The 41,911-nt window shown below is 65.1% G+C and carries 35 protein-coding genes (1 of these 35 cut by a window edge); 27 read left to right on the top strand and 8 right to left on the bottom strand.

What is annotated here, in order from left to right; translation table 11 throughout:
- Nucleotides 1-277 (top strand): transposase (locus Q376_RS25335; RefSeq protein ID WP_027349761.1); only part of this gene is annotated, 277 nt, incomplete at its 5' end.
- Between the two features lie 138 nt (nucleotides 278-415).
- Here Q376_RS25335 and Q376_RS0107230 read toward each other — a convergent pair.
- From Q376_RS0107230 to pncA, 4 genes are all read right to left on the bottom strand, one after another.
- Nucleotides 416-673 carry a type B 50S ribosomal protein L31 gene (locus Q376_RS0107230; protein WP_027349760.1) on the bottom strand — a complete coding sequence of 86 codons (258 nt, stop codon included), beginning with the start codon at nucleotides 671-673 and terminating at the stop codon, nucleotides 416-418.
- 110 nt (nucleotides 674-783) lie between these two features.
- Nucleotides 784-2,157: a Trk system potassium transporter TrkA gene (gene trkA, locus Q376_RS0107225; protein ID WP_027349759.1), complete on the bottom strand. Its 1,374-nt coding sequence runs from the start codon at nucleotides 2,155-2,157 to the stop codon at nucleotides 784-786.
- A 36-nt stretch (nucleotides 2,158-2,193) separates the two neighbouring features.
- On the bottom strand, nucleotides 2,194-2,400 hold the full coding sequence (locus Q376_RS0107220) for a dodecin (RefSeq protein WP_027349758.1): 207 nt from the start codon (nucleotides 2,398-2,400) through the stop codon (nucleotides 2,194-2,196).
- 67 nt (nucleotides 2,401-2,467) lie between these two features.
- Entirely contained in the window at nucleotides 2,468-3,124 is a 657-nt protein-coding gene (gene pncA, locus Q376_RS0107215) for a bifunctional nicotinamidase/pyrazinamidase (RefSeq protein ID WP_027349757.1), read from the bottom strand.
- A 517-nt stretch (nucleotides 3,125-3,641) separates the two neighbouring features.
- Between pncA and Q376_RS0107205 the strand changes: the two genes are divergently transcribed.
- A complete protein-coding gene (locus Q376_RS0107205; protein ID WP_155834191.1) occupies nucleotides 3,642-3,998 on the top strand; it encodes a hypothetical protein in 357 nt (118 codons plus the stop codon).
- 24 nt (nucleotides 3,999-4,022) lie between these two features.
- Here the strand turns inward: Q376_RS0107205 and pncB are convergent, their stop codons facing one another.
- Complete coding sequence (gene pncB / locus Q376_RS0107200) at nucleotides 4,023-5,192, bottom strand: nicotinate phosphoribosyltransferase (RefSeq protein WP_027349755.1); 1,170 nt, start codon at nucleotides 5,190-5,192, stop codon at nucleotides 4,023-4,025.
- Between the two features lie 167 nt (nucleotides 5,193-5,359).
- Here pncB and Q376_RS0107195 point away from each other — a divergent pair, with 167 nt between their 5' ends.
- From Q376_RS0107195 to glgX, 13 genes are all read left to right on the top strand, one after another.
- A complete protein-coding gene (locus Q376_RS0107195) occupies nucleotides 5,360-6,532 on the top strand; it encodes a GNAT family N-acetyltransferase (RefSeq protein WP_052365034.1) in 1,173 nt (390 codons plus the stop codon).
- A gap of 68 nt (nucleotides 6,533-6,600) precedes the next feature.
- Nucleotides 6,601-7,095 (top strand): fasciclin domain-containing protein, encoded by a 495-nt coding sequence (locus Q376_RS0107190; protein WP_027349753.1) that lies wholly within the window; start codon nucleotides 6,601-6,603, stop codon nucleotides 7,093-7,095.
- Between the two features lie 233 nt (nucleotides 7,096-7,328).
- Nucleotides 7,329-8,231 (top strand): metal ABC transporter substrate-binding protein, encoded by a 903-nt coding sequence (locus tag Q376_RS0107185; protein ID WP_027349752.1) that lies wholly within the window; start codon nucleotides 7,329-7,331, stop codon nucleotides 8,229-8,231.
- Nucleotides 8,228-9,133 (top strand): manganese/iron ABC transporter ATP-binding protein, encoded by a 906-nt coding sequence (locus tag Q376_RS0107180; protein ID WP_027349751.1) that lies wholly within the window; start codon nucleotides 8,228-8,230, stop codon nucleotides 9,131-9,133. Before Q376_RS0107185 ends, Q376_RS0107180 begins: the two co-directional genes overlap by 4 nt.
- Entirely contained in the window at nucleotides 9,130-9,990 is an 861-nt protein-coding gene (locus Q376_RS0107175; protein WP_027349750.1) for a metal ABC transporter permease, read from the top strand. The genes Q376_RS0107180 and Q376_RS0107175 overlap by 4 nt, the downstream gene beginning before the upstream one ends.
- A complete protein-coding gene (locus Q376_RS0107170) occupies nucleotides 9,987-10,832 on the top strand; it encodes a metal ABC transporter permease (protein ID WP_027349749.1) in 846 nt (281 codons plus the stop codon). Before Q376_RS0107175 ends, Q376_RS0107170 begins: the two co-directional genes overlap by 4 nt.
- A gap of 558 nt (nucleotides 10,833-11,390) precedes the next feature.
- Nucleotides 11,391-12,962 carry a glycogen synthase GlgA gene (gene glgA, locus Q376_RS21715; protein ID WP_052365033.1) on the top strand — a complete coding sequence of 524 codons (1,572 nt, stop codon included), beginning with the start codon at nucleotides 11,391-11,393 and terminating at the stop codon, nucleotides 12,960-12,962.
- Nucleotides 12,963-13,024: 62 nt separating this feature from the next.
- Nucleotides 13,025-15,265, top strand: a complete 2,241-nt coding sequence (glgB, locus tag Q376_RS0107160; RefSeq protein WP_043446629.1) for a 1,4-alpha-glucan branching protein GlgB — start codon at nucleotides 13,025-13,027, stop codon at nucleotides 15,263-15,265.
- Nucleotides 15,266-15,325: 60 nt separating this feature from the next.
- Nucleotides 15,326-17,209 (top strand): malto-oligosyltrehalose trehalohydrolase, encoded by a 1,884-nt coding sequence (gene treZ, locus Q376_RS21710; RefSeq protein ID WP_052365032.1) that lies wholly within the window; start codon nucleotides 15,326-15,328, stop codon nucleotides 17,207-17,209.
- Nucleotides 17,206-19,293, top strand: coding sequence for a 4-alpha-glucanotransferase (malQ, locus tag Q376_RS21705; protein WP_052365031.1), 2,088 nt, complete (start codon nucleotides 17,206-17,208; stop codon nucleotides 19,291-19,293). The genes treZ and malQ overlap by 4 nt, the downstream gene beginning before the upstream one ends.
- Nucleotides 19,290-21,941, top strand: coding sequence for a malto-oligosyltrehalose synthase (gene treY, locus Q376_RS0107145; protein WP_027349747.1), 2,652 nt, complete (start codon nucleotides 19,290-19,292; stop codon nucleotides 21,939-21,941). Before malQ ends, treY begins: the two co-directional genes overlap by 4 nt.
- A gap of 73 nt (nucleotides 21,942-22,014) precedes the next feature.
- Nucleotides 22,015-22,374, top strand: a complete 360-nt coding sequence (locus Q376_RS0107140; protein ID WP_043446655.1) for a DUF2934 domain-containing protein — start codon at nucleotides 22,015-22,017, stop codon at nucleotides 22,372-22,374.
- Between the two features lie 183 nt (nucleotides 22,375-22,557).
- The gene (gene glgX / locus Q376_RS0107135) at nucleotides 22,558-24,717 is read left to right on the top strand and encodes a glycogen debranching protein GlgX (protein ID WP_052365030.1); all 2,160 of its coding nucleotides are present in this window, start codon (nucleotides 22,558-22,560) and stop codon (nucleotides 24,715-24,717) included.
- A gap of 420 nt (nucleotides 24,718-25,137) precedes the next feature.
- On the opposite strand, the gene Q376_RS0107130 is transcribed toward glgX, so the two are convergent.
- Complete coding sequence (locus Q376_RS0107130) at nucleotides 25,138-25,665, bottom strand: hypothetical protein (protein ID WP_043446622.1); 528 nt, start codon at nucleotides 25,663-25,665, stop codon at nucleotides 25,138-25,140.
- A gap of 267 nt (nucleotides 25,666-25,932) precedes the next feature.
- Here Q376_RS0107130 and Q376_RS0107125 point away from each other — a divergent pair, with 267 nt between their 5' ends.
- The 9 genes from Q376_RS0107125 to Q376_RS0107080 all read left to right on the top strand — a co-directional run bounded on the left by Q376_RS0107125 (nucleotide 25,933) and on the right by Q376_RS0107080 (nucleotide 36,651).
- The gene (locus Q376_RS0107125; RefSeq protein ID WP_027349743.1) at nucleotides 25,933-27,141 is read left to right on the top strand and encodes an aspartate aminotransferase family protein; all 1,209 of its coding nucleotides are present in this window, start codon (nucleotides 25,933-25,935) and stop codon (nucleotides 27,139-27,141) included.
- Nucleotides 27,142-27,248: 107 nt separating this feature from the next.
- The gene (locus tag Q376_RS0107120) at nucleotides 27,249-28,289 is read left to right on the top strand and encodes an arginine N-succinyltransferase (protein WP_027349742.1); all 1,041 of its coding nucleotides are present in this window, start codon (nucleotides 27,249-27,251) and stop codon (nucleotides 28,287-28,289) included.
- Nucleotides 28,286-29,344 (top strand): arginine N-succinyltransferase, encoded by a 1,059-nt coding sequence (gene astA, locus Q376_RS0107115; protein ID WP_027349741.1) that lies wholly within the window; start codon nucleotides 28,286-28,288, stop codon nucleotides 29,342-29,344. The genes Q376_RS0107120 and astA overlap by 4 nt, the downstream gene beginning before the upstream one ends.
- A gap of 13 nt (nucleotides 29,345-29,357) precedes the next feature.
- On the top strand, nucleotides 29,358-30,845 hold the full coding sequence (gene astD / locus Q376_RS0107110; RefSeq protein WP_027349740.1) for a succinylglutamate-semialdehyde dehydrogenase: 1,488 nt from the start codon (nucleotides 29,358-29,360) through the stop codon (nucleotides 30,843-30,845).
- Nucleotides 30,846-30,879: 34 nt separating this feature from the next.
- Nucleotides 30,880-32,226, top strand: coding sequence for an N-succinylarginine dihydrolase (astB, locus tag Q376_RS0107105; RefSeq protein ID WP_027349739.1), 1,347 nt, complete (start codon nucleotides 30,880-30,882; stop codon nucleotides 32,224-32,226).
- 266 nt (nucleotides 32,227-32,492) lie between these two features.
- On the top strand, nucleotides 32,493-33,518 hold the full coding sequence (dctP, locus tag Q376_RS0107095; RefSeq protein WP_155834187.1) for a TRAP transporter substrate-binding protein DctP: 1,026 nt from the start codon (nucleotides 32,493-32,495) through the stop codon (nucleotides 33,516-33,518).
- Nucleotides 33,515-34,051, top strand: a complete 537-nt coding sequence (locus Q376_RS21695) for a TRAP transporter small permease (RefSeq protein ID WP_052365029.1) — start codon at nucleotides 33,515-33,517, stop codon at nucleotides 34,049-34,051. The genes dctP and Q376_RS21695 overlap by 4 nt, the downstream gene beginning before the upstream one ends.
- Entirely contained in the window at nucleotides 34,048-35,316 is a 1,269-nt protein-coding gene (locus Q376_RS0107085; protein ID WP_027349737.1) for a TRAP transporter large permease, read from the top strand. Before Q376_RS21695 ends, Q376_RS0107085 begins: the two co-directional genes overlap by 4 nt.
- A gap of 285 nt (nucleotides 35,317-35,601) precedes the next feature.
- Nucleotides 35,602-36,651 carry an NAD(P)-dependent alcohol dehydrogenase gene (locus Q376_RS0107080; protein ID WP_027349736.1) on the top strand — a complete coding sequence of 350 codons (1,050 nt, stop codon included), beginning with the start codon at nucleotides 35,602-35,604 and terminating at the stop codon, nucleotides 36,649-36,651.
- A 64-nt stretch (nucleotides 36,652-36,715) separates the two neighbouring features.
- Here Q376_RS0107080 and denD read toward each other — a convergent pair whose 3' ends face one another.
- Both denD and Q376_RS0107070 read right to left on the bottom strand, forming a co-directional pair.
- Entirely contained in the window at nucleotides 36,716-37,669 is a 954-nt protein-coding gene (gene denD, locus Q376_RS0107075) for a D-erythronate dehydrogenase (protein WP_027349735.1), read from the bottom strand.
- A 57-nt stretch (nucleotides 37,670-37,726) separates the two neighbouring features.
- Entirely contained in the window at nucleotides 37,727-39,070 is a 1,344-nt protein-coding gene (locus tag Q376_RS0107070) for a GntP family permease (protein WP_211266615.1), read from the bottom strand.
- Nucleotides 39,071-39,226: 156 nt separating this feature from the next.
- On the opposite strand from Q376_RS0107070, the gene Q376_RS0107065 reads away from it, so the two are divergent.
- From Q376_RS0107065 to otnK, 3 genes are all read left to right on the top strand, one after another.
- Nucleotides 39,227-39,919, top strand: a complete 693-nt coding sequence (locus Q376_RS0107065; protein WP_027349733.1) for a FadR/GntR family transcriptional regulator — start codon at nucleotides 39,227-39,229, stop codon at nucleotides 39,917-39,919.
- Nucleotides 39,920-39,992: 73 nt separating this feature from the next.
- Nucleotides 39,993-40,910: an L-threonate dehydrogenase gene (gene ltnD / locus Q376_RS0107060; protein WP_027349732.1), complete on the top strand. Its 918-nt coding sequence runs from the start codon at nucleotides 39,993-39,995 to the stop codon at nucleotides 40,908-40,910.
- Nucleotides 40,911-40,912: 2 nt separating this feature from the next.
- Nucleotides 40,913-41,911, top strand: the 5' portion of a protein-coding gene (gene otnK, locus Q376_RS0107055; protein ID WP_027349731.1) for a 3-oxo-tetronate kinase. 273 nt of this gene lie beyond the right edge of the window; 999 of the gene's 1,272 nt are visible here — the first part of the coding sequence; its start codon is at nucleotides 40,913-40,915; its stop codon lies off the right edge, out of view.

Raw genomic sequence — 41,911 nt, 5'->3', positions numbered from 1 at the left:
ACGAAAGGAGACGGTGGAGCGAAGCTTCGCCGATGCCAAACAGCTACACGGCCATCGCTACGCTCGGATGCGGGGACTGGCTCGGGTGAGAGAGCAGTGTCTGCTTGCCGCAGCCTGCCAAAACCTGAAGAAGATGGCCCTGGCGCGGATGCGCCGGCTATTTTCATCCATTTTTGGGGCCTGGAGCGTTGTTCAACGGCGCTGTGAGGCGTTGATGAGCGCCATGACCGTCATCTACCGATTCCCTGGGTATCTGCACGCAAAGTGGGTGGCTTGAACTGAAATGACGAACCCTGCCTGTAAAAGCAGGGTTCGTCAGCAGTCTGAAAGAGAAGGGGTGCTGCGCGCAGCACCCCTTCTCTTTTTACGTCACCTCTCTAGCGTTGCCCGCTCATTGCGGGCAACTGGCGGTCATTCAACTGCGTGAGCCGAGAGAGCCGAAGCGCCGTTTGAACTGGGCGGCGCGTCCTTCGCTGCTGATCGCACGCTGCTGGCCGGTATAGAAGGGGTGCGAGGCCGAGGAGACATCGAGCTTGACCAGCGGGTAGGTGTTGCCGTCCTGCCACTCGATGGTGTCATGAGCGTCGATGGTCGAGCCGATCAGGAAATAGGCATCGGCGTTGGTGTCGTGGAATATTACTTTGCGATAGCTGGGATGAATGTTGGCACGCATGGCATTGCTCCCTATCGGAATGGGCCGGTTATCGGGATACGGCGCTGTTTAGATATACTATAACATATTGGTGATGAGCGCCAAGCCGGCCATGCGGACGAGGTGCGCTCTCATCGAATCCGCCCATCGACTTGGAACAGTCTCTCCACTTCGCGCAGCTTTTGCTTGTCGATCACCAGCAAGACGAGATGATCGCCGTCCTGGATGCGCAGCGACCCCTTGCCGAACAGCACCTCTTCGCCGCGTACCACCACACCGATGGTGATGCCCTCGGGAAGTCCGAGCTCCCGGATGGTATGGCCAACCACACGCGAGTGTCTCTCCTTGCCGTGGACCACCAGCTCGATCGCTTCCGCCGCGCCTCGGCGCAGCGAATGGACGCTGGCCAGATCGCCCTGGCGCACATGGGAGAGCAGGCCGCTGATGGTCGCTTGCTCCGGCGAGATGGCGATATCGATCTCACCGCCCTGGACCAGATCGACGTAGGCGGTATTGTTGATCAATGCGAGTACCTTGCGTGCGCCGAGGCGCTTGGCCAGCATCGAGGACATGACGTTGACTTCGTCATCATTGGTCAGCGCGCAATAGATGTCGCACTCGTCGATGTTCTCATCGGTGAGCAGGCGCTTCGAGGTCGCAGAGCCATGCAGCACCACAGTGTCGTCGAGACGCTCGGCGAGGGTCTGGCAGCGCTCCAGGTCGCGCTCGATGATCTTGACCCGGTGGGAGGGCTCGAGCGACTGCGCCAGCCGCTCGCCGATGTGGCCGCCGCCGGCGATGATGACGTGGCGAACGCTGCGATCGCTGCGCCGCATTCTCGCCATCACCGTGCGGATGTCACGGCGCGCGGCGAAGAAGAATATTTCGTCGTCGGCTTCGACCACCGTGTGCCCATCGGGAATGAACGGCCGATTGTGCCGGTAGATCGCGCTGACCCAGCTGTTGATCGCGTCAGGGGCCTCGTGCAGCGCCCGCAGCTTCTGTCCGACCAGCGGGCCATCCTGGTAGGCCTTCATCGCCACCAGTTGGATCATCCCATCGCAGAAGTCGAGCACTTGGAGGGCGCCTGGATATTCGATCAGTCGACGGATCTGGGTGGTCACCACCTGTTCCGGACTGATCAAGACGTCGATCGGGATAGCGCCGGGATTGAACAGCTCGCGGCGCATCAGGTAGGCGCTCGAGCGCACCCGCGCGATCTTGGTGGGAGTCTTGAACAGCGAATAGGCCACCTGGCAGGCGACCATGTTGATCTCGTCATCGTTGGTCACCGCGATCAGCATGTCGGCGCTCTCGCAGCCCGCCTCGGCAAGTACCGCAGGGTGCGAGGCATGGCCATGGAGAATGCTGATTTCGCAGCGGTTGTGCAGCTCGCGCAGGCTTGCCAGGTCGACATCGATCACGGTGATGTCGTTCTCCTCGCGGGCGAGGTGCTCAGCCAAGGTGCCGCCCACCTGCCCCGCGCCGAGGATCAGTATCTTCATCCGTCAGAGTTCATCCTGCGTTGCTCATCGAGCGTGTCATTCCAGCTTGAAACCGACCTTGAGGCTGACCTGCCAGTGCGCGACACGACCGCCTTCGATATGGCCGCGGGTGCTGGTGATCTCGAACCACTGCATGTCGCGTACCGTCTCGCTCGCCTTGATCAAGGCGTTGTTCACCGCATCCTCGACGCTTGTGGTGGCTGAGCCGGTCAGTTCGATCGACTTGTAGACGTTGTCGCTCATGATTCTACACCTCCTGAAGGGATTGATGGCCGACGACGCTCCATCGTCGTTCCCACAGCATAGTCACTCAATTCGCGCTGTCGATTTCGCCAATCTCGACCCGGCCGTTCGCGAGCGCCTGGCGGGTCGCGGTGTCGTTCGCCGAGCTGACCGGGCGAGTGAGCGACCACAGCAGATGGGTCTTGAAGCCCGCATCCACCGCATCCTCGGCGCTCCACAGTACGCAGACATCGCGGGCGAGGCCGCAGAGGTAGACGTCCGTCACGCCGCGCTCGCGCAGCCAGCCGGCGAGGCCCGTGGTCGGGCGGCTGCCGGCGGGGCCGGGGTTGTGGCGAAAAGCGCTGTAGGAGTCGACCTGGGGGTCGGTGCCCTTGCGGATGATCAGGTCGACCGGTGCCCAATCGATCATCGGATGGAGCTGGGCCCCCGGGCTGCCCTGCACACAGTGGTCCGGCCAGAGGGTCTGCTCTTCGCCGTGCAGCGGGATTCGCTCGAAGGGCGCCCTGCCGGGATGCTGGCTCGCGAACGAGACATGCCCGGCCGGGTGCCAATCCTGCGTCGCGACCACGTGGCCGAAGCGCCGGGCGGCGAGCAGGGCGTCGATGGCGGAGACGATCTGATCGCCATCCTCGCAGGCCAGCGCGCCGCCTGGCATGAAATCAGGCTGCACATCGACCACGATCAGCGCGCTGTGGATGAAATCGGGAGAGAAGCGAGTGGTCATGGTGATCGGTCTTCCGTTGGGTTCGTGGTCATCGATCCTGGCGACGGCTTTGCTTGAGCAAATGCGGCGATGATCGGCGAGGTTTTTCCGCAGCCGTTCCTCTAACGACGTTTTTCGGCCATAGGGACTGCTCTGTGGCGAATTCGATATCTCCTATTTACCCGATCTACTTCCAATCTAAGCCTTTCGACTGCAAAAAGTCGGGTGAAGAGTTCAAGCAATGTTCACACGATGTAAGGCTGCGTGAATGATGGTGAATTGTTGACTACAAAAATATTGACAAGGTCTTTTATTTTTGATCTATGGGGTATGTTAGACTCCGGCCCTATAAATGACCCGGTAGCGCAGGCGCGCCTGCACTGCAGGTCGGCTTCCGTGCGGTCTCGTCGGTGCGTTCGAGCGTAGCGATGATTTTTCTGCCTTTGATCATGGGCGAACCCGTCGGCAGGCATAGCGTCTTTCGTACGTTCGCGAGCGAGCGTCGCCACCACGAAATCCAGCATGTCCGGTGAATTACATGTCCAATAGAAGAAGATTGCCCTTCGTCAGCGACATTCATTATCTGCTCGGTTCGACTCTGCGTGATTCTCGCCAGGATCGGATCGGTCGCGTAGTCGGTCTCGATCAGCACCGGGAGCGGCCGATCATCGATGTGCTTTGGAGTGGCGAACGCCGCGTCGAGCGCGTCGAGATCAGCGCCGAGCAGCTCGAGGCACTGATGCGCGTCGCTCGCGAGCGCGCGGCCGGCCAGGGCGTCGAGGTCGTGGATGAGCCGCGTCGTCAGGCTCACTCACCCGACGAATCAGAGAGCAGGCTCGAAAAGCCGCGCCATGAAGCCGTCGACGAGCGGGCACCGCTGCGCCGCCGCGCCTGAGCCTGCCCTCGATCGCGCCGGCGTTCAGCCGGGAAGGGAAAGAATCTGGCGGGCCAGCTGGATCATCTGCGGATCGCCCGTGTTCTTCTCGCGGATATCCGAGAGTTTCACCACCGCGAGCCACTGATCGTCTCCCTCCGGGCGGGTCTCCGTCATCTTGACCACGATGTTCATCGGCTTGACCCCGACGTCGTTGGTGAAATTCGTTCCGATGCCGAAGGACATGCCGATCCTGCCGCTGCAAAAACGCACGATTCGATCGACCTTTTCCGGATCGAGCGCGTCGGAGAATATGATCGTCTTGCTGCGCGGGTCGATGCCGAGCTTCTTGTAGTGTTCGATGGTGGTTTCGGCGAAAGCGATCGCATCGCCGCTGTCGTGACGCAGCCCATCGAAGAGCTTGGCGAGCATCTTGTCGAAGCTTGCGAAGAATACCTCGGTGGTGAAGGTATCGGTCAGCGCGATGCCGAGATCACCACGATAGACCTTGACCCAGTTGTTCAGCGCTACCGAGTTGGCGACCTTGAAGCCATAGTTGGCGGCATGGAACATGAACCATTCGTGGGCATGGGTGCCGAGCGGTTTGACGCCGTGGCGGTGCGCCAGGTGAACGTTGCTGGTACCGGTGAAAGAGCTCTCGCCATAGCGCTTGAGCGTCGCCACCACTTTGTCGTGCAGCGCATAGCTGTAGCGCCGGCGAGTGCCGAACTCGGCGACCTTGAGTCCGAGTCGGCGGTAGTGCTCGATTTTCGCCCTGGTCTTCTCTAGCGCCTGCTCGTCGCTCTCCCTCGGTTCGCCCCGCATCTCGAACCATAGCTCGCTGATCAAAGCCATCAGCGGCATTTCCCACAGGATGGTGCGGTACCAGAGCCCTTCGACCGTGACCTCGAGATCCTCTCCACGCTGGCGGATGACCACTTCGTCGGGATCGAAGCGAAAACCCTGGAGGAAGTCGTGATAGGTCGGATCGAGATAGGGGCAGGTACGTTCGAGGAAGTCGCGTTCGTCCTGGCTCAGCTCGAGTTCGGCCATTCTGTCCACCGCGGCGCGCAGGCGCGTCGAGAAGCCTTCGGGAAAGGCATGCTTGCCGCGATTGATGAATCCATAGCGCGCCCAGGCCCGGGGAAAGAGCTTGATCACCGCATTCTGCATGGTGAACTTGTAGAAGTCGTTGTCGAGGATCGAAACTAGCATGGGGCGGCTTGAGACCTCTGGGGCTAGGGCTGGCTGGCGCGACCTGAGCAACTTGCAGGCGGGTCCGGGGTGCCGGGATCGGGCGTCGATGATTCGGCCTAGAATAGCGCACCATATCAAGCGGCTCCACGCCGTGCCGGTAACATTTTCCTCTCCAGGAGTAGCCGATGGGTAGAGGTGGCCAGGGGGCACTGGAAAGCTCGCGCGAACTCGAGGTGCGTTCGCTCTCGCTCGGCTCGCTGCCCGCCGAACAATGGGATGCGCTGGTGAGCGATGGTTATCCGTTCGCTCGTCATGCCTTCCTGCATGCGCTCGAGGAGAGCGGGGCGGTGGGGGGCGAGAGTGGTTGGTCGCCTCGGCATCTCGGTGTCTGGCGCGGCGAGCGGCTGGTAGGAGCGCTGCCGTGTTTCGAGAAGCACCACTCGTTCGGTGAGTACGTCTTCGACTGGCAGTGGGCGGATGCCTGGGAGCGTGCCGGTGGAGCGTACTATCCCAAGCTGGTCAGCGCGGTTCCGTTCACACCGGCGGCCGGGCCCAGGCTTTTGCACGCTGTGGGCGAGTCCCACATGGCGCTGGTCGAAGCGCTGCTTCCCTGGCTCGAAAGCCCGCGTGTTTCCGGCTGGCACCTGCTGTTTCCCAGCCAGGCTGAAAGCCAGCGCTGGCGGGCGGCATGGCCCGCTCTGGCGCTGCGCTACGGGGTCCAGTACCACTGGCACGATCGCGGCTATCATGACTTCGAGGGTTTTCTCGCCACCTTTACCGCCAAACGACGCAAGGAAGTCCGGCGCGAGCGACGCAAGGTCGCCGAGCAAGGACTGACGCTGCACCGGCTGTGTGGCGCCGAGATCGATGAAGCGGCGCTCAGGCATTTCTATCGCTGCTACCAGATCACCTATCTCGAGCATGGGCAGCGTGGCTACCTGCCGCTGGCGTTCTTCGTCCTCCTACTCCAGCGTATGCCCGAGGCGCTGGTGCTGGTCCAGGCCCGCCATCATGGTATGCCAGTCGCCTGCTCGTTGTTCTTCCAGGGTGGCGACACGCTCTATGGGCGCTACTGGGGGAGCGAAGTGCACGCCGACTGCCTGCATTTCGAGGCTTGTTACTACCAGGGCATCGATTATTGTCTGACCCAGGGGCTTGAGCACTTCGATCCGGGTACCCAGGGCGAGCACAAGATTCCGCGCGGGTTCGAGCCGCTGCTCACCCACTCGCTGCATTGGCTCGCCGCGCCTTCGCTGCGACATGCGGTGGAGACCTTCCTGGCGGATGAGCGCGCGTTGACGATCGCCCGCCGGGACGCCGCCGGGGAGCTGCTTCCATTTCGCCGAGACCAGGCTTAGCGCCCTGCACGACAGGGCATGGCGGCGGTTAGAATCCGTCGCCGTGATCATCACCAATGGAGATACCGATGCGCCTTCCGCTGCCCAAGCCGCTACGCCTCGTGCTGCCCTTGTTGCCGTTCGCCATGCTGGGCGTTCAGCCGGCCGCCGCCGCGGATGTGCTCGAGCTCGCTCGCCAGGATGGCCGCTTCACCCGCTTCATCGAGATGGCCGAGGCTTCCGGGCTGTCCGATAGGCTCGAGGGACGGGGGCCGTTCACCGTCTTCATCCCTGTCGACGAAGGGTTCGCCGAGCTGGAGCCCGCCCAGGCGCAGCGGCTGGATTCCGCCTCGCACGCAACGCTCGAACGCTGGGTCGCCTATCATGCGGTCCCCGCTTTGATCGTCCGCGATGAAGTCGTGCATACCCCTGTGGTGCCGGCGCTGACTCAGCAGCTGCGCCTGGTCGACGATGGCGAGCGTTTCAGCGTCAACGGGCGGGAGGTGATCGAAGCCGACCTGCGCGCCGATAACGGTGTCATCCATGTGATCGATGCTCCGCTGGTACCGCACTTCCCCTACTGAGCAGCTTTTCCCGAGGCTTGCCGAGGAGCCCGCCCGCATGACGCGAGCGGGCTTTTCTCAGTCTTAAGTTAACCTCGGTTTATTTTTTTGTGATATTGATTCTATTTTCATCATCGTTTCATTATATGCGTCGTGGTGAAAGCGGGGCGGGCTCGCGCAAGCCTCCCGGATCGATCACCGAAGTCATGAGAGTTTCGGATTTTCGTAGCCAGGTCTTAGGAGGAATTAGAAAGATGATCGACCGTTTGAGGCGTGCAGTGATGGTCGCAGCACTGGCGGCAGCCGCCGTGGCGACCGTCGCGCCAGCCGCCGCCGAGGAGAAGTTCAAGGCGGTGACCACCTTCACGGTCATTGCCGACATTGCGCAAAATGTCGCCGGCGATGCGGCCATCGTGGAGTCGATCACCAAGCCGGATGCTGAGATCCACAATTACCAGCCTACTCCAGGCGATATCATGCGGGCGCAGGGAGCGCAGTTGATCCTCTGGAACGGCCTCAACCTGGAACTATGGTTCGAGCGTTTCTTCCAGAATTTGAGCGATGTGCCGAGCGTGGTGGTCTCCGAAGGGATCGAACCGATGGGCATCGTCGAGGGGCCCTATACGGGTAAGCCGAATCCGCATGCGTGGATGTCTCCGGCGGCGGCGTCGATCTACGTCGACAACATCCGCGACGCTTTCATGGAGCATGATCCCGAGAATGCCGAGATCTATGCAGCCAATGCGCAAGCCTACAAAGCGCAGATCAATGCGGCGATAGAGCCGATCAAAGCGCAGCTTGCCAGCATCCCGGAAGAAAAACGCTGGCTGGTGACGAGCGAGGGCGCCTTTTCCTATCTGGCACGCGACTTCGGGCTGAAGGAGCTCTACCTTTGGCCGATCAACGCCGACCAGCAGGGCACCCCGCAGCAGGTGCGCAAAGTGATCGACGCTGTCCGCGAGCATGATATCGGGGTCGTCTTCTCGGAGAGCACCATTTCTCCCGCGCCGGCGCAGCAGGTCGCTCGTGAGACCGGTGCCAGGTATGGCGGCGTGCTCTATGTCGATTCGCTGACCGGGCCGGATGGCGAAGTACCTACTTACATCGACCTGCTCCGCGTCACTTCGGAAACGATCGCTACGGGACTCAGCCAGTGACAGCCTCTCCCACTACGTCTGTTCTTCCCGCCTCTGCCGAGGCGGGATCAGGCATTGAAGTCAACGGTGCCACTGTCACCTACCGCAATGGCCACACCGCGCTTCGCGACGCGAGCTTTCGGATCCCGACCGGTACCATCGCGGCGCTCGTCGGGGTCAACGGCTCCGGCAAGTCGACCCTGTTCAAGTCGATCATGGGGTTTCTGCGCCTCGCCAGGGGGGAGATCCGAGTGCTGGGCATGCCGGTCGAGCAGGCCCTGCGCCAGAACCTGGTGGCCTATGTGCCGCAGGCGGAAGAGGTCGACTGGAACTTTCCGGTACTGGTCGAAGACGTCGTCATGATGGGGCGCTACGGGCACATGGGCATGCTGCGCATACCCAAGGCGGCCGACCGTGAGGCCGTTTCCAAGGCGCTCGCCCGCGTCGACATGAGTGATTTCCGCAAGCGCCAGATCGGTGAGCTTTCGGGCGGACAGAGGAAGCGGGTTTTCCTCGCCCGCGCGCTCGCCCAGGACGGCCGGGTCATCCTGCTGGACGAGCCCTTCACCGGCGTCGACGTCAAGACGGAGGACCAGATCGTCAAGCTCTTGGGGGAGCTGCGCGATGAAGGCCGGGTCATGCTCGTCTCCACGCACAATCTCGGCAGCGTGCCGGAGTTCTGCGACCGCACCATCCTGATCAAGGGCACCATTCTCGCCTATGGCCCGACGGTCGAGACCTTCACCCAGGAGAATCTCGAGGAGACCTTCGGCGGCGTGCTCCGTCATTTCGTCCTGCAACAGACGCCCGGCGACGGCGCGCAACCGATCGGCGTCTTCACCGACGATGAACGCCCGCTGGTGTTCCAGGGCGGCAAGGCGACGGCGCGTTCGCCAGCGCGGGACGAGGGGAGGTCGCAATGATGACGGGCCTGCTCGAGCCGTTCACTTACAACTACATGCTCAATGCGATGTGGGTCTCGGCCCTGGTCGGCGGTGTCTGTGCGTTCCTGTCCTGCTACCTGATGCTCAAAGGCTGGTCGCTGATCGGCGACGCGCTTTCGCACTCGATCGTGCCAGGCGTCGCCGGCGCCTACATGCTCGGGCTGCCGTTCTCGATCGGCGCGTTCTTCTCCGGTGGGCTGGCGGCTGCGACCATGCTCTTCCTCAACCAGCGCACCAAGCTGAAGGAAGACGCCATCATCGGCCTGATCTTCTCGGCGTTCTTCGGGCTCGGGCTGTTCATGGTCTCTCTCTCGCCCACGTCGGTGAACATCCAGACCATCGTGCTCGGCAACATCCTCGCGATCACGCGGGGGGACACCTTGCAGCTTGCGATCATCGGCTTCGTCTCGCTCGCCATCCTGCTGGCCAAATGGAAGGACCTGATGGTGGCCTTCTTCGATGAGAGCCATGCGCGCTCGGTCGGGCTCAACCCCACCGCGCTCAAGATCATGTTCTTCACCCTGCTGTCGGCCTCTACCGTTGCCGCGCTTCAGACGGTGGGTGCGTTTCTCGTCATCTGCATGGTCGTAACGCCCGGCGCGACCGCCTACCTGCTGACGGATCGGTTCCCGCGGCTGCTCGTCATTGCTGTCGCGATCGGTACGCTTACCAGCTTCACCGGCGCCTATGCGAGCTACTTCCTCGACGGGGCCACCGGCGGGATCATCGTCGTGCTCCAGACCGCGATCTTCCTGATCGCTTTCCTGTTCGCTCCCAAGCATGGAATGCTGGCGGCCCGCAGGCGTGCGTCGCAGGCGCTGGAGGCAGGTCGATGAGCCTTATCGACACGTTACTCATGCCGTTTCAGTTCAGCTTCATGGTCAATGCGCTGATCATCTCCGTGCTGGTCGCGATCCCCATGGCGCTGCTTTCCTGCTTCCTCGTCCTAAAGGGCTGGTCGCTGATGGGCGATGCGATCTCGCACGCGGTCTTTCCTGGTGTGGTCATCGCCTACATCGTCGGCTTCCCTTATGCGATCGGCGCCTTCATCGCCGGCATGTTCTGCGCCGTCGCGACCGGCTTCCTGAAGGACAACAGCCGCATCAAGCAGGACACCGTGATGGGCGTGGTGTTCTCCGGCATGTTCGGCCTGGGCCTGGTTCTTTACGTCAAGATCCAGTCCGACGTGCATCTGGACCATATCCTGTTCGGCGACATGCTCGGCATCTCCTGGGGCGATATCGCCCAGTCTGCGATCATTGCCGCGATCACCGCCTGCGTCATCGGTGTCAAGTGGAAGGATTTCCTGCTCCACGCCTTCGATCCCACCCAGGCGCGGGCGGTCGGCCTTCGGGTCCACCTGCTCCACTATGGTTTGCTTTGCCTGATCTCGCTGACCATCGTCGGTGCGCTGCAGGCGGTCGGCATCATCATCGCCATCGCCATGCTGATCGCGCCCGGAGCCGTCGCCTTCCTGCTCACTCGGCGGTTCAGCACCATGCTGATCCTCTCCGTAGCGATCGCGGTGGTCTGTTCCTTCGCAGGGGTCTATCTTTCGTTCTTCATCGACAGCGCACCGGCACCGACGATCGTGCTGCTGCTCTCGATCTTCTTCGTCGTGGCGTTCATACACGCCTCGCGCAAGGCCGCGCGGGTCGAGGGGCGCGTAGCGTCCTGAATCGCCTCGCTCGGGCGGTAGCCGGCTTTGGGCCAAGATGGTGCCAATGCAGTGCCGTTCGAGCTTGGCTGCTTCGCGAAGAGGCACCCAAGACTAAAGAATGATCTTCCACCCCTCGAGTGCGCTGCGGCATGCCTGTGACAGGCATGCCGCAGCCTGCTTCGCATTGCCTGCCTGGTCGTTTCGAGCGAATTAATTGATTCAGTTCAAGGAACGGTAGGTAGCGAAGCGTTACAGTTGGTTTTCATCCTTTGACTGCCATTGCCTTTAGCGACTATATGAAGAAGGGGCGAATCGATCATCGAGCGAAAAGCGGTGGTCGAGGGTGGGCGAACTTCCTTCATGCATGGTCATCAGAATCAGCATCTCTGCGGGCAACGTTCAGCGGTTGCCCGATCACTATCTAATACCAAGGTATTGGGTGGTCGTCGAAGATCGATTCACGGTACGGGTTTTGCTGTTCATTGAGTGAGGTGCCCGGTGGGACGCTGAGTTTCGCTTCGCGTTCATCCTCCGGTCCGCCTCGATCGGTCACCGGCGCGGACACGGGGGGAAATCATGGGCAGCAGCGCGATCACCAATGACTTTCGGGCCCTGGTGGGTGCAGTGCGCGATGGTTCGCACCCCGCCAGGTACGATGAGGAAGATGCGCCGCAACGGCGCAAGGTGCTTTTCGTCACACCGGAATCCGCTGATTTCATCAAGGTCGGTGGCCTTGGCGATGTCTCCGCGGCGCTGCCGCGGGCGATGTCGTCCGATTTCGACGTGCGGGTGATGATCCCGGGCTATCCCCAGGTGGTCGGCGCGGGGTACCCATTGATCGAGGTCGGCCGCCTGCCTGCTTTGGCGGGAATTCCCGAGTGCGAGCTGGCGCGGATCGACCTGCCCGATGGGCTCATCGTCTACGTGCTGGTCTGTCCCGAGCTGTTCGAGCGCGAGGGGTCGCCCTATCTCGCGCCGGACGGGCGCGACTGGGACGACAACCACATCCGTTTCGGTCGGCTTTCGCTTGCCGCCGCCCAGCTCGCCTCGGGCGTGGGTGATCCCACCTGGCAGGCCGATCTGCTCCACCTCAACGATTGGCCTACCGCGCTCGCTGCCGGCTATCTCCACTGGTGGCGGCAGCCGGCGCCCTGTGTGTTCACCATCCACAACCTCGCCTACCAAGGGCTCTTCCCGCTGGATTACCACCAAAGCCTGGGCATTCCGCCCGAGGCGTTGGGCACCGATCAGCTCGAATTCTACGGCAATCTCTCTTTCATGAAGGCTGGCCTGGTCCACGCAGAGCAGCTGACCACGGTGAGCGCCACCTATGCGCGCGAGATCACCACCGAGGAGTTCGGCTGTGGGCTCGAGCGCTTGCTGCGCGAACGCGCCGAGCAGGGGCGGCTGTGCGGTATCGCCAATGGCATCGACGATACCTGGGACCCGCAAAGCGACGCCCACTTGCTGCGCGGCTTCGGTACCAGCGACTGGATCGGCAAACGGATCAACTGCGAGCACCTGCGCCAGATGTTCGGCTTGGCGATCTGCCACGGGCCGCTGTTCGCGGTGGTTTCCCGGCTGGTCCATCAGAAGGGGGTCGACCTGACCATCGCCGCCGCCGAGTCGATCGTGCGCAAAGGCGGGCAGCTGGTGGTGATCGGCCGAGGGGAACCCTCGATCGAAAGCGCGCTTCGCAATCTCGCGGCGCGCTTCCCAGGGGCGATCGGGGTGCGCGTCGGTTTCAGCGAACGCGAGGCGCGGTGCATCTTCGCCGGGAGCGATTTCCTGCTGATGCCTTCGCGCTTCGAACCCTGTGGCCTGTCGCAGATGTACGCCCAGCGCTTCGGCTCGCTGCCGATCGCCCATCGCACCGGCGGGCTGGTCGATACCATCGAGGACGGAGTGACCGGGTTCCTGTTCGATCGTATGACCGTCGAGAGTTTCAAGGCCGCGATCAACCGCGCCTTCTCGGTCTATCGCACCACTGACCTGTTCTATGCCATGCGCCGAGCGGCGATGGGTATCCACTATCACTGGAGCGTATCGAGCGTGCCCTACGCTCATCTTTATCGAGGTTTGATCGATCAGGCGTTTCCTCCGGTCGTTCGGGAAGACGAATCGAAGACGCTCGTGAACTCCAATTGACGCACGCCTAGCGCTCGGTGGGGATGGAATATCTGGGCTGGGCCAAGGAGACAGCGGCGATCATGGATGAAGTCATGACCATCGATGCAAGAATGGGACTGGATGCCGATCAGCGACGAGCGCTGGTCGAAGGTCGCCACGGCGGGGCCTTCGAGTTGCTGGGGCGTTTTCCCATGCGTGATGGTGCCTGGGTGCGGGCGCTGCTTCCCGGAGCGCAGCGGGTCGAGGTGGTCGATCAAGCGGGAGAGTGCGTCGGTGAGCTGACCGATCCGCTGGGTGACGGGCTGTTCTGCGGTCGAGTCGAGTCCCAGGTACTCGACCAGCAGCCTGATCGGCACTATCGCCTCAGGGTGTCATGGCCGGGAGATATCGTTCACGAAAGCGAAGACCCCTATGATTTCGGCCCGCTGCTCGGCGAACTGGACCTTTATCTGATCAATGAAGGGCGCCACCATCGGCTCGCCGATGCGCTCGGTGCCAAGCCGATCCACTTCGATGGCGTACAGGGGACGCGCTTTGCCGTATGGGCGCCGAATGCCAAGCGCGTAGCGGTGATCGGCGATTTCAACTCATGGGATCGGCGACGTCATACCATGCGTCTGCGCGGCAACTCCGGCGTCTGGGAGCTGTTCGTGCCGCGCCTAGGGGCGGGGGAGCGCTACAAGTACGCGATCATCGGCGCGGATGGCGAAGCCCTGTTCGATAAGGCCGACCCCGTCGCCCGCCAGACCGAATGTCCGCCGGCCACCGCTTCCGTGGTCGCCGATCCACGCCCCCTGGTCTGGCACGATCAGGACTGGATGCAGCGACGGCGTAGTTTTCGCCCCCACGCTTCACCGATATCGATCTACGAGCTGCACGTCGGCTCCTGGCGTCGCGATGCCGATGGCCAGAGCTATGGCTGGGATCGGCTGGCCCGCGAGCTGATTCCCTACGTTGCCGATCTTGGCTTCACCCATATCGAGCTGCTGCCCGTCGGTGAGCATCCCTTCGCCGGCTCCTGGGGTTACCAACCGCTCGGGCTGTTCGCGCCCACTGCGCGCTTCGGGCCTCCTGAGGCCTTCGCTGCCTTCGTCGACGCTTGCCACCGCGCGGGGATGGGCGTGATCGTCGACTGGGTGCCTGCCCACTTCCCCTCCGATGCCCACGGCCTTGCGCGTTTCGACGGCACCGCGCTCTACGAGCATGCCGACCCGCGCGAGGGTTTCCACCGCGATTGGAACACCTTGATCTACAACTTCGGGCGCAACGAGGTGGCGGGTTTTCTGATCAGCAGCGCACTCGAGTGGATCGAGCATTTCCATATCGACGGGCTGCGGGTCGATGCGGTCGCCTCGATGCTGTATCGCGACTACAGCCGGCTCGAGGGCGAATGGCTGCCCAACGTCTATGGCGGTCGCGAGAATCTCGAGGCGGTCAACTTCCTGCGCCATCTCAATCAAGTGATCGGCGAGGAGTACCCCGGGGTGATGATGATCGCCGAGGAGTCCACCGCCTGGCCCGGCGTCAGCGCACCGGTGGCCACCGGCGGACTGGGGTTCACCTTCAAATGGAACATGGGCTGGATGCACGATAGCCTCACCTACATGTCTCATGACCCGATCCATCGGCGTTATCACCACAATGAGCTGACCTTTTCGTCGGTCTACGCTTTTTCCGAGCATTACGTACTGCCGCTCTCCCACGATGAAGTAGTGCACGGCAAGGGTTCCTTGCTCGCCAAGATGTCGGGCCTGGATGACTGGCAGCGTCGTGCCACGCTGCGCGCGTACTACGCTTTCATGTGGGCGCACCCCGGCAAGAAGCTCATGTTCATGGGCGGCGAGCTGGGGCAATGGCGCGAGTGGGATCACGATCGTGAGCTCGATTGGTATCTGCTCGACGACCCCGCCCATGACGGTATCCAGCGCGCGCTCGCGGATCTCAATCGGCTCTATCTGGAAGAGCCCGCGCTGCACCTGCGCGATAGCGATCCGCGCGGCTTCGCTTGGGTGGTGGGCGATGACAGCGAGAACAGCGTGTTCGCGTTCCTGCGCTTCGCCGATGCCGGCAGCGCACCGGTGCTGGTGGTGAGCAACTTCACGCCGATAGTGCGCCGGGGCTATCGCCTCGGAGTGCCCTCCAGCGGCCGCTGGGTCGAGCGCTTCAACAGCGACAGCCGCTTCTATGGCGGTTCGAATGCCGGCAACGACAGCGGTGTCTATGCCGATGACACGCCCAGTCACGGATTCCCCGCCTCGCTCGAACTGACTTTGCCGCCGCTCGCCACGCTCTACCTGCGCCAGGGTGATTGGGTGGTCTGAAGGCTCGGAGAGGGCGGTGGCGGAAGTGAAAGTCGGTCCACGTATCCGAGGAGGTGTGCGATGTCGACAGAGCATGGAGGACACCATCGCTCCCGCGCGTTCGGAGTCACGGACGAGCACGGTGGACTGCGGCGTTTCGCGCTATGGGCGCCCGATGCCGAACGCGTATCTTTGGTGCTCGGCGCGGACTCCCCGTCGCCGCGCTTGATCGCCCTCGAGGATCGAGGCGAAGGCCACTTCGAGGTGCGCTGCGCCGCGGCGCACGGCACGCCCTATCGCTTTCGCATCGACGATGATTTCGACGTGCCCGATCCCGCCGCGCGCGCATGCCTCGACGGGCCGGACAGCCCGGGATTGATCGTCGACACCGACTACCCCTGGCGCCATGGCGACTGGCGCGGTCGTGCCTGGCGCGAGCTGGTGGTCTACGAGCTCCACGTCGGTGCGTTCGGTGGCTTCAACGGCGTACGCGAGCGCCTCGAGGCGCTGGCCGAGCTTGGCATCACCGCGATCGAGCTGATGCCGATCAGCGAGTGCCCGGGGCGGCGGAACTGGGGCTACGATGGGGTACTGCCCTATGCGGTGGAGTCCTCTTACGGCACGCCCGCCGAGCTCAAGGCGCTGATCGATGCCGCCCACGGACTCGGCATCTCGGTGCTGCTCGATGTGGTCTACAACCACTTCGGGCCGGACGGCAATTACCTGCCACGTTACGCCAGCGCATTCTTCCGCGACGATGCCACTACCCCTTGGGGGGCGATGATCGACTTCCGTCGCCGCGAGGTGCGCGATTTCTTCATCGACAACGCGGTGCAGTGGATCGAGGAGTATCGCTTCGACGGCCTGCGCTTCGACGCCGTCCATGCGATCGACGATCGCGGTTTCCTGCTCGAGCTCAGCCGCCGGGCGCGCCAGGCCGCGGCCGGGCGGCACCTCCACCTGGTGCTCGAGAACGAATTCAACCAGGCCAGCCTGCTCGATCGCGCCGAGCCCGGTCATTTCACCGCCCAATGGGCCGACGACTGGCACAATGCCATCCACGTACTGCTCACCGGTGAGCACGAAGGCTATTACGCCGACTTCGCCGAGCGGCCCACCGAGCGTTTCGCCCGCGCGCTTGCCGAGGGCTTCGTCTATCAAGGCGAAGCCACGCGCCATGGCGAGCCGCGTGGCGAATCGAGCGCTGGGCTGCCACCGTGCGCGTTCCAGATATTCCTCCAGAATCACGACCAGATCGGCAATCGTCCCCTCGGTGAACGGCTTACCCTGCTGTGCCCGGAAGAGCAGCTGCACGCTGCCACGGTGATGCTGCTGCTCTCGCCGCTGATGCCGCTGATCTTCATGGGAGACGAATGGGGATCCGAGCAGCCTTTCTTGTTCTTCACCGATCACCATGACCAGCTCGCCGATGCGGTGGGCGAGGGAAGGCGCGGTGAGTTCGCCGAATTCTCGGGCTTCACCGAAGCGTCCGCCAGGGCGAGGATTCCCGACCCCAATGCCGAGGCCACCTTCCAGGCATCGATCCCCGACTGGGAAGGACGCGAAAGCGTGCGCGGCCAGCGCTGGCTCGAACGCTATCGCACCCTGCTGCGGCTGCGCGCCGAACGGCTGGTGCCGCGTTTCGAGGGCTGCTTCTGCCTGGGGGCCGAGGTGCTGGCGGAGGCGGCGGTGATCGGCCGCTGGACCCTCAACGATGGTCAGGTGCTGGCGATCGCCTGCAATCTCGGCGAGCGGGTGATCGATTTGCCGCTGGTCGATACCCGTCATGCCGCACTGCTCTATGAGAGCGCCGATGGCGGCTGGACCGGCCTTTCCAGCAGTACCCTGGGCCCCCACGCGGCGCTGGCCTGGCTCGAATACGGTACGCCTTCCGATGAGGCGGTCGCCGAAGAGGAAGAGCCGCTGGTCGAGGTGGTCGAGGCGGTTGGCGGGGTGCGGCAATGAGCGATGACTACGACGATCAGCTCCAGCGGTTCGGCGCAGCGCTCGGTATCGAGCCCGAGTGGCTGGCGGTGACCGGCGAGACCCACCGGCTGGCGCCGCAGGCACTGCGGCGGTTGATCGAAGCACTCGGCCAGCCAGTCGATGACCGAGCGCTGATCGAGGCGGCGATCGCCGAACTCGAGGCACGCCGCGCGCCGACCGATCCGGAGCAGCTGCCACCGCTGCTGGTGGCTGAGCTCGGCTCGCCCTTCGCGCTGCCCGCATCGCTTGCCCCCAGGCTCGTGGGAGGGCATTTGCGGCTGGTTTTCGAGGAAGACGAGAGTATCTGCCTGGCGCAGCATCTCGAGGCCTCGCTTGCGGTGACGCTGCCCGAGCGGCTGGGTTACTACCGGATCGAGATCGATGGCGCCGACGGCGGCCGGCTCTCTCGCCGCCTCGCCGTGGCGCCGAAGCGCTGTTTCGGGTCCGACGATCGCTCCCCACGCTGGGGCGTCGCCGCGCAGCTCTACTCCCTGCGGCGATCGGGAGATGGGGGAACGGGTGACGGTCTCGCGCTGGTCGGCCTGGTCGAAGCGATGGCGGAGCTGGGCGCGGACGCAGTAGCGATCAGCCCGGTTCACGCGCTGTTCGCCGCGGAGCCCGCGCGGATCAGCCCCTATTCGCCCTCCAGCCGGCAGTGGCGCAATCCGCTCTACATCGCGGTGGATGCGGATGACTCCGCGCCGGATTCGAGCGAGTTGATCGATTGGCCAGCGCTGGCCGCGCGCAAATGGCCGAAGCTGCGTGCCGCCTGGGAGGCGTTCGAGCGTGATGACGAGCCCCAGGCGCGGGCCTCCTTCGCGGCCTACCGACGGGAAGGCGGTGAGGCGCTGGAGGACCACTGCCGTTTCGAAGCGCTCTGCAGCCTGGAAGGCCTGCCCGGGGACTGGCGCCGCTGGCCGCCGGCGCTGCGCGATCCTCGCGCTCCCGAGGTGGCTGCATGGGCGGCAGCGCATGCGAGCGAGATCACCTTCCACGCCTACGCCCAGTGGCGCATGGCGCTGGAGCTCGACCGGGCGCAGCGCCGCGCGCGCGAGGTGGGCATGGCGATCGGTCTGATCAATGACCTCGCGGTCGGCGCCGACCCCGGCGGCAGCCAGGCCTGGAGCCGACGCGACCAGCTGCTCGACGGTGCCACCATCGGTGCGCCGCCCGATGCGTTCTCGCCCAGGGGGCAGGGCTGGGGCGTCGCTGCCTTTTCGCCGTTCGGGCTCGAAGCGCACGGCTATGGCGCCTTCATCGACATGCTGCGCGCCGCGATGCGCGGTGTCGGTGCGATTCGCATCGACCATGTGATGGGACTGGCGCGCCTGTGGCTCTTGCCGGAAGGGGGCTCGCCGATGGACGGCGCCTATCTGCGCTATCCATTCGAGACCCTGATGCGCCTGATCGCGCTCGAATCGCACCGCGCCGGAGTGCGGGTGATCGGCGAGGACCTGGGTACCGTGCCGCCCGGTTTTCGCGAGTGGCTCGACCGGTTCGGCGTGCTTGGTATGCAGGTGGTGTGGTTCGAACGCGACGCGTGGATTCAGCTCGACGATGGCGCCTGGGTCGCCGGCTTCGCTCCGGCCGAGCGATATTCCGCCCGCGCGGCCGCGCTGAGCAGTACCCATGACCTGCCGACCGTGGCCGGCTGGTGGCTTGGCCGCGACATCGATTGGCGCGAGCGGCTCGGGCTGATCGACGACGTCGTGGGCGAGCGCCAGGCACGCGCACGCGACCGTGCCGCGCTGGTGCGCATGCTCGGTCTCGAGCTCGAACTCGAGGATCGCTCGGCCGAAGGCGTGGCGCGGCTGATCGATGCGCTGCTGGTACACCTTGCGCGCACGCCTTCGCCGCTGGTACTGGTCCAGATCGAGGACCTGCTCGGCCTCGAGGAACAGGCCAATCTGCCGGGCACCATCGACCAGCATCCCAACTGGCGACGGCGGCTGCCGGTCGAGGTCGATGCGCTGCGCCACGATCCCCGGCTGCGTGCTCGCGCGACACTGCTGGCCCGCTGCCCGGATGCGACCGGGCCCACCCGGGCCGAGGAGGTGCGATGAGCGATCTGCGTGCCACGCAGCGACTGCAGCTCCATCGCGGGTTCACTCTCGACCACGCCCGTGAGCTGGTCGACTACTTCGAGACGCTGGGCGTCAGCCACCTCTATCTATCCCCGCTGCTCGCCGCCACCCCCGGATCGATGCACGGCTACGATGGCGTCGATCCCCGCCGGGTCGATCCCGAGCTCGGCGGTGAAGCGGCACTGGTGCGGCTCGCCGAGGCAGCACGCAAGCGCGGCCTCGGCATCATCGCCGACATCGTCCCCAATCATCTGGCGGTCGGCGGTCGCGACAACCCATGGTGGCAGGACCTGCTGCGCCATGGCCGCCAGAGCCGCTACGCCGGCTACTTCGATGTCGACTGGGAGATCGACGACCCGCTGCTGCACGGCAAGCTGCTCGCGCCGTTTCTCGGCGCATCCAGGCTCGAGGCGCTGGCCACGGGGGAGCTGGTCCTGGCCTTCGACGCCGGCGAGTTCCGCTTCGACTACTTCGAACACCGTTTCCCGGTCGACCCACTGCACTTCGATGCGATCCTTGCCCATGGCGACGGTGACCCACTGCGGGCGCTGGCCGCGTTCGACGGCACCGACGAGAGCGGACGCGAGCGGCTGGAGGCACTGCTCGACCGTCAGCACTACCGGCTGACCCATTGGCGCAGCGCGGTGGACGAGATCAACTGGCGCCGCTTCTTCGACGTCACCTCCCTCGGTGGCCTGCGGGTCGAGCGCGAGGAGGTGTTCGAGGCGGTACACGCCAAGATCTTCGAGCTGATCGAGCGTGGCTTGATCGATGGGCTGAGGGTCGACCACATCGATGGGCTGCGCGATCCCAAAGGCTACTGCCTGCGGCTGCGCCAGCGGCTCGAGCGCCTGCGTCCCGGCGAGCGCCTGCCGATCTACGTCGAGAAGATCCTCGGCCACGGTGAACGGCTGCACCTCGACTGGGACGTCGATGGGACCACCGGCTACGAGTTCATGAACGAGATATCCGCGTTGCAGCACCTGCCCGAGGGCGAGGGGGTGATGACCACTCTGTGGCGCGCTTTCTCCCATCGCCCGGGCTTCGAGCAGGAGCTCGTCGATGCGCGCCGCTTGATCCTCGACTCCCACCTGGCCAGCGAATTCGAGCGCGCGGCGCGCTCGCTGTTCGATGTGGCCCGCAGCGAGCCCGGGCAGCGCGAGACGCCGCTGGGCAGGATTCGCCGCGCGCTGCGCGAGCTGATCGTCGGTTTCGCGGTCTATCGCACCTATGCGGATATCGACGGCCGCCCGCTCGATGACCAGGTGCACTTCGAGCATGCCCGTGCCTTCGCCGCCGAGCGGCTCGACCCGCCCGAGCGCGCGCTGCTCGAGACGTTCGAGCGCTGGCTCGGTGGCGAGGCGCCGGGCGAGTTCGCCGAGCCCAGGCGCGGTCTGCGCTTCGACGCCATCGCCCGCTTCCAGCAGTTGACCTCGCCGGTGGCGGCCAAGGCGCTGGAAGACACCGCCGGATACCGCTTCGCCGCCGCGCTGGCGCGTAACGATGTCGGCTTCGAGCCTGACGTCTTCTCGCTCGACGTCGATGCCTTCCATGCCGCCCAGCTGCGTCGAGCGCAGCGTTTCCCGCGCTCGATGCTGACCACCGCGACGCATGACCACAAGCGTGGCGAGGATCTCCGCGCCCGGCTCGCCGTGCTCTCCGAGCGGGCCGAGGAGTACGCCGAGTGCGTCTCCCGCTGGGTCGAGCAGAGCGGTTCGATCCGCGATGATCCGAAAGTGCCGAACCGCGGCGACGAGCTGGTGCTGTACCAGATCATCGTCGGCGCCTGGCCTCCCGCGCTCGGCAACGAGGACGAAGCCGGGATGCACGAGTTCGCCGAGAGGATCTGCTCCTGGCATTGCAAGGCGCTGCGAGAGGCCAAGCTGGCGAGCCATTGGCTGTTCCCGGACGAAGCCTACGAGGCGGGATGTCGTCAGTTCATCAACGCGCTGCTGCTCGAGGCGCGTGGCGCCAGCGTGCGAGCCGAGATAGAGGCGCTGGTCGCCGAACTCGCACCTGTCGGTGCGCTCAATTCTCTGGCCCAGACGCTGATCAAGTACGTAGCACCTGGAGTGCCCGATCTTTATCAAGGCACCGAGTTCTGGGACTTCAGCCTGGTCGATCCGGACAACCGGCGCCCCGTCGACTTCGAGCGCCGGCGCCAGGCGTTGAAACGTGTCCAGCCGCTCGATCACTACCTGGACCATTGGTTCGGTGGCGAGCTCAAGCAGCAGTTGATCAACGCAGCCCTTGGGCTGCGCCGCGAATCGCCGCGGCTTTTCATCGAGGGCGAGTACGTGCCTCTGGTCGTGGGGGGCGCGCAGTCCGAACGGCTGCTCGCCTTCGCCAGGATCGACGCCGCGCGCGCTGTCGTGGTGGTCGTGCCGCTGCACGTTCAGGCGTTGATCGGTGAACGTCGAATCGATCGTCCGCTGGTACCCGCGCAGTGCTGGGAGGATAGCTGGGTTCTCTTGCCTCAGGGGTTCGAGGGCTGGTGCGACGCGCTCAGTGGCGCCACCTTCGAGGCCTCGGCGAGACACCAGGAGGAGGGGCGGCTCGCCGTTTCCAGCCTACTGGCGACCTCCCCGGTGGCATTGCTGGTGGGCGATGCTGTAGGGGCGGGGTGATGGCAGGCTCGGTAATCGAGTGTGTCGACAACGGGAGACAGTGACAGGGCGAGGGCCCGAGGGGGAAATGGTGATGGACGAGGAACTCAGGATCAGGCAGCTGGCCTATCGGATCTGGGAAGCGGAGGGGCGTCCGAGTGGTCAGCATGACCTGCATTGGCAGATGGCGTGCAAGCTGGTGGCCGCCGAGCGCGGTGAGTCGGCCCAGCCCGCGCGCAGCGATGCCGCGGCGGGCGAAGAGAGCCCGGATAGCGTAGGGAAGGCTGCGATCGAGCCCGCGCCCGCCGCGATCAAACCCAAGCGGGCGTCGACCAAGGCCGCCACCAAGCCGTCGGCCAAGGCAGCGGACAAAGCGGTGGGCAAAACGGTGGAGACGCCGGCGAAGAAACCGGGCCGCGGACGCGGCAAGGCGCCGACGCCGCCGAAGGAGTGAATGGGGTAGCGCGATATCGAGGGAAAAGACCGTCCGTGGCGGTCGCTGCGGACGGTGAGTTCGGCATGGTCAGGTGAGGAAGCCACGATGGATGATCGAGCACCGAAGGAAGACGCTGATATCGAGTGGGCGGAAGCCTCATCTGGAGCGCGGTCCGCGAAGGGATCAGGCGGCGCGGTGGGCATGGCGCCCGACGAGCGGGAGGTGATCGAAGGGTTCGATGCGACCCATCGCACTCGTGTGCGGGAAGGGCTCCCGTACCCGCTCGGCGCCACCTGGGATGGGCTGGGGGTGAATTTCGCCCTGTTTTCCGCGCATGCCACCAAAGTGGAGCTGTGTCTCTACGATGACAGCGGCAACGAAACCGACCGTGTCGAGCTGCCCGAGTACACCGACGAGGTGTGGCACGGCTATCTGCCGGATGCGCGTCACGGCCAGCTCTATGGCTATCGGGTACATGGCCCGTTCGATCCCGAGAATGGGCATCGTTTCAATCCCAACAAGCTGCTGCTCGATCCCTACGCGATGCAGATCGTCGGCGAGCTCGAATGGGACGATGCGCTGTACGGCTACGTCATCGGCGACGAGGAGGGCGATCTCTCCTTCGACGAACGCGACAGCGCGCCTTTCATGCCCAAGTGCCGGGTGATCGACCCCGCTTTCACCTGGGGCCGCTCCCGCGAGATCCACATACCCTGGGACCAGACGATCTTCTACGAGACCCACGTGCGTGGCTACACCATGCGCCATCCGGCGGTACCGGAGGCGCTGCGCGGCACATTCTCGGCGCTGACCGTGCCGCAGGTGGTCGAATACATCCAGAAGCTCGGCGTCACCTCGGTGGAGCTGATGCCGATCCATGCTTTCGTCGACGACCGCCATCTGCAGGAGAAAGGGCTGCACAACTACTGGGGCTACAATACGCTGGCCTTCTTCGCCCCCCATCCGAAGTACATGGCGACCGAATCGGTCAACGAGTTCAAGCAGATGATCGCCTGCCTGCACGCCGCGGGCATCGAAGTGATCCTCGACGTGGTCTACAACCACACCGCCGAGGGTAACGAGATGGGGCCGACGCTTTCGTTCAAGGGGATCGACAATGCCACTTATTACCGGCTGCTCCCCGACGACAAGCGCTATTACATCAACGATACCGGCACCGGCAATACGCTGAATCTCAGCCATCAGCGGGTGCTGCAGATGGTCACCGATTCACTGCGCTACTGGGCCACCGAGATGCGGGTCGACGGTTTCCGCTTCGACCTGGCCACCATCCTCGGCCGCGAGGACTACGGGTTCGACGAAGGGGGTGGCTTCCTCGATACCTGCCGACAGGATCCGGTACTGAGCCAGTGCAAGCTGATCGCCGAGCCCTGGGACTGTGGTCCGGGTGGCTATCAGGTCGGGCGTTTTCCACCCGGCTGGGCGGAATGGAACGATCGCTACCGCGATACGATGCGCGCCTTCTGGAAGGGCGACGAAGACAAGATATCCGAGTTCGCCACCCGGGCCTCAGGCTCGGCGGACTTCTTCAACCAGCGCGGGCGCAAGCCCCACGCCTCGGTCAACTTCATCACCGCGCACGACGGCTTCACCCTCAACGACCTGGTTTCCTACAACGACAAGCACAACGAGGCCAACGGCGAGGAGAACCGCGACGGCCACAGCGACAATCTCTCCTGGAACCATGGTGTGGAGGGCGAAACCGACGATGAAGAGATCAACCAGCTGCGCCAGCGCCAGATGCGCAACATGATCGCGACGCTGATGTTCTCCCAAGGGACGCCGATGCTGCTCGCCGGCGATGAGTTCGCCCGCACCCAGGGTGGCAATAACAATGCCTACTGCCAGGACAGTGAAATCGGCTGGGTCGATTGGGACATCCACGACAAGGGGCAGGCGCTGGTGCGCTTCACCCAGCGGGTGATCGCGCTGCGCAAGCGCTATCCGACACTGCGCCGTACGCGCTTCAGCACCGGTGAATTCAATCCGGACATCGGGGTCAAGGACGTCACCTGGATCCGCACCGATGGCGAGGAGATGACCTTCGAGGACTGGGGGCATGCCCATGCCAAGAGCCTTGGCATGCTGCTCGACGGCCGCGCCCAGCCGACCGGGATTCGCCGCCCTGGCTGGCACAGCACTCTGCTGCTGCTGGTCAATGCGCACTTCGAGGAAGTCGAGTTCACTTTGCCTGACGTGGCGGACGGCACCGGCTGGGTGCGGCTGGTGGATACCTTCCAACCCGAGGCGCCCGAGAGCGCGCCGCAGGGCTACGATGACGGCTATGTCTGCCAGCCGCGCAGCCTGGTGCTGTTCGAGCTGGTCAAGGCGCAGCAGTAGAAACCAGCGCGCCGCGAGGCTTGAACTCGCGGCGCTCAGACTGCTGACAAAGTATTTGAAGATGCCACGATGGTTTCCAGCCGCCTCCGAGAGCGCGCTGGCCGGCAATCGCTTGCACCGGGGTTTGCGACATGGATGTCGCAAAAGGCGCGCCCGGACAGGGACGTCCATGCGCGCCGACCCGAGGGCAAGCGATTGATCGGCCAGGGTTTCGCGATCTCGTGGCGGCGCGTCCCCTTTCAGGGGGAGCGCGAGGGGTCCGCCCCTCGCATCTAAGCGAGCTAGAGGTGCGTTAGGACCCAAACGGTTCTCGACTCGCCAGGATCGAGAGCGTCGCTGGGTCAAAAGGGGGTTGTCATTAATCTGCGCGCCGCGAGGCTTGAGCTCGCGGCGCTTTCGCTTCTCGACTCGCGGCGAGGGTCAGTCGTTGATCGCTTCGCGAGCCCGGTCGAGCAGGTTGGAGGTGGTCTCCTTGGTGCTTTCCCAAGCGCTCTGCGCGCCTTGCTGGGTCTGCTCCCACAGCCGGTTGAGTCCCGCCCGGCTCTGGTTCCACCAGTCGTTGTCGTAGACCGGCAGCGCACGCACTCCGTCGGCATCGAGATCGAGGGTGACGCGATACTCGAGACGCTCGATATCGTCGTCATTGAGGGTCTGGACGGTGAACTGGCCACGTTCGATCACTCTATCCTGGTCGCCGCTGCCCTGCAGGCCGTCGACGTCGATCACCAGCGCCTGGACGCTCATGTCCTCGCCGAGCAGGATGTCCTCGACTTCGCCGATCGCCTGATTGGGGTTGTCGCGCAGATAGACGTTGGCATCGTTGAGTTCACTGGCCGAGTAGAGCCCCTGGGGCCCGCTCTGGGTCTGCGCCTGGGCGGTCGCGGCGCCGGCGAGCAGCGCGCACGAGACGGCCAGTGCCAAGGGAAGTCGATGATGGTATGCACGCATGGTCTGACTCCTGGTCGATTGAATCACCCGCCTATCGCGGGAGAGACGGCTTTCCCGCCGTCGTATGGGACGTACGTCACCTTCCGAGCATAGGCGATAGGTCGAGGTGGCGCGGCGTCGATGCCCAATCGGCAAGCCTCATGCAAGATGGGTATGCCGGTGCGCTTGCTGCCCTCGCCAACGCCTTCGACGCGTCGCATACTATTCGGCCTGGCCCGCGGACCGTCGAGGCCAGGCCTCGAATCACAATTCCACAGGATGATCGCCATGAGCTGGACTCCGAGCCGTGCAGATTTCGATACCTACATGTTGCCCACCTATGCACCGCAGAACGTGATCCCGGTGCGAGGCGAAGGTAGCCGACTGTGGGATCGAGAGGGCCGAGAGTTCATCGATTTCGCTGGCGGCATCGCGGTCAACGCACTGGGCCACTGCCACCCTCGGCTGGTCGAGGCGTTGAAGGCCCAGGCCGACAAGGTCTGGCATCTCTCCAACGTCTACACCAACGAGCCCGCGCTCAGGCTCGCCCGCTGGCTGGTGGAGCACACCTTCGCCGACAAGGTGTTTCTTTGCTCTTCCGGGGGCGAGGCCAACGAGGCCGCGTTCAAGCTGGTGCGGCGCTATGCCCACGACATGCATGGCGAGCACAAGCAGAAGATCATCTCGTTTCGCCAGGCGTTCCATGGCCGCACCTTCTTCACCGTCAGCGTCGGCGGCCAGCCCAAGTACTCCCAGGGCTTCGGCCCGGTACCCGGGGGCATCGAGCACGCCGAGTTCAACGACCTCGACAGCGTACGCGCGCTGATCGACGATGAGACCTGCGCGGTGGTGGTCGAGCCGATCCAGGGCGAAAGCGGCGTCAGGCCGGCCGACCCCGAGTTCCTGCGCGGCCTGCGTGAACTCTGCGACCAGCACCAGGCGCTGCTGGTGTTCGATGAGGTGCAGTGCGGGGCGGGGCGCACTGGCTCGCTCTATGCCTACATGGAATACGGCGTGGTGCCCGACGTGCTGACCACCGCCAAGGCGATCGGCGGCGGCTTTCCGCTCGCCGCGATGCTCACCACCGATGAGATCGGCAAGGTCTTCGTGGTCGGCACGCACGGCTCGACCTATGGCGGCAACGCCTTGGCCAGCGCCGTCGGTCTCGCCGCGATGGAGACCATCGGCTCCAATGAAGTGCTCGATGGCGTCGCCTCTCGCCACGCGCTGTTTCGCCGCCATCTCGAAGCGCTCGGCGAGCGCTATGGGGTCTTCAGTCAGGTTCGCGGCAAGGGGCTTTTGATCGGCGCCGAGCTGGCCGAGCCGTACGCCGAGCGCGGTCGCGACATACTCGAGGCGTCGATCGAAGAGGGGTTGATGCTGCTGGTCGCGGGTCCCGGCGTGCTTCGCTTCACCCCGTCGCTTGTGATCACTCCGGCCGAGATCGAAGAGGGCATGGTGCGTCTCGATCGCGCGCTGGCCCGTATCGCTGGCTGACCTGCGCATTTCTCACCGCGTCGAGCTTCGTTTCGCGCGGTGTTTCCCCTAGAGTCGGCGGTTGCCGCCGCCGGCTTCTCCATTCCCGCATGGCTAGGAGTTCGCGCATGCTGGTCGTTCGTCTGGTCGAGCGTCGGGACATCGATGCGCTGATCGCGCTGGCGGCCCAGGCCGTTCCGCGGCTGACCAATCTGCCCGAATGGCGTGAGGGTCTCGAGGCGCGGATCGAGTCGACCCGCGCCTCGCTCGAGCGCGAGATCGCGACGCCCGGCGATGAGGTCTACATGTTCTCGCTCGAGGACACCGTCGCCGGCCGCTTGGTCGGTACCGCCACGCTCCGGGCGCAGGCCGGCAGCGGCCAGGCCTACTACACCTATCGTCGTGAGACGATGATCCATGCCTCCCCAGGGCTCGGCCTGCGCCAGGAGGTCGACGTGCTCTCGTTCTCGCACGAAATATCCACCGCCACCCAGCTTTGCGCCTTGGCCGTCGCGCCGGAGTATCGCGACGACCTCGAGGCGGTGGCGCTGCTGCGCCGAGCGCGGCTCGCCTTCATCAAGCAGCATCCGCAGCGTTTCGCCCACTGGTGCGCGGTGGCCTTCGCCGGCGTCCTCGACGCCCGCGGCCGTTCGCCGTTCTGGGAGAGCGTCGGGCGCCACTTCTTCGATCGCGACTTCGCCGAGATCAACTTCCACGCCGGGCGCCGGGCGAAGAGCTTCGTCGCCGAGATGATGCCGCAGCTGCCGCTCTACGAGGAGCTGCTGACGCCCGAGGCTCGCGAGGTGATCGGTGAGACCCACGTCGCCCATCGTCACGCGCGCCAGGCGATGCTCGACGAAGGCTTCAAGCCGGGCCGCCACATCGACATCTTCGATGCCGGCCCGGTGCTCACCGCTCGCGCCCAGCGGCTTCGCACCGTGGCCGAAAGCCGCGGCTGCACCCTGGCACCCGGCGAGCCCGGCCCGGATGCACCATGCGCACTGGTGGCGCGCAGCGGGCTCGACGATTTTCGCGTAGTGTCCGCGCCAGCGGTGCTCGATCCCGACGGCGGCGCGCACCTGGGCGCTTCGGCGCGGCGCGCGCTGGGGATGGAAAGCGGCGGGCGGCTGCAGTTGGTGCCGCCCCGGTCGACGGTGGAGGAGAGATGATCGTACGCCCGATCCAGCTCGATGACCTCGATGCGCTACAGCAGATGGCCCGCGAGACCGGGGTCGGTTTCACCTCGCTGCCGGACAATCGCGAGTTCCTGCGCGCGAAGATCGAGCACAGCATGGCTTCGTTTCTCGACCCGCGCGGCGAGGGGGCACAGCTTTACTTCTTCGTCCTCGAAGATGATCAGGCTTCCTCCGCCGAGCGAATCGCTGGCTGCTGCGCGATCGAGGCCCGGGTGGGGCTGAGCTCGCCGTTCTATCACTACCGCCTTGGGCGGCTCGCCCACTGCTCTCCTGAACTCGGCCTCCACCGGCTGCTCGAGACCCTGTTCCTCTCCTCCGACCACACCGGCGACGCCGAGGTGTGCTCGCTCTATCTTCGTCCGGCCTGGCGCGGCGGCAGCGGTTTGCGCTCGCGCCTCGGTACGATGATCTCGCGGGTCCGCTGGCTGTTCATCGCCGCCCAGCGCGAGCGCTTTCCCCAGCGGGTGCTGGCGGAGATGCGTGGCCGGGTCGACGATCAGGGCGCGAGTCCGTTCTGGAAGAGCCTCGGCAGTCGCTTCCTGCCAATGGACTTCGGCGACGCCGACCGGCTCATCGGCCTGGGTGAAAAGGGCTTCATCGGCGAACTGATGCCGAAATACCCGATCTATACTGCTTTCCTGACCCAGGAAGCGAGACTGGCGATCGGTCAAGTCCACGACCAGACTCGTCCGGCGATCGCGATGCTTGCCCATGAGGGGTTGCGCTGGGAAGGCTACATCGACATCTTCGATGGAGGGCCGACCATGGAAGCCTACATCGATGACGTTCGCGGCGTACGCGACAGCCGTCGGCTGGTGGCGCGGGTAGACCCCGAGGCCAGCGACCGCGAGGCCCGCGCCAGCGGTTTTCGGCCTCGCTGGCTGGTCGCGCGGGATGGAGCGGCGAAGGACTTTCGGGCCGCCTGGGTCTCGCGTGCGCCCCGCGAAGAGCGCCTGGTGCTGAGCCTCGCCGAGGCGCAGCGCTTGAAGGTATCGAACGGTGACTATCTGCGCGTGCTGGAATGCTGAGGGGGGCGATCAGATGTCCGATACACCTAGCCTTGCGCCGTCACGGCGTCAGTTGATCGATGGCCGCTGGGTCGATGGGGAGGGCGCGCGCTTCGACAAGCGCGACCCGGTGGCGGGAACGCCGCTGTGGGAGGGCGCCAGCGCCTCGGAGGCCCAGGTACGCCAGGCGGTAGCGGCGGCCCGTGCGGCGTTCCCCGACTGGGCGCGCGCGCCGCTCGAGCGGCGTACGGCGCTGGTCGAGAGCTTTCGCGAACGCCTGCGCGCGCATCGCCCGACCCTGGCGCGATGTTTCGCCGAGGAGACCGGCAAGCCCTATTGGGAGACGCTCACCGAGGTCGACGCGATGATCAACAAGGTCAAAGTGTCGATCGAAGCGCAGCTCGAGCGAGCGGGTACCCGGGTAGTCGACAAAGGGGATATGCGTGCGCGAGTCAGCCACCGTCCCCACGGGGTGATGGCGGTGTTCGGTCCCTACAATTTCCCAGGCCACTTGCCCAATGGCCATATCGTACCGGCGCTGCTGGCGGGCAACTGCGTGGTGTTCAAGCCCAGCGAGCTGACCCCTAAAAGCGCAGACCTGGTGCTCGGCTGCTGGCTCGAGGCCGGCTTGCCCGCGGGGGTGATCAATCTGCTCCAGGGCGGTCGTGAGGTCGGCCAGGCGCTGACCCGCCAGCGGGGCCTCGACGGCGTGCTGTTCACCGGCAGCGCCTCGAGCGGCAAGCAGATTCATGCCCAGTTCGCAGGCCAAGTCGACAAGCTGCTGGCATTGGAGCTCGGTGGCAACAACCCGCTGGTGGTCCGCGACGATTGCGGGATCGACGCGGCGGTGGTCAATATCGTCAATTCCGCCTTCCTCTCCGCAGGCCAGCGCTGCAGCTGCGCGCGCAGGCTGCTGGTGCCGGACGGCGATTGGGGTGTGGCGCTGACCGAGCGCCTGATCCAGACCATGGCAAGGCTCCGGGTCGGCGGCCAGTTCGACGAGCCCGCGCCGTTCTACGGTGGCTTGGTGAGTCCGCAGGCCGCCGAGCGGATGCTCGACGCCCAGCGCGAGCTCGAGGAGTGTGGCGCCCAGGTGCTGCTGCGGATGCATTCGCTCGCCGAGGGCACGAGCCTGCTGTCGCCAGGGCTGGTCGACGCCACCGGAGTGGAGCTGCCGGACGAGGAGTATTTCGGCCCGCTCTTGACGCTCTATCGCTATCGCGACTGGGACCAGGCGATCGAGCTTGCCAACCGCACCCGCTACGGGCTTGCGGCGAGCCTGCTCGGCGGCGACGAGGCGGCGTGGGAGGATTTCTCGCTGCGCGTGCGCGCAGGGGTGGTGAACTGGAACCGGCCGACCTGCGGTGCGGCCAGCGACGCGCCCTTCGGCGGCGTCAAGGAGAGCGGCAATCACCGCCCCAGTGCTTTCTACGCCGCGGACTACTGTGCCTACCCGGTGGCCTCGATGCAGAGCCCGGTGCTGGACCTGCCCACCACGCTGCCCCCGGGCCTGCAGCTCTGATGCGCCACCTGGTGGTGGCTCCTGGAGAATAGAGATGAGCGACGTTCGCGAAGTCAATTTCGATGGATTGGTCGGCCCGACCCACAACTACAGCGGTCTGGCGCACGGTAACCTAGCCTCGCACGACAACGCGGGACTGACCTCGAGCCCGCGTCAGGCAGCCTTGCAGGGCCTGGCCAAGATGAAGGCGCTGAAAGACGCGGGCTACCTGCAGGGGGTGATTCCCCCCGCGCCGCGACCGCTGCTGTCGACGCTCAGTGATCTCGGCTTCCATGGGCCGGGGATGCTCGACGAGGCTGCTCGCGAGGCGCCCGCGCTGCTGCGTGCGGCGTTCTCGGCATCGAGCATGTGGGTGGCCAATGCGGCGACCGTGACGCCCAGCGCCGATAGCCAGGACGGCAAGGTCCACTTCACCCCGGCCAATCTCCAGTCGAGCCTCCATCGCAGCCTGGAGGTATCGTTCACCAGCGCTATGCTGGCGCGGGTATTCGCCTCGCCCCGCCACTTCGTCCATCACCCGGCGCTGCCGGCGACCCCGGCGCTCAGCGATGAGGGCGCGGCCAACCATACCCGGCTGTGCGCCGCCCACGGGGGGCCCGGCGTCCATCTGTTCGTCTATGGGCGTGACGACGGCGACGACGCGGGGCCGATGGCGCCGCAGCGCTTCCAGGCGCGCCAGAGCCTTGCCGCCTCGCAGGCGGTGGCGCGCCAGCATGGCCTGGGTGATCACCGTGCAGTGTTCGCCCGCCAGCATCCACGGGCGATCGACGCGGGTGTCTTCCACAACGACGTGATCGCCGTCGGCAATGGCCCGGTGCTGCTCTACCACGAACTCGCTTTCGCCGACGAGGAACCGACCCTCGAGGCGCTGCGCGAACGCATGCTGTCGCTCGACGGTACGTCGCTGCTGCCGGTGCGTGTACCGATCGAAGCGGTGTCGCTCGAGGATGCGGTATCCAGCTACCTGTTCAACAGCCAGCTGCTCTCCAATGGCGACGGCAGCATGAGCCTGGTGGTGCCGGTGGAGTGCCAGCGCAACGAGGCGGTGTGGTTCGCGCTGCAGACCCTGCTGCTCGATGGCCCCAATCCGATCAGCGAGCTGCTGGTCCAGGACGTCACCCAGAGCATGAGCAACGGCGGCGGCCCCGCCTGCCTGCGTTTGCGGGTGGCGCTGAGCGGGGTCGAGCGCGAAGCGCTGGGGGGGCGGCTCTTGCTGTGCGATTCGCTCTATGCCGATCTCACCGCCTGGGTCGAGCGCCACTATCGTGATCGGCTTTCTCCTGAGGACCTCACCGACCCCCGGCTCGCTGACGAGACCTTCTGCGCGCTCGAGGAACTGGAGCAGATCCTCGATCTGCCAGGGCTCTACGGGAAGCGATAGGGCATGTCGAAGCTGGATAGTCACATCATCGGGTCATGGGCATGATCTGCCGGAAAATCAGGCTCTCAGGGCAAGTACGGCAATCGTCTGCCGGAATTTCATAATTCAAACTTAATAAGCTTGCGGTGCCCACGGCGCCGCTTGTCAGCTTCCTTCCCCCTGGTACGATCCATCTCCCCCGAGTCTCCGACGAAGCGGATGAAAGCCCGCTGCGAACGCGACTTTTCGATCTCCATCAGCGCCTTGCGCTCGCCGTGCCGTCCATCATGCCGTCAATCATGTTTTCTCGCCGCGCGCTGTTCGGGTTGATGGTGCTATGTGCGGCGCTCTTTTCTTTCGAAGCTCGTGCAGCGACCACTCTGCGGCTGGCTTCCCAGCTGCCCGAGGCCCATGCCCTCGGCCAGAACCTGGCGCTGTTCGCCGAGCGGGTCGAAGCGCTCAGCGATGGTGAGCTCAGGATCGTGATCTATCCCTCGTCGCAGCTCTACAGCGACAAGATGATCCCCAAGGCGGTCGGGGTCGGGGCGATCGATATGGGTATCGCCTCGCTGACCCAGTTCGCCGGTATCCAGCCGGCGGTCGATCTGTTCTACCTGCCGTTTTTATTCGAGGACCAGCAGGCCGTACTGCGTGCGATCGATATCGATAGCCCAGTGCGCCAGCGCCTCGATCGAGCGCTGCTCGAGACCGGCACCCGGGTGCTGTGGTGGCAACCCTACGGCAGCACCGTGGTGATGAGCCACCATCCGGTGCGGGTGCCGGAGGACCTCGCCGGGCGCAAGGTGCGGGTCTTCGGCAAGACGGTGGGGGATTTCATCGAGGCGATCGGTGCCGCGCCAACCTTGCTTTCCGGTGCCGAGCAGTTCCTCGCCTATCAGCGCGGCACGGTGGATGCCGGGCTCTCCGGCATCCTCGCGATCAAATCGAGGCGGCTCTACGAGCTGATGCCCCATATCACCCTGACCCGCCACGCAGACGTCGAGTTCGTGGTGCTGATCAACGACCAGCGTTGGCGCTCGCTCGACGATCGCCAGCGCGAAGTGCTCGCCGCCGCCGCGCGCGAGGCCGAACTGGAGCTGCGCGACCAGATCCCGCGTCTCGAGCGTGAGGCCGAGGCGTTCGTCGCCGAGCGTGCCGAAGTGGTCGAGCTCAGTGACGCCGAGCGCGAGCGCTGGCGCGAAGCTTCGAGCCCGGTTCGCGCGGCCTTCCTGGCCCAGAGCGGCGCGCTCGGTGCCGAGCTGCTCGAGGCCGTCGAACGGATCAACCGTCCCAGCGAGGAGCGCCTGCCATGATGCCCGAGCGCGGTTCCATCGCCACCGCATCCCACGCCAACCCGATCGACCGGCTCGCCGAGTTCGCTGCACTGCTCGGCGCTTGGCTGTTCGCTGTGGTGGCAGTGGCGATCTGTTACGAAGTGGTGTGGCGCTACCTGCTCAACGCGCCCTCGATCTGGGTCGAGGAATTGACCCTGCTCGCCCAGCTGTGGGCCACCTATCTCGGCGCCGCCTACGTGCTGCGCCATGACGGCCTGATTCGCATCACGGTGATCCGTGAATGGGGAGGCGAGCGCGTTCGCCTGGTGAGCGACCTGCTGGCGCTCGTCGCGGTGCTCGCCTTCAGCCTGCTGGCCACCTGGTTCGGCATGATCTCGCTGATCGAGAGCCTGAGCGTGGGGCGCGCCTCGGCGAGCCTTCTGATGCTGCCGGCCTGGACCAGCGAAGCGGCGGTGCCGATCGGCTTCGGCTTGCTCAGCGCCCAGGCGCTGCTCGAGCTCGTCCGTCTGGTACGCGGCCAGCGCCGGCCGGCGCGGGAGGTGGCGCAATGAGCGCCTGGTGGGTGGTGGCGGCGCTGCTCGCACTGCTCGCCGCCGGGGTGCCGGTGGCATTCGCCTTCGCCCTGCTGGCGGCGGTGATGCTTTGGTGGATCGATATTCCTATGATCAGCATACCGCTAGGGCTGATCGAGGGGATCGATAGCTTCGTACTGCTCTCGGTGCCGCTGTTCCTGTTGATGTCGAACGTGCTGCTGCGGGGCGGTATGGGACGTGATCTGTTCGCTGCGGTGCAGAGCTGGGTCGGCCACTGGCCGGGGGGGCTTGGCGTTGCGACGATCCTCTCCTGCGCGCTGTTTTCGGCGATCTGCGGCTCGTCGGTGGCGACCGCGGCGACGATAGGTAACGTGGCGATCGGTGAAATGACCTCGCGCGGCTATCCGAAACGCTTCGTCTACGGACTGCTGGCCGCCGGCGGTACCCTCGGGGTGCTGATCCCACCCTCCATCCCGTTGATCATCTACGGCGCGATCACCGAAGAGTCGATCGTCGAGCTGTTCCTCGCCGGTATCGTTCCGGGCCTGGTGCTGACCGGGCTTTTCATGCTGGCCTGCCTGGTTCACGCCTTCACCCGCCATGGCGCGCCGCGCCTCGCCCCGCAGAGCTTGAAACAGCGCTGGCGGGCGAGCCGCGGTGCACTGCCTGCGCTCGGGCTCGCGGTACTGATCGTCGGTGGCATCTACACCGGCGCGTTCACGCCCACCGAGGCAGCGGGAATCGGTGCGGTGGCAGCGGTTCTGCTGGTCGGGCTGATGGGCAGGCTCAACTGGGCCGACCTGCGCCAGGCGGTGCTCGACAGCTTCCGCACTACCGTGACGCTGTTTTTGATCATCATCGGTGCCAAGCTGTTCGGCCACGCGGTGGCGCTCTACGACATCCCGCAGCAGATCACCACCCAGATCACCGCGACCTTCACCACTCCGCTCGGTTTCCTGCTGGTGGTGGCGCTGGTGGTGCTGGTCGTCGGGTTGTTCCTTGAGTCGGTCTCGCTGCTGCTGCTGATGGTGCCGATCCTGCTGCCCTCGCTGCTCGGCATGGGAATCGATCTGGTGTGGTTCGGCATCCTCTTCGTGATCATGATCGAGTTCGCGCTGATCACTCCGCCGGTGGGGATGAACCTGTTCGTGCTCCAGGCGGTGGCGGGCGCGCGGATGGGGGAGATCGTGCGCGGCGTGGTGCCGTTCTTCGCCCTGATGGTGGTCGCATTGATTTTGGTCTACCTGTTTCCCGCCCTGGCGCTGTGGCTGGCCAAGGGGTGAGGCGCCGCTCTTTCGCGTTTCACCGCTGCACTCTTTCCTAGCCGTCTAGCCTAGCCATTTGGTCGTATTCGTATGCCTGTTAGTCCGAAGGCCCCATTCATTGGGGCCTTGCGCTATGCGGGTTGGCCGCTCTTTTCTTCGATCCGGTGAAAGAGAGGATCTCTTGCGTGCACGAGTCTCGCTAGCGAGTGCGCCGGCCAGGGATTAGCTTCCTACTGACGATGACGCCCTCACGCTCGGCGTCTATTTCATTGCGCGGCCAGACCGTAGGGGAGGTAGGCAAGAATGAACGCCAAGGCGCTGGTACTCGAGGAGAAAGGACGGCTCTCGCTGCGTGAGATCGCGCTGGACGACCGGCTGGGCGCGGATGACGTACGCATCGCGGTCCGCACGGTGGGAATCTGTGGCAGCGACGTCCATTACTACACCCATGGCCGGATCGGGCCGTTCGTGGTCGAGCAGCCAATGGTGCTGGGCCACGAGGCGTCGGGGGAGGTGATCGAGGTCGGGGCCAACGTGCGCCATCTCGAGGTGGGTGATCGCGTGTGCATGGAGCCGGGAATTCCCGATCCCCAGTCGCGCGCCTCCCGGCTCGGTATCTACAACGTCGATCCGAGGGTGACCTTCTGGGCTACGCCGCCGATTCACGGCTGCCTCACCCCCGAGGTGGTCCACCCCGCGGCGTTCACCTATCGCCTGCCCGACTCGGTCAGCCATGCCGAAGGGGCGATGGTCGAGCCGTTCGCGGTCGGCGTCCAGGCTGCGGTCAAGGCAGGAATCAAGCCGGGCGATCTCTGCGTGGTGACGGGCGCCGGCACCATTGGACTGATGGTCGCGCTGGCGGCGCTCGCCTCGGGTGCCGGACAGGTGGTGATTTCGGACGTCGTCGACGAGAAGCTCGAGCTTGCCGCGGGCTATCCCGGCCTGGTTCCGGTCAACATCTCTCGCGAGTCGCTGCGCGACCGGCTCTCCCTGCTGTGCGGTGACGACTGGGGCGCCGATGCGGTGTTCGAAGCCAGCGGCAGCCCGAGGGTATACGACGATGCGATCGCCTGCGTACGCCCGGGCGGTGCGCTGGTGCTGGTCGGCATGCCGGTGGAGCCGGTGCGTTTCGATGTGGTCGCCGCTCAGGCCAAGGAAATCCGCATCGAAACGGTGTTCCGCTACGCCAACGTCTATGATCGCGCGATCGCACTGATCGCCTCCGGCAAGGTCGATCTCAAGGCGCTGATCCGCGAGACCTATCCCTTCGATCGCGCGATCGAAGCGTTCGAGCGCGCGGCCGAAGGGCGGCCCGCCGACATCAAGCTGCAGATCGAACTGCCGAGGGCCTGAGAGCGCCTGTCCGCGCCGGCCCGCACGAGCGGGCGGGCGCAAATGCCTCGCGGCTGGCTCATCTCTACGAGTGGCTGGCGATGAACTTGTCGATGATAGCGTCGAACCCGGCATCGGTGTGGAAGCCCAGGGCATCGGCTCGTTGCGTATCGAACGATTCGGGCCAGCTGGAGACGATCGCATCGATCCTGGCGTCGTGTTCGAAACTGACCAGCGACCTCGTCTCCTTGCCCGCTTGTCGCTCCAGCGCACCCAGCATGTCTTCGACACTGACGCTGATACCGGGCAGATTGATCACTCGGTCCTCGTCGATCAGCCGCTCCTCGATGGCGAGCGCGTGGATCAGGTTATCGATCACCGTCTCCGGAGAGGAGAGCCACATGGTCAGCGAGGGTGATACCGGGCAGACGCTTGGCACACCGCTGAGCGGCTCGCGGATGATCCCGCTGGCGAAGGAGGAGGCGGCCGCGTTCGGACGGCCGGGACGAACGACGATGGTGGGTAGACGACAGACGCGGCCGTCGACGAAGCCGTGCCTGCTGTAATCGCTGACCAGAAGTTCGCCGATGGCTTTCTGGGTCCCGTACGACGAGCGTGGCTTGACGCAGCTGTGATCCTCCACGCGTCTGCCTACGCCTGCGCCGAACACCGCCAAAGAGCTGGTGAACAGCAGCCGCAGGCGCTTGGAATGCAGCCGACAGGCATCCAGTATCGCCCGCGTGGCATCCAGGTTGACGTGCATGCCCAGTTCGAAATCACTCTCCGCCTGGGAGCTGACGATGGCTGCGAGGTGCGCGATACCGAACGTATCCTCCCTGATCAGCGAACGGACCAAGCCGGGGTCTTCGATATCGCCAATCACCGATTCGACGTTAGGATGCTCGAGTGGGCAGGCCACTCGGTCGAGTGAAGTGATGTGGGTGATGTCGAGCCCGAGGCGTTCGTTTTTCGGCGAGAGCAGCGCGGAAATCAAACGACTGCCGAGAAAGCCTGCCCCGCCGGTGACGATGAGATGCATGTTCGAAACTCCTCGATTGGATGGTGTCGATGGGTGCAGTGGGCATCGATGCGCTGGTCAGAGCACAAGTGATGCGATGATCAATAGGGGGATGCTCGCCAGCCACAGCGTCGTCAACATGCCGGTGTGCATCTTCAGGGCTGCGCTGCCGCTCAGGCCGGTGAAGCGGGTCACGACCCAGAAGTAGGAGTCGTTGTAGTACGGCATCGCCATCGATCCTGCGCAGACCGCGAGCGCGGCCAGCAGAGGATCCAGCCCGCCGCTTTCCACCAGCGGTACGGAGAGCGTGGCGGCGGTGATGATGGCGACGGTGCCGGAGCCCTGGGCGACGCGTACTACCGTGGCGATGACGAAGGGCACCATGAACAGCGGCAAGGCGGACCATTCCGACACTGCGGTGCCGAGCGCACTGCCGACGCCTGAGTCGCGCAGTACCTGGCCATAGGCGCCCCCCGCGCCGGTGATGAAGATGATCGTCCCACCCGAGGCCGCGGCGGTGCCCATCCAGCCGACGATGGTTTCACGGGAGGTGCGCTTCGACGGCAGCGTATAGAGCGCGATGAGTAGGCCGATCAGCAGCGCTATTGCCGGTGCGCCGAAGAAGGTGGCGAGCGCGGCGAAGTGCGACCCCGGGACGAGCGCCTGGCTGAAGGTGTTGGTGAGGATCAATACCACCGGGACCAGGATGGGCGCCAGTGCTTTCCATGGCCCGATGTGCGCATTGTTGTGCTGTTCGTCCTGGTTGGTCTCGTCGGCTTGCTCCTCCTCCTCGGAGTCGCTGGTGTAGCCCAGGCGTTGGCTTTCCAGCTTGGGCCCGACGATGCGGGCGTAGATGATCACCACCGGTAGCAGCGCGATGATGAACAGCGCACCGGCTGCGAACAGCGCCCCTAGATCCAGGCCCAGCAGTGCCGCTGCGGCCAATGGCCCAGGCGTTGGCGGCACCATGTGGTGACTGATCGCAAGGCCCCCCGCCAGGGCGATCGAGAGCGCCACCACCGAGCGCTTGGCATGTCGGGCGAGCGGCCTCACCAGCGGGTGGAGCATGACGAACGCGGTGTCGCAGAAGACCGGCACCGAGACCACGGCGCCAGTGGTCGCCATCGCGATCTCTTCGCGGTTCTTGCCGAACAGGCGGATGAACATCCGCGCCAGTACCGTGGCCGCCCCGGTGACTTCCATCACCTTGCCCAGCATCACCCCCAGGCCGATGACGATACCGATGCTGGCCAGCGTCCCGCCGAAGCCTTGGGTGATCGAGGTCACCAGGGCATCTGGCGATACTCCCGCAATCAGCCCAGTGACTAGCGCACCTATCAGCAGCGCGGCGAAGGGGTCGAGTCTCGAGCGCAGAATCAAGGTGATGACCGACACGACGCCCAGCAGTAGGGCAGCCAGCATATGCATGTCCATATCGGGTATATCCTTGTCGTTTGGTGGTGAGGGTGTGGCTCTTTCACCCAAAGGATGAATTGAACTCCAGTGGCGATATTTGTAATGTTGTCTGACAAATATCGCGGTTGGGAAGATCGCCATTAGTCGGAGATCGTTATCGCGATGAGTGATTTACCTGCACGTTCGCCGCATTTGTCGCATCAGGTGGCGGATTGGTTGCGTGAGGAAATTATTGGCGGCGCGTTCGCGCCAGGTGAGCGGCTGCCTACCGAGGCCGCGCTCTGCGAGCGCTTCGAGATCAGCCGGTCCGTGGTACGGGAAGCGATTTCCGTGCTTCGTGACGCGGGTTTGGTGGTCTCGCGGCGAGGAAGCGGCAGCTACGTCGCCGAAGTGGCCTCGGCGATGGTCAGCCTGCCGCTACCGGGTGACCAGTTGAGCGCGGTAACGGGTGTGCTCGAGTTGAGACGGGCACTCGAAAGCGAGGCGGCGGAGCTGGCGGCGCTGCGGCGCACGCCAGCGCAGCTGCGGCGGCTGAAGATGGCGCTGGAGGAGCTCGACGAGGCGGTGGCGGCTGGGGGCGATGGGGTCGAGGAGGATGTCGCCTTCCACCGCTTGGTCGCGGAGGCGTCCAACAGCCCTTATCTGCTCAAGGTGGTCAATCTGTGCCACGTGCTGCTGCGGCGCACGATAGGGATCACCCGCTCCAACGAGGCCAAGCGGCATGTCTACATGCGTCAGGTCGAGCGTGAGCATGCGCTGATCGTCGACCGAATCGAGGCGCAGGATGCGCAGGGGGCGTCGGCGGCGATCAAAAGCCACCTCGAGCATGCCGAACTGCGCCTCAGGGCCTGTTGATACGCCCTAGGCGGGGAGGCACGGCGGGGCGTGCGAAAGGTTGAGGAAATACCATCCTGGATAGGGGGCAACAATGCAGCAAACCCGGAACGTAGCGCTCCCCTCGGTCGGTGTGATCGGCCTGGGATCGATGGGCATGGGGATTGCGCGGTCGCTGCTGCGCGCTGGTTTCGACACCTGGGGCTGCGATCTCGGCGAGTCGGCGCGCTCGGCCTTCGCAGCCGCCGGCGGGCATGTGGCGCAAAGCCCGGCGGCGCTCGGCGAACGGGTCGATGTGCTGTTCTGCGTGGTGGTCAATGCTCGCCAGGCCAAGGAAGTGCTGCTCGGCGAGCAGGGGGCCTGCGCGCGGATGGCGCCGGGAGGCGTGGTGATCCAGTGCGCCACCTGCGCCCCCGATGCGGTACGCGCGCTCGAGGCGCCGATCGCGGCGCTTGGTCTCAGCCTGATCGATGCGCCGATCTCCGGCGGTGCGGTCAAGGCCGCTGCGGGTGAGCTGACGGTGATGGCCTCCGGCGGGGCCGAGGCGTTCGACAAAGCGGCGGGGGCATTGGATGCGGTGTCGGCGCGGCTCTTTCGTCTCGGTGAGGCGATCGGCGCGGGTTCCCAGGTCAAGCTGGTCAACCAGCTGCTCGCCGGCGTGCACATCGCTGCCGCCGCCGAGGCGATGGCCTACGGCATCAGCGGTGGCTGCGACCCGGACGCGGTGTTCGAGGTGATCACCGCCAGCGCTGGCAACTCCTGGATGTTCGAGAACCGCGTGCCGCATATCCTCGATGCGGATTACTCGCCGCGTTCGGCGGTCGACATCTTCGTCAAGGACCTGGGCCTGGTCCACGAAAGCGCCCTGGGGCGCAAGTTCCCGCTGCCGCTCACCGCGCAGGCGCTTTCGATGTTCACCCAGGCCTCGGCGATGGGGCTTGGTGGAGAGGACGACGCCGCGGTGGTGAAAATCTTCCCAGGCGTGCAACTACCCAAAGCGAAGGAGGCTTGAGCATGGCCGACAAACTCCTGCTCGGCTGTATCGCTGACGACTTCACCGGCGCGACCGATCTCGCCAGCCAATTGGTGGCGGCGGGCATGCGAGTGGTACAGACCATCGGTGTCCCCGGTACGGCGTTGGACGATGACTGCGACGCGGTGGTGGTCGCGCTCAAATCGCGTACCGTGGCGCCGGAGCGCGCGGTCGAGGCCTCGCTTGCAGCACTCGACTGGCTGCGTGACCAGGGCTGTGAGCGCTTCTACTTCAAGTATTGCTCGACGTTCGACTCCACCGCCCAAGGCAACATCGGGCCGGTCACCGACGCACTGATGGAGGCGCTGGGGGTCGATTTCACCCTTGCGGTGCCGGCGCTTCCGGCCAACCGGCGCACGGTCTACAACGGTTATCTGTTCGCCAACGACGTGCTGCTCAACGAAAGCGGCATGCAGGATCATCCGCTGACGCCGATGACCGATCCTTGTCTCTTGCGCGTGCTCGCGCCGCAGACCCGGCATCGGGTCGGTTTGGTCAGCCATCACGATCTCGCCAAGGGTGTCGAGGCGGTACGCGCGCGGATCGAGGCGCTGCGAGGCGAAGGCGTCGGCATCGCGATCTGCGACACCCTCGACGAGTCGGATCTCCACCTGCTCGCCGCCGCCGCAAGCGACTCGGTGCTGCTCACCGGCGGCTCGGGGCTGGGGCTTTCGATCCCCGCCACCTTGGAGGGCTTCACCGCACGCGCGGACGCGGGCCGGCTGCCGCCGATCGAAGGGCGCGCACTGATTCTGAGCGGTAGCTGCTCCAGAGCGACCCTCGGGCAGCTCGAGCATGCCCGTGGGCGCTACCCTAGCATCGCCGTGGAGGTCGAATCGCTGGCAGAGGATTTCGACGCGCACCTGCAATCGCTGTTCGACTACTGCCTGGCGAGACTCGATCAAGGGCCGGTGGTGGTCCACGCCAGCAGCCCCGCCGAGCGGCTGCGTGAGGTCCAGGCCCGCTTCGGCGTCGAGGCG

Source organism: Halotalea alkalilenta DSM 17697, from assembly GCF_000621205.1.
In the GTDB taxonomy this organism is placed as follows: Bacteria; Pseudomonadota; Gammaproteobacteria; order Pseudomonadales; family Halomonadaceae; genus Halotalea; species Halotalea alkalilenta.
Note: the sequence above shows the minus strand (reverse complement) of the source record. Positions and strands in the feature narration are given on the sequence as shown.

Excerpts from the sequence above, each read along its gene's own strand:
- Q376_RS0107230 (WP_027349760.1), bottom strand. The coding sequence starts at position 673 with ATGCGTGCCAACATTCATCCCAGCTATCGCAAAGTAATATTCCACGAC.
- trkA (WP_027349759.1), bottom strand. The coding sequence starts at position 2,157 with ATGAAGATACTGATCCTCGGCGCGGGGCAGGTGGGCGGCACCTTGGCT.
- Q376_RS0107220 (WP_027349758.1), bottom strand. The coding sequence starts at position 2,400 with ATGAGCGACAACGTCTACAAGTCGATCGAACTGACCGGCTCAGCCACC.
- pncA (WP_027349757.1), bottom strand. The coding sequence starts at position 3,124 with ATGACCACTCGCTTCTCTCCCGATTTCATCCACAGCGCGCTGATCGTG.
- Q376_RS0107205 (WP_155834191.1), top strand. The coding sequence starts at position 3,642 with ATGTCCAATAGAAGAAGATTGCCCTTCGTCAGCGACATTCATTATCTG.
- pncB (WP_027349755.1), bottom strand. The coding sequence starts at position 5,192 with ATGCTAGTTTCGATCCTCGACAACGACTTCTACAAGTTCACCATGCAG.
- Q376_RS0107195 (WP_052365034.1), top strand. The coding sequence starts at position 5,360 with ATGGGTAGAGGTGGCCAGGGGGCACTGGAAAGCTCGCGCGAACTCGAG.
- Q376_RS0107190 (WP_027349753.1), top strand. The coding sequence starts at position 6,601 with ATGCGCCTTCCGCTGCCCAAGCCGCTACGCCTCGTGCTGCCCTTGTTG.
- Q376_RS0107185 (WP_027349752.1), top strand. The coding sequence starts at position 7,329 with ATGATCGACCGTTTGAGGCGTGCAGTGATGGTCGCAGCACTGGCGGCA.
- Q376_RS0107175 (WP_027349750.1), top strand. The coding sequence starts at position 9,130 with ATGATGACGGGCCTGCTCGAGCCGTTCACTTACAACTACATGCTCAAT.
- Q376_RS0107170 (WP_027349749.1), top strand. The coding sequence starts at position 9,987 with ATGAGCCTTATCGACACGTTACTCATGCCGTTTCAGTTCAGCTTCATG.
- glgA (WP_052365033.1), top strand. The coding sequence starts at position 11,391 with ATGGGCAGCAGCGCGATCACCAATGACTTTCGGGCCCTGGTGGGTGCA.
- glgB (WP_043446629.1), top strand. The coding sequence starts at position 13,025 with ATGGATGAAGTCATGACCATCGATGCAAGAATGGGACTGGATGCCGAT.
- treZ (WP_052365032.1), top strand. The coding sequence starts at position 15,326 with ATGTCGACAGAGCATGGAGGACACCATCGCTCCCGCGCGTTCGGAGTC.
- malQ (WP_052365031.1), top strand. The coding sequence starts at position 17,206 with ATGAGCGATGACTACGACGATCAGCTCCAGCGGTTCGGCGCAGCGCTC.
- treY (WP_027349747.1), top strand. The coding sequence starts at position 19,290 with ATGAGCGATCTGCGTGCCACGCAGCGACTGCAGCTCCATCGCGGGTTC.
- Q376_RS0107140 (WP_043446655.1), top strand. The coding sequence starts at position 22,015 with ATGGACGAGGAACTCAGGATCAGGCAGCTGGCCTATCGGATCTGGGAA.
- glgX (WP_052365030.1), top strand. The coding sequence starts at position 22,558 with ATGGCGCCCGACGAGCGGGAGGTGATCGAAGGGTTCGATGCGACCCAT.
- Q376_RS0107130 (WP_043446622.1), bottom strand. The coding sequence starts at position 25,665 with ATGCGTGCATACCATCATCGACTTCCCTTGGCACTGGCCGTCTCGTGC.
- Q376_RS0107125 (WP_027349743.1), top strand. The coding sequence starts at position 25,933 with ATGAGCTGGACTCCGAGCCGTGCAGATTTCGATACCTACATGTTGCCC.
- Q376_RS0107120 (WP_027349742.1), top strand. The coding sequence starts at position 27,249 with ATGCTGGTCGTTCGTCTGGTCGAGCGTCGGGACATCGATGCGCTGATC.
- astA (WP_027349741.1), top strand. The coding sequence starts at position 28,286 with ATGATCGTACGCCCGATCCAGCTCGATGACCTCGATGCGCTACAGCAG.
- astD (WP_027349740.1), top strand. The coding sequence starts at position 29,358 with ATGTCCGATACACCTAGCCTTGCGCCGTCACGGCGTCAGTTGATCGAT.
- astB (WP_027349739.1), top strand. The coding sequence starts at position 30,880 with ATGAGCGACGTTCGCGAAGTCAATTTCGATGGATTGGTCGGCCCGACC.
- dctP (WP_155834187.1), top strand. The coding sequence starts at position 32,493 with ATGCCGTCAATCATGTTTTCTCGCCGCGCGCTGTTCGGGTTGATGGTG.
- Q376_RS21695 (WP_052365029.1), top strand. The coding sequence starts at position 33,515 with ATGATGCCCGAGCGCGGTTCCATCGCCACCGCATCCCACGCCAACCCG.
- Q376_RS0107085 (WP_027349737.1), top strand. The coding sequence starts at position 34,048 with ATGAGCGCCTGGTGGGTGGTGGCGGCGCTGCTCGCACTGCTCGCCGCC.
- Q376_RS0107080 (WP_027349736.1), top strand. The coding sequence starts at position 35,602 with ATGAACGCCAAGGCGCTGGTACTCGAGGAGAAAGGACGGCTCTCGCTG.
- denD (WP_027349735.1), bottom strand. The coding sequence starts at position 37,669 with ATGCATCTCATCGTCACCGGCGGGGCAGGCTTTCTCGGCAGTCGTTTG.
- Q376_RS0107070 (WP_211266615.1), bottom strand. The coding sequence starts at position 39,070 with ATGCTGGCTGCCCTACTGCTGGGCGTCGTGTCGGTCATCACCTTGATT.
- Q376_RS0107065 (WP_027349733.1), top strand. The coding sequence starts at position 39,227 with ATGAGTGATTTACCTGCACGTTCGCCGCATTTGTCGCATCAGGTGGCG.
- ltnD (WP_027349732.1), top strand. The coding sequence starts at position 39,993 with ATGCAGCAAACCCGGAACGTAGCGCTCCCCTCGGTCGGTGTGATCGGC.